At 55.5% G+C, this 56,625-nt stretch carries 57 protein-coding genes and 1 pseudogene (1 of these 58 only partly in view); 27 read left to right on the plus strand and 31 right to left on the minus strand.

Annotation, left to right across the window (positions count from 1 at the left end):
* Nucleotides 1-65: 65 nt before the first annotated feature.
* A complete protein-coding gene (gene mobB / locus AB1287_RS19340) occupies nt 66-572 on the minus strand; it encodes a molybdopterin-guanine dinucleotide biosynthesis protein MobB (RefSeq protein WP_312630058.1) in 507 nt (168 codons plus the stop codon).
* Entirely contained in the window at nt 569-1,153 is a 585-nt protein-coding gene (mobA, locus tag AB1287_RS19345; RefSeq protein WP_435618808.1) for a molybdenum cofactor guanylyltransferase MobA, read from the minus strand. The genes mobB and mobA overlap by 4 nt, the downstream gene beginning before the upstream one ends.
* A gap of 69 nt (nt 1,154-1,222) precedes the next feature.
* Here mobA and AB1287_RS19350 point away from each other — a divergent pair, with 69 nt between their 5' ends.
* From AB1287_RS19350 to dsbA, 3 genes are all read left to right on the plus strand, one after another.
* Entirely contained in the window at nt 1,223-1,492 is a 270-nt protein-coding gene (locus tag AB1287_RS19350; protein WP_312630054.1) for a YihD family protein, read from the plus strand.
* Nucleotides 1,493-1,568: 76 nt separating this feature from the next.
* Complete coding sequence (locus AB1287_RS19355) at nt 1,569-2,555, plus strand: serine/threonine protein kinase (protein WP_435618809.1); 987 nt, start codon at nt 1,569-1,571, stop codon at nt 2,553-2,555.
* A gap of 26 nt (nt 2,556-2,581) precedes the next feature.
* Nucleotides 2,582-3,205 (plus strand): thiol:disulfide interchange protein DsbA, encoded by a 624-nt coding sequence (gene dsbA / locus AB1287_RS19360; RefSeq protein WP_312630050.1) that lies wholly within the window; start codon nt 2,582-2,584, stop codon nt 3,203-3,205.
* A gap of 75 nt (nt 3,206-3,280) precedes the next feature.
* Here the strand turns inward: dsbA and AB1287_RS19365 are convergent, their stop codons facing one another.
* Complete coding sequence (locus tag AB1287_RS19365) at nt 3,281-4,180, minus strand: acyltransferase (protein WP_435618810.1); 900 nt, start codon at nt 4,178-4,180, stop codon at nt 3,281-3,283.
* Nucleotides 4,181-4,575: 395 nt separating this feature from the next.
* On the opposite strand from AB1287_RS19365, the gene polA reads away from it, so the two are divergent.
* On the plus strand, nt 4,576-7,368 hold the full coding sequence (polA, locus tag AB1287_RS19370; RefSeq protein WP_435618811.1) for a DNA polymerase I: 2,793 nt from the start codon (nt 4,576-4,578) through the stop codon (nt 7,366-7,368).
* Between the two features lie 342 nt (nt 7,369-7,710).
* On the opposite strand, the gene yihA is transcribed toward polA, so the two are convergent.
* Nucleotides 7,711-8,343 (minus strand): ribosome biogenesis GTP-binding protein YihA/YsxC, encoded by a 633-nt coding sequence (yihA, locus tag AB1287_RS19375; protein WP_312630046.1) that lies wholly within the window; start codon nt 8,341-8,343, stop codon nt 7,711-7,713.
* Nucleotides 8,344-8,637: 294 nt separating this feature from the next.
* Between yihA and AB1287_RS19380 the strand changes: the two are divergent.
* The 3 genes and pseudogenes from AB1287_RS19380 (at nt 8,638) to hemN (ending at nt 11,003) form a co-directional block, all read left to right on the plus strand.
* A pseudogene (locus tag AB1287_RS19380) lies at nt 8,638-8,809 on the plus strand (hypothetical protein).
* 119 nt (nt 8,810-8,928) lie between these two features.
* Entirely contained in the window at nt 8,929-9,441 is a 513-nt protein-coding gene (gene yihI, locus AB1287_RS19385) for a Der GTPase-activating protein YihI (RefSeq protein WP_312630044.1), read from the plus strand.
* 188 nt (nt 9,442-9,629) lie between these two features.
* The gene (gene hemN / locus AB1287_RS19390; RefSeq protein ID WP_435618812.1) at nt 9,630-11,003 is read left to right on the plus strand and encodes an oxygen-independent coproporphyrinogen III oxidase; all 1,374 of its coding nucleotides are present in this window, start codon (nt 9,630-9,632) and stop codon (nt 11,001-11,003) included.
* Between the two features lie 134 nt (nt 11,004-11,137).
* Here hemN and AB1287_RS19395 read toward each other — a convergent pair whose 3' ends face one another.
* From AB1287_RS19395 to glnA, 4 genes are all read right to left on the minus strand, one after another.
* Nucleotides 11,138-11,248, minus strand: a complete 111-nt coding sequence (locus AB1287_RS19395) for a YshB family small membrane protein (protein ID WP_041162160.1) — start codon at nt 11,246-11,248, stop codon at nt 11,138-11,140.
* Between the two features lie 109 nt (nt 11,249-11,357).
* Entirely contained in the window at nt 11,358-12,770 is a 1,413-nt protein-coding gene (glnG, locus tag AB1287_RS19400; RefSeq protein WP_312630039.1) for a nitrogen regulation protein NR(I), read from the minus strand.
* A gap of 11 nt (nt 12,771-12,781) precedes the next feature.
* Nucleotides 12,782-13,831, minus strand: a complete 1,050-nt coding sequence (gene glnL / locus AB1287_RS19405; protein WP_312630037.1) for a nitrogen regulation protein NR(II) — start codon at nt 13,829-13,831, stop codon at nt 12,782-12,784.
* A 185-nt stretch (nt 13,832-14,016) separates the two neighbouring features.
* Nucleotides 14,017-15,426, minus strand: a complete 1,410-nt coding sequence (gene glnA, locus AB1287_RS19410) for a glutamate--ammonia ligase (protein WP_312630035.1) — start codon at nt 15,424-15,426, stop codon at nt 14,017-14,019.
* Nucleotides 15,427-15,805: 379 nt separating this feature from the next.
* On the opposite strand from glnA, the gene typA reads away from it, so the two are divergent.
* From typA to AB1287_RS19445, 7 genes are all read left to right on the plus strand, one after another.
* A complete protein-coding gene (gene typA / locus AB1287_RS19415) occupies nt 15,806-17,629 on the plus strand; it encodes a ribosome-dependent GTPase TypA (protein WP_435618813.1) in 1,824 nt (607 codons plus the stop codon).
* Between the two features lie 172 nt (nt 17,630-17,801).
* Nucleotides 17,802-18,401, plus strand: coding sequence for a glucose-1-phosphatase (yihX, locus tag AB1287_RS19420; RefSeq protein ID WP_312629217.1), 600 nt, complete (start codon nt 17,802-17,804; stop codon nt 18,399-18,401).
* Complete coding sequence (locus tag AB1287_RS19425) at nt 18,395-19,267, plus strand: virulence factor BrkB family protein (RefSeq protein WP_312629219.1); 873 nt, start codon at nt 18,395-18,397, stop codon at nt 19,265-19,267. Before yihX ends, AB1287_RS19425 begins: the two co-directional genes overlap by 7 nt.
* The gene (dtd, locus tag AB1287_RS19430) at nt 19,264-19,701 is read left to right on the plus strand and encodes a D-aminoacyl-tRNA deacylase (RefSeq protein ID WP_435618814.1); all 438 of its coding nucleotides are present in this window, start codon (nt 19,264-19,266) and stop codon (nt 19,699-19,701) included. The genes AB1287_RS19425 and dtd overlap by 4 nt, the downstream gene beginning before the upstream one ends.
* Nucleotides 19,702-19,748: 47 nt before the next feature.
* Nucleotides 19,749-20,690 carry a fatty acid biosynthesis protein FabY gene (fabY, locus tag AB1287_RS19435; protein WP_312629286.1) on the plus strand — a complete coding sequence of 314 codons (942 nt, stop codon included), beginning with the start codon at nt 19,749-19,751 and terminating at the stop codon, nt 20,688-20,690.
* Nucleotides 20,691-20,867: 177 nt separating this feature from the next.
* Nucleotides 20,868-21,110, plus strand: coding sequence for a CopG family transcriptional regulator (locus tag AB1287_RS19440; protein WP_435618815.1), 243 nt, complete (start codon nt 20,868-20,870; stop codon nt 21,108-21,110).
* A gap of 2 nt (nt 21,111-21,112) precedes the next feature.
* The gene (locus AB1287_RS19445; RefSeq protein ID WP_435618816.1) at nt 21,113-21,481 is read left to right on the plus strand and encodes a type II toxin-antitoxin system VapC family toxin; all 369 of its coding nucleotides are present in this window, start codon (nt 21,113-21,115) and stop codon (nt 21,479-21,481) included.
* A 31-nt stretch (nt 21,482-21,512) separates the two neighbouring features.
* Here AB1287_RS19445 and fdhE read toward each other — a convergent pair whose 3' ends face one another.
* From fdhE to fdnG, 4 genes are read right to left on the minus strand one after another with little or no spacing between them, the layout of a single operon-like run.
* On the minus strand, nt 21,513-22,442 hold the full coding sequence (gene fdhE, locus AB1287_RS19450; protein WP_435618817.1) for a formate dehydrogenase accessory protein FdhE: 930 nt from the start codon (nt 22,440-22,442) through the stop codon (nt 21,513-21,515).
* On the minus strand, nt 22,439-23,074 hold the full coding sequence (gene fdoI / locus AB1287_RS19455; protein ID WP_312629226.1) for a formate dehydrogenase cytochrome b556 subunit: 636 nt from the start codon (nt 23,072-23,074) through the stop codon (nt 22,439-22,441). Before fdoI ends, fdhE begins: the two co-directional genes overlap by 4 nt.
* Nucleotides 23,071-23,973, minus strand: coding sequence for a formate dehydrogenase subunit beta (gene fdxH / locus AB1287_RS19460; protein ID WP_435618818.1), 903 nt, complete (start codon nt 23,971-23,973; stop codon nt 23,071-23,073). Before fdxH ends, fdoI begins: the two co-directional genes overlap by 4 nt.
* 12 nt (nt 23,974-23,985) lie before the next feature.
* Nucleotides 23,986-27,036, minus strand: a complete 3,051-nt coding sequence (fdnG, locus tag AB1287_RS19465; RefSeq protein WP_312629228.1) for a formate dehydrogenase-N subunit alpha — start codon at nt 27,034-27,036, stop codon at nt 23,986-23,988.
* Nucleotides 27,037-27,283: 247 nt separating this feature from the next.
* On the opposite strand from fdnG, the gene fdhD reads away from it, so the two are divergent.
* Both fdhD and AB1287_RS19475 read left to right on the plus strand, forming a co-directional pair.
* On the plus strand, nt 27,284-28,069 hold the full coding sequence (gene fdhD / locus AB1287_RS19470; protein WP_312629288.1) for a formate dehydrogenase accessory sulfurtransferase FdhD: 786 nt from the start codon (nt 27,284-27,286) through the stop codon (nt 28,067-28,069).
* Between the two features lie 128 nt (nt 28,070-28,197).
* On the plus strand, nt 28,198-28,410 hold the full coding sequence (locus AB1287_RS19475; RefSeq protein ID WP_312629229.1) for a DUF1471 domain-containing protein: 213 nt from the start codon (nt 28,198-28,200) through the stop codon (nt 28,408-28,410).
* Nucleotides 28,411-28,462: 52 nt separating this feature from the next.
* Here AB1287_RS19475 and AB1287_RS19480 read toward each other — a convergent pair whose 3' ends face one another.
* The gene (locus AB1287_RS19480; protein WP_435618819.1) at nt 28,463-28,786 is read right to left on the minus strand and encodes an AzlD domain-containing protein; all 324 of its coding nucleotides are present in this window, start codon (nt 28,784-28,786) and stop codon (nt 28,463-28,465) included.
* Nucleotides 28,786-29,448, minus strand: coding sequence for an AzlC family ABC transporter permease (locus tag AB1287_RS19485; protein WP_312629231.1), 663 nt, complete (start codon nt 29,446-29,448; stop codon nt 28,786-28,788). The genes AB1287_RS19480 and AB1287_RS19485 overlap by 1 nt, the downstream gene beginning before the upstream one ends.
* Nucleotides 29,449-29,561: 113 nt before the next feature.
* Here AB1287_RS19485 and AB1287_RS19490 point away from each other — a divergent pair, with 113 nt between their 5' ends.
* Nucleotides 29,562-30,110: a helix-turn-helix domain-containing protein gene (locus tag AB1287_RS19490; RefSeq protein ID WP_312629232.1), complete on the plus strand. Its 549-nt coding sequence runs from the start codon at nt 29,562-29,564 to the stop codon at nt 30,108-30,110.
* A 41-nt stretch (nt 30,111-30,151) separates the two neighbouring features.
* On the opposite strand, the gene rhaM is transcribed toward AB1287_RS19490, so the two are convergent.
* The 6 genes from rhaM to rhaB all read right to left on the minus strand — a co-directional run bounded on the left by rhaM (nt 30,152) and on the right by rhaB (nt 35,473).
* On the minus strand, nt 30,152-30,466 hold the full coding sequence (rhaM, locus tag AB1287_RS19495) for an L-rhamnose mutarotase (protein WP_435618820.1): 315 nt from the start codon (nt 30,464-30,466) through the stop codon (nt 30,152-30,154).
* Nucleotides 30,463-31,611: a lactaldehyde reductase gene (fucO, locus tag AB1287_RS19500; protein WP_435618821.1), complete on the minus strand. Its 1,149-nt coding sequence runs from the start codon at nt 31,609-31,611 to the stop codon at nt 30,463-30,465. Before fucO ends, rhaM begins: the two co-directional genes overlap by 4 nt.
* A 26-nt stretch (nt 31,612-31,637) precedes the next feature.
* The gene (locus AB1287_RS19505; RefSeq protein WP_435618822.1) at nt 31,638-31,787 is read right to left on the minus strand and encodes a hypothetical protein; all 150 of its coding nucleotides are present in this window, start codon (nt 31,785-31,787) and stop codon (nt 31,638-31,640) included.
* A gap of 34 nt (nt 31,788-31,821) precedes the next feature.
* Nucleotides 31,822-32,652, minus strand: a complete 831-nt coding sequence (gene rhaD, locus AB1287_RS19510) for a rhamnulose-1-phosphate aldolase (protein WP_435618823.1) — start codon at nt 32,650-32,652, stop codon at nt 31,822-31,824.
* 98 nt (nt 32,653-32,750) lie between these two features.
* Nucleotides 32,751-34,010, minus strand: a complete 1,260-nt coding sequence (gene rhaA, locus AB1287_RS19515; protein ID WP_435618824.1) for an L-rhamnose isomerase — start codon at nt 34,008-34,010, stop codon at nt 32,751-32,753.
* Complete coding sequence (rhaB, locus tag AB1287_RS19520; RefSeq protein ID WP_435618825.1) at nt 34,007-35,473, minus strand: rhamnulokinase; 1,467 nt, start codon at nt 35,471-35,473, stop codon at nt 34,007-34,009. The genes rhaA and rhaB overlap by 4 nt, the downstream gene beginning before the upstream one ends.
* 301 nt (nt 35,474-35,774) lie before the next feature.
* Between rhaB and rhaS the strand changes: the two genes are divergently transcribed.
* Together rhaS and rhaR are read left to right on the plus strand one after the other, a co-directional pair.
* Entirely contained in the window at nt 35,775-36,611 is an 837-nt protein-coding gene (gene rhaS, locus AB1287_RS19525; RefSeq protein ID WP_435618826.1) for an HTH-type transcriptional activator RhaS, read from the plus strand.
* Nucleotides 36,612-36,683: 72 nt separating this feature from the next.
* The gene (rhaR, locus tag AB1287_RS19530; protein ID WP_312629242.1) at nt 36,684-37,532 is read left to right on the plus strand and encodes an HTH-type transcriptional activator RhaR; all 849 of its coding nucleotides are present in this window, start codon (nt 36,684-36,686) and stop codon (nt 37,530-37,532) included.
* Here the strand turns inward: rhaR and rhaT are convergent, their stop codons facing one another.
* Entirely contained in the window at nt 37,533-38,567 is a 1,035-nt protein-coding gene (gene rhaT, locus AB1287_RS19535; protein ID WP_312629243.1) for an L-rhamnose/proton symporter RhaT, read from the minus strand.
* A 289-nt stretch (nt 38,568-38,856) separates the two neighbouring features.
* Between rhaT and sodA the strand changes: the two genes are divergently transcribed.
* Nucleotides 38,857-39,477: a superoxide dismutase [Mn] gene (sodA, locus tag AB1287_RS19540; protein ID WP_004203668.1), complete on the plus strand. Its 621-nt coding sequence runs from the start codon at nt 38,857-38,859 to the stop codon at nt 39,475-39,477.
* A 261-nt stretch (nt 39,478-39,738) separates the two neighbouring features.
* Nucleotides 39,739-40,722: a 2-keto-3-deoxygluconate transporter gene (kdgT, locus tag AB1287_RS19545; RefSeq protein WP_312629245.1), complete on the plus strand. Its 984-nt coding sequence runs from the start codon at nt 39,739-39,741 to the stop codon at nt 40,720-40,722.
* Between the two features lie 51 nt (nt 40,723-40,773).
* On the opposite strand, the gene AB1287_RS19550 is transcribed toward kdgT, so the two are convergent.
* A complete protein-coding gene (locus AB1287_RS19550; RefSeq protein WP_312629246.1) occupies nt 40,774-41,667 on the minus strand; it encodes a dihydrodipicolinate synthase family protein in 894 nt (297 codons plus the stop codon).
* A 146-nt stretch (nt 41,668-41,813) separates the two neighbouring features.
* Between AB1287_RS19550 and yiiM the strand changes: the two genes are divergently transcribed.
* Nucleotides 41,814-42,488 carry a 6-hydroxyaminopurine reductase gene (gene yiiM / locus AB1287_RS19555; RefSeq protein WP_435618827.1) on the plus strand — a complete coding sequence of 225 codons (675 nt, stop codon included), beginning with the start codon at nt 41,814-41,816 and terminating at the stop codon, nt 42,486-42,488.
* 134 nt (nt 42,489-42,622) lie between these two features.
* On the opposite strand, the gene cpxA is transcribed toward yiiM, so the two are convergent.
* Nucleotides 42,623-43,996 (minus strand): envelope stress sensor histidine kinase CpxA, encoded by a 1,374-nt coding sequence (gene cpxA, locus AB1287_RS19560; protein WP_312629249.1) that lies wholly within the window; start codon nt 43,994-43,996, stop codon nt 42,623-42,625.
* Nucleotides 43,993-44,691, minus strand: a complete 699-nt coding sequence (gene cpxR, locus AB1287_RS19565; RefSeq protein ID WP_312629252.1) for an envelope stress response regulator transcription factor CpxR — start codon at nt 44,689-44,691, stop codon at nt 43,993-43,995. Before cpxR ends, cpxA begins: the two co-directional genes overlap by 4 nt.
* Before the next feature lie 150 nt (nt 44,692-44,841).
* Here cpxR and cpxP point away from each other — a divergent pair, with 150 nt between their 5' ends.
* From cpxP to AB1287_RS19585, 4 genes are all read left to right on the plus strand, one after another.
* Entirely contained in the window at nt 44,842-45,345 is a 504-nt protein-coding gene (cpxP, locus tag AB1287_RS19570; protein WP_435618828.1) for a cell-envelope stress modulator CpxP, read from the plus strand.
* A gap of 136 nt (nt 45,346-45,481) precedes the next feature.
* Entirely contained in the window at nt 45,482-46,396 is a 915-nt protein-coding gene (fieF, locus tag AB1287_RS19575; RefSeq protein WP_312629256.1) for a CDF family cation-efflux transporter FieF, read from the plus strand.
* 173 nt (nt 46,397-46,569) lie between these two features.
* Entirely contained in the window at nt 46,570-47,532 is a 963-nt protein-coding gene (pfkA, locus tag AB1287_RS19580; protein WP_312629258.1) for a 6-phosphofructokinase, read from the plus strand.
* 158 nt (nt 47,533-47,690) lie between these two features.
* The gene (locus AB1287_RS19585; RefSeq protein ID WP_435618829.1) at nt 47,691-48,194 is read left to right on the plus strand and encodes a DUF1993 family protein; all 504 of its coding nucleotides are present in this window, start codon (nt 47,691-47,693) and stop codon (nt 48,192-48,194) included.
* Between the two features lie 53 nt (nt 48,195-48,247).
* Here AB1287_RS19585 and rraA read toward each other — a convergent pair whose 3' ends face one another.
* The 7 genes from rraA to priA all read right to left on the minus strand — a co-directional run bounded on the left by rraA (nt 48,248) and on the right by priA (nt 56,256).
* Nucleotides 48,248-48,733 (minus strand): ribonuclease E activity regulator RraA, encoded by a 486-nt coding sequence (gene rraA / locus AB1287_RS19590; protein ID WP_312629260.1) that lies wholly within the window; start codon nt 48,731-48,733, stop codon nt 48,248-48,250.
* 92 nt (nt 48,734-48,825) lie between these two features.
* Nucleotides 48,826-49,752 carry a 1,4-dihydroxy-2-naphthoate polyprenyltransferase gene (gene menA, locus AB1287_RS19595; RefSeq protein ID WP_435618830.1) on the minus strand — a complete coding sequence of 309 codons (927 nt, stop codon included), beginning with the start codon at nt 49,750-49,752 and terminating at the stop codon, nt 48,826-48,828.
* Between the two features lie 66 nt (nt 49,753-49,818).
* Nucleotides 49,819-51,153: an HslU--HslV peptidase ATPase subunit gene (gene hslU, locus AB1287_RS19600; protein WP_312629262.1), complete on the minus strand. Its 1,335-nt coding sequence runs from the start codon at nt 51,151-51,153 to the stop codon at nt 49,819-49,821.
* Between the two features lie 9 nt (nt 51,154-51,162).
* Entirely contained in the window at nt 51,163-51,693 is a 531-nt protein-coding gene (hslV, locus tag AB1287_RS19605) for an ATP-dependent protease subunit HslV (protein WP_097164448.1), read from the minus strand.
* Nucleotides 51,694-51,783: 90 nt separating this feature from the next.
* Nucleotides 51,784-52,788: a cell division protein FtsN gene (gene ftsN / locus AB1287_RS19610; RefSeq protein ID WP_435618831.1), complete on the minus strand. Its 1,005-nt coding sequence runs from the start codon at nt 52,786-52,788 to the stop codon at nt 51,784-51,786.
* Between the two features lie 93 nt (nt 52,789-52,881).
* Nucleotides 52,882-53,910, minus strand: coding sequence for a DNA-binding transcriptional regulator CytR (gene cytR, locus AB1287_RS19615; protein ID WP_312629265.1), 1,029 nt, complete (start codon nt 53,908-53,910; stop codon nt 52,882-52,884).
* Between the two features lie 150 nt (nt 53,911-54,060).
* On the minus strand, nt 54,061-56,256 hold the full coding sequence (priA, locus tag AB1287_RS19620) for a primosomal protein N' (RefSeq protein ID WP_435618832.1): 2,196 nt from the start codon (nt 56,254-56,256) through the stop codon (nt 54,061-54,063).
* A gap of 207 nt (nt 56,257-56,463) precedes the next feature.
* Here priA and rpmE point away from each other — a divergent pair, with 207 nt between their 5' ends.
* Nucleotides 56,464-56,625, plus strand: partial view of a 50S ribosomal protein L31 gene (gene rpmE / locus AB1287_RS19625; RefSeq protein WP_312629267.1) — the 5' portion only. It continues 51 nt past the right edge of the window; 162 of the gene's 213 nt are visible here — the first part of the coding sequence; it begins with the start codon at nt 56,464-56,466; its stop codon lies beyond the right edge, outside the window.

The raw sequence follows: 56,625 nt of genomic DNA on the forward strand, positions 1-56,625 counted from the left end.
TTTTGTTGTCTGCTGTTTGCCCGTGAGGGCTCTCCTGAGTGGGACAGAGGCATTCCTCTTTACCTTTATTTCGCGGTCATCCAAAATTCAACAAAGTCAGCTATCTCTTTGATATTGTTAATATCAAGTAGGCGATGCTCGATATCAACAGGCACATCACTGGCGACCGCAATCACATGTTCGTCGATGCACAGCTCTTCAATGCTATGCGTAGTGCCTTCTCTGAACAGCAAGATCTTCGCGACAGACTCGTGCTTAAATCCTTCAACCAGAATAAGATCCAGTTTCGACAAATCCATCCTGCTCACGAGATAATCCAGATCGAGTTCTTCGGCCTGAGGTGTTTCCGTCATCAATGCCCAGCGCTCCGTGCTGGCCACCAGAGTTTGCGCTGCGCCTGCCTTACGTAATTCGTAGCTGTCTTTGCCTGGCGTATCGACGTCCATCCGATGGTGCGTGTGCTTGATTAGCCCTGGTCGTATGCCACGTGAGCACAGTTCGGGAATAAGTCGCTTAAGCAGCGTGGTTTTCCCGGTACCACTCCATGCAGCAATCGCCAGAACAGGAATCATGACTTCACCTGCATATTCTGCAAATCCACTAAAGTATTCACGTTGATAAATGCCGATTTCATGTCGCTAAAATCAACGCGATGGCCGCCACATTGCTGCAGAAATACCATCACCCGGCGTTCGCCGGACTCAAGGTAGGCTTCCAGTGTGGGGATTACGCTGCGATTAACGAGCGAAATTGCAGGATGATCTCTCTCGCCGTCAAAGGCCCAAACTACCTGAGCGTCGGTTTTATACTGAAGAAAGCGTTCTGCAAGATTTGTTGGGATAAACGGTGTGTCACAGGGACAAAACAGGAACCACTCATCCGTAGAGTGCTTCATCACAGAGAGCATCCCGGCAAGCGGGCCTGGAAAATCGGGCAACGCGTCCTGAATTACTTCATAGCCGCTGGCACGCCAGCTATCCAGCGAACGGTTGGCGCTGATCGCAAGTCTGCTGGTTTGTGCCGCGAGCGTTCTGGCGACGTGCCGCCAAAGCGGGATGCCGTTAAGTTCCTGTAATCCTTTGTCCAGGCCACCCATCCGACTTGCCTTGCCGCCCGCCAGAATGATGCCAGTGATTTCTGGCTGCTGATTCACGAATATCGCCTCTTTTATTGTGGGTTTGACCCTGCTAACGTGTGATGGTTAAGCGTAAGGAGCAAATGAATGAAATGTAAACGTCTGAATGAAGTGATTGAACTCCTCCAGCCAGCCTGGCAAAAAGAGCCAGAGCTGAATCTGATGCAATTCTTACAGAAACTGGCGAAGGAGTCAGGTTTTGACGGTGAGCTGACGGATCTTTCCGACGATATCCTGATTTACCATCTTAAAATGCGCGATTCAGCAAAAGATGCGGTGATCCCTGGGATTCAGAAAGATTATGAAGACGATTTCAAAACCGCGCTGCTCCGTGCTCGTGGCGTAATTAAAGAGTAAAAGCTTGTAAGCGGTGCCACCGAAAAGGCTGCGAAATGATATCCTGAATTATTCGCAGTTATTTCCGGATAATCGGATGAACGATAAGGCTTTTACTTTCCAGACCCTTCACCCGGATACCATCGTGGATGCCCTTTTTGATCAGGGCATTCGGGTGGATTCGGGTCTGACGCCGCTCAATAGCTATGAGAATCGCGTCTGGCAGTTTCAGGATGAAGACCGGCGTCGTTTCGTCGTCAAATTCTATCGTCCGCAGCGTTGGTCGGTGGAGCAAATTCGTGAAGAGCATCAGTTTGCGCTTGAGCTACAGGGCGACGATGTTCCCGTTGCTGCCCCCCTCGCTTTTGACGGTGAAACGCTGCTGACCCAGCAGGGATTTTCCTTTGCCGTCTTTCCGAGCGTCGGAGGCCGCCAGTTTGAACCCGATAATCTGGACCAGATGGAATGGGTTGGTCGCTATCTGGGTCGTCTGCATCAGACGGGCCGCAAGAAGCGCTTTGCCGCACGCCCGGATATGGGCATCCAGGAGTATTTGCTGGAACCCCGGCTGATTTTTGAAAACACCTCCCTGATCCCTGGTTCACTGAAGGCTGAATTTCTCGCCGCTGCCGATAAGCTTATCGATGCCGTCATGCAGCAGTGGCACACCCGGTTTGCCTCCCTGCGTCTTCATGGCGACTGTCATGCCGGTAATATTCTCTGGCGCGACGGGCCGCTGTTTGTCGATCTGGATGATGCCCGCAATGGTCCTGCCGTACAGGATCTGTGGATGTTGCTGCACGGCGATCGCGCCGAGCGCCTGATGCAGTTGGATATTATTCTCGAAGCATATGAAGAGTTCAGCGCCTTTGACGCCGCTGAGCTCTCTCTCATCGAACCACTGCGCGCCATGCGCATGGTTTATTACCTGGCATGGATAATCCGTCGCTGGGAAGATCCTGCTTTCCCGGTTAATTTTCCCTGGCTTGCCGAGGAAGATAACTGGCGCAGGCAAAGCCATACGTTCCTGGAACAGGTCAGAATCCTTCAGGAACCTCCATTACAATTAACGCCGATGTATTAACAGACATTTTCAGGAGAGAGTTAAAAATGAAAAAGATTTTTCTGGCGCTGGCAGGAATGATTCTGGCATTCAGCGCTTCCGCGGCGCAGATCACTGACGGTAAGCAGTATTCCACGCTTGAGAAGCCTGTTGCGGGTGAGCCACAGGTACTCGAGTTCTTCTCGTTCTACTGCCCGCACTGCTATGAGTTTGAGCGCGTGCTGCACGTGTCCGATACGGTGAAGCAGAAGCTGCCTGAAGGCACCAAAATGACGAAGTACCATGTTGAGTTCCTCGGTCCGTTGGGTAAAGACCTGACTCAGGCATGGGCGGTCGCGATGGCGCTGGGCGTAGAAGATAAGATCACCGCGCCTATGTTTGAAGCCGTACAGAAAACCCAGACCGTGCAGACTGTCGCTGACATCCGCCAGGTCTTTGTCGATGCAGGCGTGAAAGGTGAAGACTATGATGCGGCGTGGAACAGCTTCGTGGTGAAATCTCTCGTTGCCCAGCAGGAAAAAGCGGCGGCGGATCTGCAGCTGCAGGGTGTTCCAGCGATGTACGTTAATGGTAAATATCAGCTGAACCCGCAGGGCATGGACACCAGCAATATGGACGTGTTCGTGCAGCAGTATGCCGATACCGTGAAGCAACTGGTTGAGAAGAAATAAAAACAAAACGCCGGTTAATGACCGGCGTTTTTTCTTTGGGGCCCTCTGACAAGCAGCGCTCCTCGCAGAAATCTACTATCTGCTGAAGTCCGCTTTTATCGCCTCTATTTGCCTGTCTTTCTCTGCCCATAGCGTATTCAGCCACAGCTGGAAAGCACGCTTAAAGTTCTTATCGTTCACGTAATCACCGTGCAGTTCTTCCGCAATGGGTACCAGATCCACACGTACGACAATTCGGGTTAACTTGCCGCTTAGCATATCGAAGAACGGTGTGCGATCGTTTTCCGGATAGCAGAGCGTTACGTTCATCAGCTTATCAAACTGGCTGCCCAGCACGTTCAGCGCCATCGCAATACCGGCAGCCTTCGGCGGCAGCAAATGTTGATAAGGTGAACGCGTTTGCAGGCGCTTTTCCTCGGTAAAGCGGGAGCCTTCGACAAAATTCACGATGGTTGTCGGGTGCTTGCGGAATTTCTCGCAGGAGAGACGTGTTGTTTCCACATCCTTGCCGCGGCGCTCCGGATGGCGAATCAAATAGCTGCGCGAATAGCGCCGCATAAACGGCATATCCAGCGCCCAACAGGCCAGTCCGATGAACGGTACCCACGCCAGTTGCTGCTTGAGGAAATATTTATTCATCGGGATGTGTTTGCGAAACAGTACGCACAGCACCACGATATCCGCCCAGCTGTGGTGATTACAGATAAGCAGATACCAGTTTTTCTTATTCAGCCCTTCCAGACCCTCAACATCCCATTTCAACCACGGATTGAGGTGCAACAACAGCGCCAGGCCAGAACACCAGCAGTACATCATCAGATTGCAAAATGCGGAGACGGATCGCCACACCATCGGGATCGGGAGCAACAGTTTGATTATTCCGGCCAGAATGATAGGCACGGAACAAGCAATGGTGACGACAATGGTAAGTGCGATACTCAAAATAAGCGTTATCGCAGCGAGTAATCTCGACATAATGAATTTATTCAACTGGTTAATTGTATAAAGCGCGGGTTACGCAGGCGCAAGGCGCTGATTTTATCAGAAATCGGACTTAATGACGGGGCCTGAAAGAACAGAAAATAACGTTTAGTTATATCCACATGGCACAAATTGTCACCAGCAATACACTGAATGCTGCGGATCTTAATTAATGCAATGAAAAATAAGGTTATTATTGTTACATCGCGCTAAGGGCGATCGCAATTTATTCGGTGGAATAAATCTATTCACAAACTTATCCACAGATTGGATGTGCGAGCGATCCCGGGGATCAACAAATCTTTTGTGGCAAAGCGGGTGAAAAACTCAAGTTTTAGCTCTGTCTGTGGCATCCTTTACCCCTAATCTGATAAACAGGCACGGAAATTATGGTTCAGATCCAAGAAAACCCCCTCATCCTGGTTGATGGCTCCTCTTATCTTTACCGCGCATATCACGCGTTTCCCCCGCTGACCAACAGCGCCGGCGAACCAACGGGCGCCATGTATGGCGTGCTGAATATGCTGCGCAGCCTGATCATGCAATATCAACCAACCCATGCGGCGGTGGTCTTCGATGCCAAAGGTAAGACTTTCCGTGACGAACTGTTCGAACATTACAAATCCCACCGCCCGCCGATGCCGGATGATCTTCGCGCGCAGATCGAGCCGCTGCATGCGATGGTGAAAGCAATGGGGCTGCCGCTGCTCGCGGTTTCAGGCGTAGAGGCCGATGACGTTATCGGCACCCTGGCGCGTGAAGCGGAAAAAGCAGGCCGTCCGGTGCTTATCAGCACGGGCGATAAAGATATGGCCCAGCTGGTCACGCCGAATATCACGCTTATCAACACCATGACCAACACGGTGCTGGGGCCAGAAGAAGTTGTCACCAAATACGGCGTGCCGCCGGAATTGATTATCGATTTCCTGGCGCTGATGGGCGACTCCTCAGATAACATCCCGGGCGTGCCGGGAGTGGGTGAAAAAACAGCGCAGGCGCTGCTGCAGGGGCTGGGCGGCCTGGAGACGCTGTACGCCGAGCCGGAAAAAATTGCTGGCCTGACGTTCCGTGGTGCAAAAACCATGGCTGCGAAGCTCGAGCAGAATAAGGAGATGGCATACCTCTCCTATAAGCTTGCCACCATTAAAACGGACGTTGAGCTGGAGCTGACCTGTGAGCAGCTGGAAGTTGCCGCCCCGACGGCTGACGAACTGTTAAGCCTGTTTAAGCAATATGAATTTAAGCGCTGGATTACTGACGTTGAAGAAGGAAAATGGCTGCAGGCCAAGGGCGGCAAGCCTTCAGCGAAACCTGCGGCAGCCGCGATGGCTGCCGTCGGAGAAGAAGCTGACGAGCCAGCCACGGCATTATCTTCTGAAAACTATGTGACCATTCTTGATGAAGCAACGCTTAAACAGTGGATCGAGAAACTGAAGAAAGCGCCCGTTATCGCCTTCGATACCGAAACGGATAGCCTCGACAACGTCTCCGCGAACATGGTTGGCCTCTCTTTTGCCACAGAACCGGGCGTCGCGGCGTACGTGCCTGTCGCGCATGACTACCTTGATGCGCCGGAACAAATTTCCCGCGAGCGCGTGCTGGAACTACTGAAACCGCTGCTGGAAGATGAGAAGTGCCTGAAAGTGGGGCAAAACCTGAAATACGATCGTGGGATTCTCGCCAACTACGACATTGAGCTGCGCGGTATTGCCTTCGATACCATGCTGGAGTCCTACACGCTCGACAGCGTGGCCGGGCGTCATGATATGGACAGCCTCTCCGACCGCTGGCTGAAGCACAAAACAATCACCTTTGAGGAAATTGCCGGCAAAGGTAAAAATCAGCTCACCTTTAACCAGATTGCGCTGGAAGAAGCGGGTCGCTATGCGGCGGAAGATGCTGACGTCACATTGCAGCTGCATCTGAAAATGTGGCCGAAGCTACAGAAGCAAAAAGGCCCACTCAACGTTTTCCAGAATATCGAAATGCCGCTGGTGCCGGTTCTCTCACGCGTGGAGCGCAACGGCGTGAACATCGATCCTGACGTTCTGCATAACCATTCGGCAGAGCTGGCGACGCGCCTTATTGAGCTCGAACAGAAAGCCCATGATATTGCCGGAGAAGCGTTCAACCTCTCTTCGCCAAAACAGCTGCAGACAATCCTGTTTGAAAAACAGGGCATTAAGCCGCTGAAGAAGACGCCGGGCGGCGCACCGTCCACGTCTGAAGAGGTCCTCGAAGAGCTGGCGCTCGATTACCCATTGCCGAAAGTTATTCTTGAGTATCGCGGTCTGGCGAAACTGAAATCGACCTACACCGATAAGCTGCCGCTGATGATCAACGAGAAAACGGGCCGCGTGCACACCTCTTATCACCAGGCCGTTGCGGCGACGGGGCGTTTGTCCTCCACCGATCCGAACCTGCAAAATATTCCGGTGCGTAACGAAGAAGGTCGTCGTATTCGCCAGGCGTTTATCGCGCCGAAAGATTATCTGATTGTCTCCGCTGACTATTCACAAATTGAACTGCGCATCATGGCGCATCTTTCCCGCGATAAGGGCCTGCTGAGCGCCTTCGCCGAAGGGAAAGACATTCACCGTGCCACCGCTGCGGAAGTCTTTGGCCTGCCGCTTGAGAGCGTCACTAACGAACAGCGCCGCAGCGCGAAGGCAATTAACTTTGGCCTGATCTACGGCATGAGCGCGTTTGGCCTGTCGCGCCAGCTCAATATTCCGCGCAAAGAGTCGCAGAAGTACATGGATCTCTACTTCGAGCGCTATCCGGGCGTCCGTGAATACATGGAACGCACCCGCGAGCAGGCAAAAGAGCAAGGTTACGTTGAAACGCTCGAAGGTCGTCGCCTTTACCTGCCGGGAATCAAATCCAGCAACGCGGCGATGCGTGCAGGCGCGGAACGCGCAGCCATTAACGCCCCGATGCAGGGGACGGCAGCAGATATCATCAAGCGCGCAATGATTGCCGTAGATGCGTGGCTTCAGAAAGAACAGCCACGAGTGCGAATGATCATGCAGGTGCACGATGAACTGGTCTTTGAGGTGCATAAAGACGATCTGGAGGCCGTGTCGAAGAAGGTTCATGAGTTAATGGAAAACAGCACGAAGCTGGATGTGCCTTTGCTGGTGGAAGTCGGCAGCGGGGCTAACTGGGACGAGGCGCACTAAGTGCCTGCTCTGATGAAAAAAACGCCGTTCGGGTACGAGTCACCATGCGAATTGGGACGGCATTTTTTGTAAGTAAGCAACATAACTTATAGCGTTTTGTGATGGTCATCGGAAATCGCTATGTAAATTGTGAAAAAAAACTACAAAAAGTGCTGTGCGCCCTCAGAAAAAAAGAGTAGAGTTATTCGCGTAGGGTACAGAGGTAAGATGTTCTATCTTTCAGACCTTTTACTTCACGTAATCGGATTTGGCTGAATATTTTAGCCGCCCCAGTCAGTTATGACTGGGGCGTTTTTTATTGCGCGAAAGAAAAAGCGCGAAGCGGTCCGCGCCTGAAAAGGATTACTCTGCTGCGCTTTCTTCTTCCTGAGGCGCCAGTTCGCTGTACCAGGTATCGAGCTTTTGGCGCAGTTTATCCACACCGAGTTTCTTCAGTGACGAGAAAGCCTCGACCTGAATGTCGCCGTTAAAGGCCAGCACCGCTTCACGCACCATATTCAGTTGCGCTTTACGCGCCCCGCTTGCCAGCTTGTCGGCTTTCGTCAGCAATACCAGTACTTCAATGTTGCTGTGAACGGCCCACTCGATCATCTGCTGGTCGAGATCTTTCAGCGGATGGCGAATGTCCATCAGCACCACCAGGCCCTTCAGGCACAGGCGTTTTTCCAGGTATTCGCCCAGAGCTCGTTGCCATTTACGCTTCATCTCTTCCGGCACTTCGGCGTAGCCATAGCCTGGTAAATCGACAACGCGTTTTCCCTCAACCACTTCAAACAGGTTGATGAGCTGCGTACGACCCGGCGTTTTAGAAATACGCGCCAGGCTTTTCTGGTTGGTCAGGGTATTCAGGGCGCTCGATTTACCCGCGTTGGAGCGGCCGGCAAAAGCCACTTCGATCCCGGTATCGGACGGTAAATGGCGAATATCAGGCGCGCTGAGCACAAAATGCGTCTGTTGATAGTTCAGGTTAATCAAAGGAGCGTCTCCATAAAATCGGGCTATGCCGGGGAGTATACCTGAACAATGGCAAAAGGCGGCGTTTGTCACACAGGTTGCGTGTCAGCTATATCCCTGCACTTTGTAGGATATTTGCCATTGTTGCTATACGAAATTTAGGAGAAGTTGCAGGCGGGATTTTTAACTAATTCATTAAATTCAATGTGTTAAATCTTGGTAATGTTCTGAATTTGTCTCACATGGCCGGAAGGTGGCTTGTGTGTTCGGCATAACTTGTTAAAGTAGCCCCCATCAGGCGAGGATGCCGAAGGGATAAGAACTCAGGACGAGGGTCAGGAGCGCCAGGAGGCGAAGACGAAGGAATTGCCAGGGAGGCAAACGTCCGGAGACGTTGAACAAGGAAAAGGAATCAAACAAGGAGTGTTTTTCGCCAAGGGAAAAACAGGGTGTGTTGGTGGCGAACAGGGATTGTGTGACCCGTTAAGGGTTGTGAGTCAAGAAAAAGGCGGCAGATTACTCTGTCGCCTTTTTTCTTTGTCTGCTTTCTGCTAGATTCCGCCTCAATTCTATACTGAAGTAAACAACGTAAAGACACTCATCATCATGAAAAAACCAACATCCGCACCGCGCAGCAAAGCGCCTGGCAAAGCCCGTCGTAAGACGCGTGAAGAGCTTGATCAGGAAGCGCGTGCCCGTAAACGCGACAAAAAGCACCGCGGTCACGCAGCAGGCAGCCGCGCGAGCGGCGGTGAGGCTGGCGCTGGTGGCAATAAAAAGGGCCAACAGAAAGATCCGCGTATTGGCAGTAAAACCCCAATCCCACTGGGTGCCGTAGAGCGTCCGGTGACCAGGCAGCAAAAACCGAAGAGCGAGAAACCTATGCTTTCACCGCAGGCCGAGCTGGATTTACTGGAAAATGATGAGCGCCTGGATGCGCTGCTGGAACGTCTGGAAGAGGGGGAGACCCTGACCGCCGACGAGCAAACCTGGGTTGATGCCAAACTCGATCGCATTGATGAACTGATGCAGCAGCTGGGCCTCTCTTACGACGACGATGAAGACGAAGAAGAGGAAGCCAAAGAAGATATGATGCGTCTGCTGAAGGGTGGAAACTAACGTTTGCACCCACTCGGACTGCCCGTCCTGCTGATAACCCTTTTGGTTATGTGTTATCTCGGGGGGTTATTCGTTAAACTACGACGGTTGTCGCGGCGTCAGCACTGGCTGCGCAACCGGCTAAGAACCCGAAATGCGGTTCAGCCGGCACGCCGTCGTCGTTCGCGATATCCTCGCAAGGAGTAAGCATGTCTGAGCAGTTAATCGACTGGGATTTGGCCCTGATCCAGAAATATAACTATTCCGGGCCGCGTTATACCTCGTATCCCACCGCGCTGGAGTTTTCCGAAGCGTTTGGTGAATCCGACTTCCAGAATGCGGTCGCCCGCTATCCAGAGCGCCCGCTGTCGCTGTACGTCCACATTCCGTTTTGCCACAAGCTTTGCTATTTCTGTGGCTGCAATAAGATTGTCACTCGCCAGCAGCACAAAGCCGATCGGTATCTCGATGCGCTTGAACAGGAAATTGTTCATCGTGCGCCGCTGTTTGCGGGCCGTAAAGTCAGCCAATTGCACTGGGGCGGCGGCACGCCAACCTACCTGAACAACGCGCAAATTAGCCGCCTGATGCAGCTTTTGCGCGGTCATTTTGCCTTTAACGCCGATGCGGAAATCTCGATTGAGGTCGATCCGCGTGAAATCGAGCTGGATGTGCTCAATCACCTGCGTGGGGAAGGTTTTAATCGCCTGAGTATGGGCGTGCAGGACTTCAATAAAGAAGTACAGCGACTGGTGAACCGCGAGCAGGACGAAGAGTTTATCTTCGCGTTGCTCAATCATGCCCGCGAGATTGGCTTCACTTCGACGAATATCGACCTGATTTACGGCTTGCCAAAGCAGACGCCAGAGAGCTTCGCCTTTACCCTCAAACGCGTGGCGGAACTGAACCCCGACAGGCTCAGCGTATTTAACTATGCTCATCTGCCAACGCTCTTCGCCGCGCAGCGCAAAATCAAAGACGCCGATTTGCCTTCGGCTCAGCAGAAACTCGATATTTTGCAGGAAACCATCACCTTGCTGACGGAGACCGGATATCAGTTTATCGGGATGGACCATTTTGCCCGTCCGGACGATGAACTGGCGATTGCCCAACGTGAAGGCGTTTTGCATCGTAACTTCCAGGGTTATACCACCCAGGGCGACAGTGATTTACTGGGCCTCGGCGTGTCCGCCATCAGCATGATTGGCGACTGTTACGCGCAGAACCAGAAAGAGCTTAAGCAGTATTATCAGCAGGTTGATGAGAGTGGAAATGCGCTGTGGCGCGGCATTTCGCTGACCAACGATGACTGTATTCGTCGTGATGTGATCAAAGCGCTGATCTGCAACTTCCGCCTGGATTTTGCGGCGGTGGAGAAAGCGTGGAATTTAGATTTTGCGGACTATTTCGCCGAGGATTTAAAGCTGCTTGCGCCGCTGGCAAAAGATGGGCTGGTGGACGTCACGGACAGCGGCATTCAGGTGACGGGAAAAGGGCGTTTGCTTATTCGCAATATTTGTATGTGCTTTGATACCTGGCTGCGTCAGAAAGCGCGGATGCAGCAGTTCTCGCGCGTCATTTAGCCGTATTGCCCGGTGGCGCTTCGCTTACCGGGCCTACGAAATAGCAAAACGCAGGTTGGATAAGCGAAGCACCGCTGGGCCTACGAAATCTCAACACGTAGGTCGGGTAAGCGAAGCGCCACCCGACAAACCTGTTAGCTCAACAATCCAACCAGCGCCGCACACAGCACGGCAGCAACGGCTGTTTGCGGCGTGTGGCTTTCGGCAGCTCCGCTAGAGAGCAAATTCACTAGTGATTCCAGCATGATGGTTCCCCCGATTTCCGGGCACGATCATACAAAACGCATCGCAACAGTAAAGCGCAAAATAACGGCAATTTGCGCTCAATTAATAATCTTTACACAGCGGTAAAAATCACTCCATCCCCAATTCTTTCAGCTTACGCGTCAGGGTGTTTCGCCCCCAGCCGAGCAGGCGAGCCGCTTCCTGTTTGTGCCCCTGCGTATGCCGCAGTGCGGTGGTTAATAGCGTGCGCTCCATTTCGGGTTGTGCTTCCGAAAGCAGGTTTTGATGACCGGAACGCAGCGCTCTGTCTGCCCACTGCGCTAACAGCGTTGCCCAGCTGTCCGGCAGGGAATGCCCGGTGCTGCTTTCTGGCGCGGTTGCTTCAAACAGCTCTGCCGGTAAATCCTGAATCAGGACTTCCTGACCCGCGGCCATTACCGTTAGCCAGCGGCAGGTGTTTTCCAACTGACGCACGTTGCCTGGCCACGCGAGGCGCGTTAACGCGGCTTCTGTTTCCGCGTGCAGCTGTTTAGCTTCTACGCCCAGCTCACGCGCCGCATCCTGCAGGAAATGGCGCGCCAGACGTGGGATATCTTCGCGACGCTCGCGCAGCGGGGGCAGGTGCACACGAATCACGTTCAGGCGGTGGAATAAATCCTCACGGAATTTGCCCTCCTGTACGCGCAGTTCAAGGTTCTGGTGCGTGGCGGCGATAATGCGCACGTCCACTTTGACCGGGGCATAACCGCCAACGCGATAAAACTGCCCGTCGGCCAGCACACGCAGCAGGCGGGTTTGCACATCGAGCGGCATATCGCCGATTTCATCTAAAAACAGCGTGCCGCCGTCGGCCTGCTCAAAGCGCCCCTGGCGAATGGTGTTCGCCCCGGTAAACGCGCCTTTTTCATGGCCAAACAGTTCGGACTCGATCAGGTCTTTTGGAATAGCCGCCATGTTCAGCGCGATAAACGGCGCTTTCGCCCGCGGGCTGTGGCGATGCAGCGCATGGGCGACCAGCTCTTTCCCGGTGCCGGACTCGCCGTTAATCAACACGCTAATCGATGAGCGCGACAGGCGGCCAATAATGCGGAACACGTCCTGCATGGCGGGCGCTTCGCCAATGATATCCGTCGTCGGGCCAAAGACCTGGACGTTACGCGGCTGCTGCTGTTCCTGATAGTGGCTTATGGCGCGCTCGACCAGCGCAACGGCTTCGTCGATATCAAATGGCTTGGGCAGATAATCGAATGCGCCTTGCTGGTAGGCGCTGACGGCGGCATCCAGATCGGAATGAGCGGTCATTATGATGACCGGCAGCATCGGATGACGCTGTTTAATCTGCTTCAGCAGCGCCAGCCCGTCCATGCCGGGCATGCGAATATCAGACAGTAAAACGTCCGGGGTTTTGCTGGACAGCGCATCCAGCACTTCGCTACCGTTTTCGAACGTGGTGCAGGTCAATCCTGCCCCGGTGAGCGCGCGTTCAAGCACCCAGCGGATGGAACTATCATCATCAACGATCCAGACTATCCCTCGTTGCATAAAATGCACCTCTATTTCCGAATGGGCAGGTAAACCGAGAATTCGGTGTGGCCCGGCCAACTGGTGAACTCAATTTTACCGGAGTGTTGATCGATCAGGCTGCGGGCGATGGATAATCCCAGCCCGGTGCCGCCTTCGCGTCCGCTGACCATCGGATAAAACAGCGTATCCTGCAGGTGGGAAGGAATGCCCGGCCCGTTGTCTTCCACATCAATACGCGCTGCCAGGCGGTAGCGTACGCCGTGCAGCGTCAGCTGGAATGCCGTGCGCGTGCGCAGCGTGATTTCACCACCTTCCGGGCCAAGAGCCTGGAGCGCATTGCGCACGACATTCAGCAAAACTTGCTCTATTTGGTCGGGATCGTGCGGTAATTCAGGCAAACTCGGATCGTAGTCTCGCGTCAGACGTACGTTATCTGGCAGCTCCATCGATACCAGCTTCACCACGCGTTCGGCAACTTTGTGAATACTTTCCGTCACGTGCATTCCCGGCTGCTGCGGGCCCAGTAAGCGGTCCACCAGATTGCGCAGCCTGTCGGCCTGCTCGATGATGACTTTGGTATATTCCAGCAGCGACGGATCGGGCAGCGCCTTGCTTAACAGCTGTGCGGCACCGCGCAGACCACCGAGCGGATTTTTAATTTCATGCGCCAGACCGCGAACCAGGTCGCGCGCCGCTACCTGCTGAGCGTGCTGTAGCTGCTCCTGGCTCAGGCGACGCTGATTATCCATCGGCGCCATCTCCAGCAGGATTAAGCCATCAGGCAGCCGCTGCGCGGTGAGCGACAGGATGTGTGAGCGTCCGTCAATTACCAGCGTGACTTCGTTATCCGTGAAGCCCTGACCCGCCTGCAGGCTCTCCTGCATCAGGTCAATGTTCAGGGAAAAATAACTCAACAGTTCCGGCAACGGCGTGCCGAATAATTTACGTGAGCTCTGGGCAAGCAGCTGCTGCGCCGCCGGGTTGGCGTAATGCACCGCCAGCTCGTCGTCTACCAGTAAGATACTGTTGATTAAAGAATTGAGGATCTGCCCAGCATCGGGCAGCACGCCTGTTGCCATCCGGCAGTCTCCTGAAAGGTGTGCACCAATTTAGTGCAGTATAGCGTTTTTTAATCGCTAAGCGTCTGGAATCAGTGAGTTGGTGGAGAAAAAAGCCCATCCGAAGATGGGCTGAAAGTTTCCACGGCAACAAAAAATAGCCTGGGTCTTCGCAAAAGGGTGAAAGACCACAGGAGTACGGCGAATTAAACGCTGTAGTACAGTTCGAACTCAACGGGGTGCGGCGTCATGCGCACACGGTCATTTTCTTCAGTGCGCAGCGCGATGTAAGCATCGATAGCTTCGTCAGTGAACACGCCGCCCGCAGTCAGGAACTCGCGGTCTTCGTTCAGGCAGTTCAGTGCTTCTTCCAGAGAGCCGGCAACCTGTGGGATCTCTTTCGCTTCTTCTGGCGGCAGGTCATACAGGTTTTTGTCCATTGCTTCGCCCGGGTGGATCTTGTTCTTAATACCATCAAGACCCGCCATCAGCAGCGCGGCAAAGCACAGGTACGGGTTAGCTGCTGGATCCGGGAAGCGCACTTCGATACGACGCGCTTTTGGAGAGGCAACAACCGGAATACGGATGGAAGCAGAGCGGTTACGCGCAGAATAAGCCAGCATTACTGGTGCTTCATAACCCGGGACCAGACGCTTGTAAGAGTTGGTGGTCGGGTTTGCCAGGGCGTTGATCGCTTTAGCGTGTTTGATAACGCCGCCGATGTAGTACAGCGCCTGCTCGGACAGACCTGCGTATTTGTCGCCGGAGAACAGGTTAGTGCCGTTCTTGGACAGAGACATGTGGCAGTGCATACCGGAACCGTTGTCACCAAACATTGGTTTTGGCATGAAGGTTGCGGTTTTACCGAAACGGTGCGCAACGTTGTGAACCACATATTTGTAGATCTGAATTTCGTCGGCTTTTTTGGTCATGGTATTGAAGCGGGTTGCCACTTCGTTCTGACCAGCAGTTGCCACTTCGTGGTGGTGAGCTTCAACCACCAGGCCCATCTCTTCCATCACCAGACACATGGTGGAACGCAGATCCTGTGAGGAATCCACTGGTGGAACCGGGAAGTAACCGCCTTTGACGGCTGGACGGTGACCTTTGTTACCGCCTTCGTATTTGGTGGAGGTATTCCATGCGCCTTCGATATCGTCGATAGCCACGTGAGAACCGGAGATAGAGCTGCCGAAACGTACGTCATCGAACAGGAAGAATTCTGGTTCTGGCCCGAACAGCACGGTGTCTGCGATACCGGTAGAACGCAGGTACTCTTCAGCGCGTTTTGCGATGGAGCGTGGGTCACGGTCGTAACCCTGCAGCGTGCCTGGCTCGAGGATGTCACAACGAATGATCAGCGTAGATTCTTCGAAGAACGGATCGATGACCGCGGTGGATGCATCTGGCATCAGCACCATGTCGGATTCGTTAATGCCTTTCCAGCCGCCGATAGAGGAGCCGTCAAACATTTTGCCTTCTTCGAAGAATTCGGCATTTACCTGGTGAGCAGGGATAGTGACGTGCTGTTCTTTACCTTTGGTATCGGTGAAGCGCAGATCGACAAACTTCACTTCATGCTCGTTCAGCATCGTCAAAACGTGTTCAGCGGACATACTTAAACTCTCCCGGATTTGTCATTGTCGTCGTGGTACGAACGATTCTTGGCACTGCTTAATGTGGCGTTGTTGCCTTGAAAAAGATAAAGCGAAATCTGTGCCAACTTTTAAATCGCCCCCAAAAGGCGTTATGATGCGCACCATAGTGCAAAAGGGCTGCACCATGATGGCTATCTTGCACCAAAAAAGTGCTCTCGTGTGACCTGCGGGCACTGTTTTGGTGCAATTTGCGTTATGGCGCCCTTTTTCTCTCCGTGAAAGCGATCACACTGCATCTCTGCAATACTTGTTTGCGGGGGATGTTTGTGATCCTGTTTTGTAGTGCGATTAATCCGTGTACAATAACGCGCTATTTCTAAATGCCTGAGGCAAAGTTGTGATCGAAAATCTGCGTAACATCGCCATCATCGCGCACGTTGACCATGGTAAAACTACCCTGGTTGATAAGCTGCTGCAGCAATCCGGTACTTTCGACGCTCGCGCCGAAACCCAAGAGCGTGTGATGGACTCCAACGATTTGGAGAAAGAGCGTGGGATTACCATCCTCGCTAAAAACACCGCTATCAAATGGAATGACTACCGTATCAACATCGTTGATACCCCAGGCCACGCCGACTTCGGTGGTGAAGTTGAACGTGTAATGTCCATGGTAGACTCCGTGCTGCTGGTCGTTGACGCAATGGATGGCCCAATGCCTCAGACCCGCTTCGTGACCAAAAAGGCGTTTGCCCATGGTCTGAAGCCGATTGTTGTTATCAACAAAGTTGACCGTCCTGGCGCGCGTCCAGACTGGGTTGTGGATCAGGTCTTCGACCTGTTCGTTAACCTCGACGCGACCGACGAGCAGCTGGACTTCCCTATCGTTTACGCTTCTGCGCTGAACGGTATCGCGGGTCTGGATCACGAAGATATGGCGGAAGACATGACCCCGCTGTATCAGGCGATCGTTGACCGCGTTCCTGCGCCAAACGTCGATCTGGAAGGGACTCTGCAGATGCAGATCTCCCAGCTGGACTACAACAACTACGTTGGCGTTATCGGCATCGGCCGCATCAAGCGCGGTAAAGTGAAGCCGAACCAGCAGGTCACTATCATCGATAGCGAAGGCAAAACCCGTAACGGTAAAGTCGGTAAAGTACTGACCCACCTGGGTCTGGAGCGTATCGAGAGCGACGTGGCTGAAGCCGGCGACATCATCGCGATCACCGGTCTGGGCGAGCTGAACATCTCCGACACCATCTGCGACCCGCAGGCGGTAGAAGCGCTGCCAGCGCTGTCCGTTGATGAGCCAACCGTGAGCATGTTCTTCAACGTCAACACCTCTCCGTTCTGTGGTAAAGAAGGTAAATTCGTTACCTCCCGTCAGATTCTTGACCGCCTGAACAAAGAGCTGGTGCACAACGTTGCGCTGCGCGTGGAAGAAACCCCGGATGCAGACGCATTCCGCGTTTCTGGCCGTGGTGAACTGCACCTGTCCGTTCTGATTGAAAACATGCGTCGTGAAGGTTTCGAGATGGCGGTTTCCCGTCCGAAAGTTATCTTCCGCGAAATCGACGGCCGTAAACAAGAGCCGTTCGAAAACGTAACGCTGGACGTCGAAGAGCAGCATCAGGGTTCTGTTATGCAGGCTCTGGGTGAGCGCAAAGGCGACCTGAAAAACATGAATCCAGACGGAAAAGGCCGCGTACGTCTCGACTACGTGATCCCAAGCCGTGGTCTGATCGGTTTCCGTTCAGAGTTCATGACCATGACCTCCGGTACCGGTCTGCTGTACTCTACCTTCAGCCACTACGACGATGTGCGTCCAGGTGATGTTGGTCAGCGTAACAACGGCGTACTGATCTCCAACGGTCAGGGTAAAGCGGTTGCGTTCGCGCTGTTCAGCCTGCAGGACCGCGGTAAGCTGTTCCTGGGTCACGGTGCAGAAGTGTACGAAGGTCAGATCATCGGTATTCACAGCCGTTCTAACGACCTGACCGTTAACTGCCTGACCGGTAAGAAACTGACCAACATGCGTGCGTCTGGTACTGACGAAGCAACGGTTCTGGTTCCGCCAGTGAAGATGACCCTGGAGCAGGCTCTGGAGTTCATCGATGACGACGAACTGGTAGAAGTTACCCCAACTTCTATCCGCATCCGTAAGCGTCACCTGACCGAGAACGACCGTAAACGCGCAATGCGTGGCCCGAAAGAAGACTAATTTTTAGTCTGTTCGTGCTGAAATAAAAAAGCCGCTGATATTCAGCGGCTTTTTTGTTGGTTGCCGTCCGGAAAAGCAACGTACCCTTTTCTGCGCCAGGCATCTCCTCCTTGTAGTCAAACCTCCTCTTTCCCGCTACAGTTATTTTTCCATGACGCAAAAGGAGAGGATCATGCTCTATATCTTTGATTTAGGTAATGTGATTGTCGACATTGACTTCAACCGCGTGTTTGGCGCGTGGAGTGATTTCAGCCGTGTGCCGCTGGCAACCCTGAAGCAGAAATTCGTCATGGGAGAAGCATTTCATCAGCACGAGCGAGGGGAAATCTCTGATGAAGCTTTCGCCGAAGCGCTGTGTCATGAAATGGATTTACCGCTGAGCTACGAGCAGTTTTCTCATGGCTGGCAGGCGATTTTCGTGGGATTGCGTCCGGAAGTGACTGCGATTATGCGTAAACTTCGCCAGCAGGGTCATCGTGTGGTGGTGCTGTCGAATACCAATCGTCTGCATACTACCTTCTGGCCGGATGAATATCCGGAAGTGCGCGAATCCGCTGACCATATTTACCTGTCGCAGGAAATGGGTATGCGTAAACCGGAAACGCGAATTTATCAGCAGGTGCTGGAAGCCGAAGGTTTTTCCGCAAACGATACGGTCTTTTTCGATGATAACGTCGATAATATAGAGGGCGCCAGACAGCTGGGCATTAACAGCATTCTGGTGACCGGAAAAGACACCATTCCCGAGTATTTTGCGAAACAGCTATGCTAAAAACCGTTCATCAAAAAGCCACCCGACACGCCGGGCCGTTCTTCGCCTGGCTGAAGCTTCTCTGGCGGCGCATTGATGAAGACAATATGACGACGCTGGCCGGCAATCTGGCTTATGTATCGTTACTTTCCCTGGTGCCGCTTATCGCCGTTATTTTTGCGCTGTTCGCGGCATTTCCGATGTTTTCTGACGTCAGCCTGACGCTGCGTCATTTTGTCTTCGCCAATTTCCTGCCCGCCACGGGCGATGTTATTCAGCGCTACATCGAACAGTTCGTTGCTAACTCCAGTAAAATGACCGCCGTCGGTGCCTGTGGCCTGATCGTCACGGCTCTGCTGTTGATGTACGCCATCGATAGCGCACTGAACACTATCTGGCGCAGCAAACGGGTGCGGCCAAAGGTTTACTCGTTCGCCGTCTACTGGATGATCCTGACGCTCGGACCGTTGCTGGCGGGAGCAAGCCTGGTCATCAGCTCTTATCTGCTCTCATTACGCTGGGCGAGCGAGCTCAACGGCGTCATTGATAACGTCCTGCGTATCTTCCCGCTGCTGCTTTCCTGGATCTCCTTCTGGCTGCTCTACAGCATTGTACCGACCACGCGCGTGCTGAACCGCGATGCGGTACTTGGCGCGCTGGTGGCCGCTGCGCTATTTGAACTGGGGAAAAAGGGATTTGCGCTCTACATCACCACTTTCCCGTCCTATCAGCTGATTTACGGTGTGATTTCGGTTATCCCCATTTTGTTCGTCTGGGTTTACTGGACGTGGTGTATCGTCTTGCTTGGGGCCGAAATTACTGTCACTCTCGGGGAATACCGCAAACTCAAACTCGCTGCATCCCAGGAAGAAGAAGAACAACCATGATTGCATTAATTCAGCGCGTAACCCGTGCCAGCGTCACCGTGGAGGGAGAGGTGACGGGAGAAATTGGTCAGGGACTTTTGGTGTTATTGGGTGTCGAAAAAGAGGATGACGAGCAAAAAGCAAATCGCCTGTGCGAGCGCGTGCTGGGCTATCGAATCTTCAGCGACGCCGACGGTAAAATGAATCTTAACGTGCAGCAGGCGGGCGGTAGCGTACTGGTCGTGTCGCAGTTTACGCTGGCGGCAGATACCGAACGTGGTATGCGTCCTGGCTTCTCGCGCGGGGCCGCACCTGATAAAGCCGAAGCGCTGTATGAGTACTTTGTTGAGCGTTGTCGTCAGCAGGAGATGCATACCCAGACGGGGCGCTTCGCGGCTGATATGCAGGTTTCACTGGTTAATGACGGTCCCGTGACCTTCTGGTTGCAGGTATGAACAGCCTTCATGCAGGCTGGTCGCGGGCGGCAAAAGAGAGTTCTGCTATGTATCACCTTCGAGTACCGCAAACGGAAGAAGAGTTAGCGCGTTATTATCAGTTTCGCTGGGAGATGTTGCGCAAGCCGCTCCATCAGCCGCAGGGCTCCGAGCGCGACGCCTGGGATGCGATGGCGCATCACCAGATGGTGATGGACGAGTCTGGCAACCTGGTGGCGGTTGGACGCTTGTACATCAACGGGGACAACGAAGCGTCGATTCGCTTTATGGCCGTGGATCCTGCCGTGCAGGATAAAGGGCTCGGCACGCTGATGGCGATGACGCTGGAATCGGTCGCGCGTCAGGAGGGCGTCAAACGCGTTACCTGTAGCGCCCGCGAAGACGCGGTGGAGTTCTTTGCCAAGCTCGGATTCGTAAACCAGGGTGAGATTACCACCCCGCAAACTACGCCAGTGCGCCACTTCCTGATGATTAAACCCGTGGCGACGCTCGACGACATTCTGCACCGCGGCGACTGGTGCGGTCAGCTTCAGCAGGCCTGGTACGAACATATCCCACTTAGCGAAAAGATGGGCGTGCGCATTCAGCAGTACACCGGGCAAAAATTTATCACGACCATGCCGGAGATCGGCAATCAGAACCCGCACAATACGCTGTTCGCCGGCAGTCTGTTCTCGCTGGCGACGCTCACCGGTTGGGGACTTATCTGGCTGATGCTGCGCGAACGTCATCTCGGCGGCACCATCATTCTGGCCGATGCCCACATTCGTTACAGCAGCCCTATCAGCGGCAAACCCAGCGCCATTGCTGACCTGGGTTCACTCAGCGGTGACCTCGATCGCCTTGCTCGTGGCCGTAAGGCGCGAGTACAGCTTCAGGTTGAGCTGTTTGGCGATGAGCATCCGGGGGCCGTTTTTGAAGGCATCTATATCGTTCTGCCCGCCAAACCCTTCGGGCCGCTGGAAGAGGGCGGCAACGAGGAGGAGTAGTTCAGCTCTGGCCTGGTGATCCAGGCCACGACTTTTATTGAAAAGTGTTAGTGGTTTTCATTTCGCAGGAAGATCCGACGCAAAACAAAACAGAAGTCTCAAATCAGACTTTCACCCCGTGCCTTAACATCGTAAATTGCCTGAAAATTAACCGCTCATGATATACTGGAGTGATATATGAGCATGGCGATTGAAATGACTATGGGCAGAATCCTGATCGATCTTTCCGATGATGCGTTGCAACGACTTGAGAGTCTTAAGCAACTAAGAAACCTGCCGCGTGCAGAATTAATCCGTGAAGCTGTTGAACAGTATCTGGACAGGCAAAGTACATCCGTCATCCGGGAAGCTCTGGGGCTGTGGGGGGATGGAGCAGAGGATGGGATAGAGTACGAACGTAAGTTACGCGAGGAGTGGTGAAGATGGAACGCGTGGCGGTGTTTGATACCAATATTCTTATCGATCTTTTAAATAAAAGGCTTGAGGCGGCTGAAGCCATTGAAAATGGAGCAAGCCATCGGGCAATCAGTTTGATTTCCTGGATGGAAGTGATGGTTGGGGCGCGGAAATATCATCAAGAGGCGAGAACGGCGGCGCTACTGGGCGCGTTCGAGGTCATTGACGTCAGTCGGGAAATTGCGGAGCGAAGCGTTCTGCTTCGTGCAGAGCACGGTATGAAATTACCGGACGCCATCATCCTCGCCAGCGCGGTGGTGAGAAATTGCCCGCTGATAACCCGTAATACTAAAGACTTTGCCGGGATCTCTGCAGTAAAAATACCGTACCAATAAACCGGGCACATTCGCACCCGGTTATCCGCTATTACTCACCTTCGCCCGGGAACAGGAACGGGTTGATGGAGCTGCGGGCAAAGCCCTCTTGCTCCATACGTGCGTCCAGCACCAGAGAGGCAAGATCGTCCGCCACGGGCTCAACGTTCGGGTCTTTTTCCTGGTACAGAATCTTCAGGTAAGTACCGCAGTCGCCGCAGCTTTCCGCTTTGATCGATGCCTGCTCGTTATCCAGCGACCAGTAGTGCAAATCGCGGCTCTGTTCGCAGTTGCTGCATTTTACGCGCACCACGTGCCATTCAGACTCACACAGGTTGCAGTGCAGATAGCGCAGCCCTTGGGTGGTGCCAATCTGCACAACGCTTGAAACCGGCATCGATCCGCATACCGGACAGAACTGGCGGTGCTCGCCGTACTCCGCTCGTGCTTTGCCGGGGATCAGGCTGGCCATTTGTGCCCAGTAGAGCGACAGCGCAGCCCAGATGAACGGGGCTTTATCGCTGCTGACGGAAGCGAAATCGGAAGCGAACAGGGCGCTCGCCATCGCTTCCAGCTCCGTATCGGAGGCTTTTTCCAGATTCTCGATAACCGCCAGCGCCGGGCCGCTCATTTCAGGCTTCAGCTCGGCTATCATCGACTGCAGCAATTTTTGCCAGTGCTTGTCGCGGGGCAGGACGTGAATATCCAGCGGTGGTTTGCCCTGAGCTGCGGCTTCTTTAATGCGCGCGGTCAGATCCATTTGCAGCGGATGGTCATACAGCACCACTTCCTGCGCATGGGCGATAAGTGCAGCAAAACGCAGGTAATCACCCAGCGGATTGTCCTGAGCCAGCTGCTGCAGGCGTTCCGCTCTGCGGTGATAGAGGTTTTTCAGTCGCGGGAATAATAACGGCGGAATTGCTTCCGCCGTGCGTTTCTCGCTACTCCCCAGTTCATCTTGCGGGATTATGCGAATACTCATTCGGTCTCTTTTTCCTGTTTCTGGCGGACTTCCCGGTACCAGCGCGGGTGATGTTTTTTCGCCCATGCGCTGGTGACCCAGCCTTCCACCATCGCGGTAATGGTACCTTTCACCCAAAGGGCGGCGTAAATATGCACCATAATAACCACAATTAACGCTACCGCGGCAAATGAATGCAGCATCAGCGCGAAGCGGATCACCGGAATGGAGAACGCTGGCGCAAAGTACGGACGCCAGATAATCACGCCGCTCACCAGCAGTAGCACCAGGAAGATAATCGCCGCCCAGAACACGCATTTCTGGCCGAAGTTATAGCGTCCGGTGTCCCCCACTTCCTCGTTGACGACGATCTTACGAATATTCTTCGCCCAAAAGATATCATCCCGATTGATTAGATTATGGTGCCAGTAGCGGAAGAACATGATGATGAACGAAGCGAACATCACCACCCCGACGAAGGGATGCACAATGCGCGCCAGCTGCGGCGTACCGAGAATGTGCATCAGCCAGTTGAAGGACGGGAAGAAAAAGCCCAGCCCGCTCACTGCCGCCAGAATAAAGCAGAAGGCGGTGACCCAGTGGTTGATGCGTTCCGGCGCGGTGTAGCGCACGATGGTGTCACGACGTTTCATTTGCGCACCTCGTCTTTCTCTTCATGCAGATTGTCCTCTTCCTCATCGGCGCGGTTTGGCCCAACCCCGACGTAGTGGAAGATGCTGGCGGCAAAGGTTGCTGCGAAGCCAACGGCGGCAAGCGGTTTCCAGATGCTTTTCCAGAACTTAACGGTCTGGCTGATTTCCGGGTTCTCCGGCAGGCCGTGATAGAGATTCGGCTTGTCGGCGTGGTGCAGCACATACATCACGTGCGTACCGCCAACGCCCGCCGGATCGTACAGGCCCGCGTTGTCATAACCGCGCGTTTTCAGCTCTGCCACGCGTTCGCCTGCCAGCACTTTCATATCCTCTTTGGAGCCAAAGTGGATAGCGCCAGTCGGGCAGGTCTTCACGCAGGCCGGTTCCTGGCCCACGGTAACGCGGTCTACGCACAGCGTACATTTGTAGACACGGTTGTCTTCCGGATTCAGGCGCGGTACGTCGAACGGGCAGCCTGCGATGCAATAACCGCAGCCGATGCATTGCTCAGACTGGAAGTCGACGATGCCGTTGGCATACTGAATGATAGCCCCCTCAGACGGACACGCCTTCAGGCAGCCTGGGTCGGCGCAGTGCATGCAGCCATCCTTGCGGATCAGCCATTCCAGTTTGTCGTTCTGCTCCACTTCCGAGAAGCGCATCACCGTCCAGGACTTGGCGGTCAAATCGGCGGGGTTGTCGTACACCCCGACGTTGCTGCCGATTTCATCGCGGATATCGTTCCACTCCGAACAGGCCACCTGACAGGCTTTACAGCCGATACAGGTGGTCACGTCGATAAGCTTCGCCACTTCCTGCTGGTGGTCGCGTGCCTCTGGCGGTGGCGTTAAGCCGTTAGTCGCGGAACGACGGATGATATCTTGGGATTGATAAGCCATAAGTCGTCTCCGTTACACCTTTTCCACGTTCACGAGGAAGGATTTGAACTCCGGCGTCTGGGTGTTGGCGTCGCCGACGTACGGCGTCAGGGTATTGGCGATAAAGCCTTTCTTCGCCACGCCCTCGTAACCCCAGTGGATTGGGATGCCGATGGTATCCACGTCCTTACCGTCCACCTTCAGCGTGCGGATACGCTTGGTCACCACCGCCTTGGCCTTGATATAGCCACGGTTGGAAGAGACTTTAACGGTATCGCCGTGGCCGATGCCAAGCTTGTTCGCCAGCTTCTCGCCAATTTCCACGAACTGCTCCGGCTGCGCGATAGCGTTAAGCAGCGCGTGCTTGGTCCAGTAGTGGAAGTGCTCGGTCAGACGGTAAGTGGTACCCACGTACGGGAACTTATCGGCTTTACCCATTGCCGCCAGGTCGTCTTTAAACACGCGTGCTGCCGGGTTCGACACGACATTTGGATGCAGTGGGTTGGTGCCAAGCGGTGTCTCAAACGGCTCGTAGTGTTCCGGGAACGGTCCTTCCGCCATCTTATCGAGAGCAAACAGGCGACCCATGCCTTCCGGCTGCATGATGAACGGCCCGACGTCAGACCCCGGTGCTGCGGTGCTGTAGTCCGGAATATCCATCCCGCTCCATTTCGCGCCGTCCCATTTCAGCAACTGGCGTTTCGGATCCCACGGTTTACCCTGAGGGTCAGCGGAGGCGCGGTTATAGAGAATGCGGCGGTTGAGCGGCCACGCCCATGCCCAGCCGAGCGTATTGCCCAGGCCTGAGGGATCGGCGTTATCACGACGCGCCATCTGGTTGCCGTCCGGCGTCCAGCTGCCCGCGAAGATCCAACAGCCGCTGGAGGTGGTGCCGTCGTCGCGGAGCTGTGCAAACGAAGTGAGCTGCTGCCCTTTCTTGACGATGACCGCGCCCGTTGCCGGGTCGGTAATATCGGCCAGCGCTTTACCGTTGCTCTCCATTGCAACTTCTTCTGAAGCAGGCTCTTCCGGCGTGGAGTAGTTCCACGTCATGTTGAGTACGGGCTCCGGTACCGGACCGCCGTCTTTGGCGTACATTTCACGCATGCGCATGAAAATGCCTGCCAGGATTTCGCCGTCGGTTTTAGCGCTACCCGGGGCGTCCGCGCCTTTCCAGTGCCACTGCAACCAGCGCCCGGAGTTGACGATGGAGCCGTTCTCTTCGGCAAAGCAGGTGGACGGCAGGCGGAAGACTTCGGTCTGAATCTTCGACGGATCAACGTCGTTAGACTCGCCGTGGTTCTGCCAGAACGTAGACGTTTCGGTGTTCAGCGGATCGATGGTCACCAGGAACTTCAGCTTCGAAAGTGAAGCCACAATTTTGTTCTTGTTCGGGAACGACGCCACCGGGTTGAAGCCCTGACAGATATAGCCGTTCACCTTGCCCTGCGACATCATCTCGAAGTACTGCAGAACGTCGTAGCCTTTGTCCCACTTCGGCAGCCAGTCAAAGCCCCAGCTGTTTTCAGCCGTTGCCTTATCCCCATAGAACGCCTTCATCATTGAGACGAAGAACTTCGGATAGTTACCCCAGTAGTTCACCTGGCCTTCCAGCAGCGGTTTAGGCGTGTTGGCCGTCAGGTAGGTTTGCAGGTCGGTCTGTTTTTCGCTCGGCAGCGTCATGTAGCCCGGCAGGCTCTGTGACAGCAGGCCGAGATCGGTCAGGCCCTGAATGTTGGAGTGACCGCGCAGCGCGTTCACGCCGCCGCCGGCCATGCCCATATTGCCGAGCAGCAGCTGGATCATCGCCATCGTGCGGATGTTCTGCGCACCCACGGAGTGTTGCGTCCAGCCCAGCGCATACAGGAATGATGCGGTTTTGTCGTGTGCGCTCGTTTCGGCGATGTACTCACAAACTTTCAGGAAGTCGGCCTTCGGCGTACCGCAGATGTTCTCAACCATTTCTGGCGTATAGCGGGAAACGTGCTCTTTCAGCAGGTTCCACACGCAGCGCGGGTGGGTGAGAGTGGTATCGCGTTTGGCATGACCGTTTTCGTCCAGCTCATAGTTCCAGCTGGTTTTGTCATACTTGCGTGCATCTGCGTCATAGCCGGAGAACAGGCCGTCGTCGAACGCGTAATCTTCGCGCACGATCAGGCTGGCGTTGGTGTACGCCTCGGTGTACTCACGGTTAATTTTTTCGTTGTTGAGCAGATACAGGATCACCCCGGAGAGGAAGGTAATGTCCGTCCCGGAACGAATTGGCGTATAGAAATCTGCCACCGATGCCGTACGCGTAAAGCGCGGATCGATAACAATAAGTTTGGCACCGTTGTGGATTTTGGCTTCCATCGCCCAGCGGAACCCGACCGGATGCGCTTCAGCGGCGTTACCGCCCATCACCACAATCAGGTTGGCGTTCTTAATATCCACCCAGTGGTTGGTCATCGCACCGCGACCAAATGTTGGAGCAAGACTTGCTACCGTTGGTCCGTGTCAGACGCGCGCCTGGTTGTCCACCGCGAGCATGCCGAGCGCGCGGGAGAATTTCTGGCTTAAATAGCCGGATTCGTTACTGGAAGCAGAGGCGCACAGCATCCCGGTGGAGAGCCAGCGGTTAACGGTGGTGCCTTCGGCGTTTTGTGCAATGAAGTTGGCGTCACGGTCGGCCTTCATCAGCTTCGCGATGCGGTCAAACGCGTCATCCCAGCTGATTTGCTGCCATTTATCGGAACCCGGCGCGCGGTATTCTGGGTATTTCAGGCGGCTTGCGGAGTGGATGAAATCCACCAGGCCTGCCCCTTTCGGGCAGAGCGCGCCACGGTTAACCGGGTGATCCGGATCCCCTTCGATATGGAAGATAGATGCTTTGGCGTTTTTGGCTCCATCGCCGAGGCTGTACATCAACAGCCCACAACCGACAGAACAATATGTGCAGGTGTTACGGGTTTCACGGGTGCGCAGCAGTTTGTACTGCCGCGTCTCCGCCAGCGCGACACTCGGGGCAAAGCCCAGTGCTGCTGCCGTGGTGCCTGCCATACCGCCAGCGCAGATCTTAAAGAACTGCCTTCTGCTGACCTGCATGGGTCACTCCTTGTTTCGACATTGCTTCCCCGTCGCCCTTCAATACCTGAACCGCTAAGGGGATGGATTGTTATTAACCTTTGCGGTCATTGCCGCAAAGGTTCAGAATTAGGGGTAAATCTCCCTCTTTCCTGGAGGGATATCTATTCAGAGTACCACATGTTAGGTACGTTTGTTCCAATACGGTTAACGCGAAGTGAACAGAAACTCATCAGCACAGGATGAAAATGTGAGTCAACTCACTGGAATGCGCCAGGTCAGCCTCTGGAATCGCCAGGATCTGCAGCACACCCGGCAGGATGAACTCGCCGAGGAAGTGCCCGTGGCGCTGGTTTATAACGGCATTTCCCATGTGGTGATGATGGCGACGCCGAAAGATCTTGAGCTGTTTGCTGTCGGTTTTTCCTTATCCGAAGGGATTATTGAAAACCGCGCAGAGATTTACGGGATGGATGTGTTACCGGCCTGTAACGGGCTGGAAGTGCGCATCGAGCTTTCCAGCCGTCGCTTTATGGCGCTTAAAGAGCGGCGCCGTGCGCTGGCTGGACGTACCGGCTGCGGCGTCTGCGGGGTGGAACAGCTCGACGACGTTGGTCGTCCGGTGGCACCGTTGCCTTTCACCCAGACCTTCAGCCTGAAATATCTCGATTTAGCCCTGGAACACCTCAACGACGTTCAGCCGGTTGGTCGCATGACGGGCTGCACCCACGCAGCAGCATGGGTGATGCCGGATGGAAAGCTGGTGGGTGGACTTGAAGATGTGGGTCGCCATGTGGCGCTCGATAAGCTGCTGGGCAAACGGGCTGGAGAAGGGGATAGCTGGCATCAGGGGGCAGTGCTTGTGTCGAGCCGCGCAAGTTATGAAATGGTGCAGAAAGCGGCGATGTGCGGCGTGGAAATCCTCTTTGCGGTTTCCGCGGCCACCACGCTTGCGGTCGAAGTTGCCGAGCGCTGCAACCTGACGCTGGTCGGGTTCTGCAAGCCGGGCAGGGCGACGATTTATACGCACCCCCAGCGGTTATTGAGTGTATGACAATTAGTCAAAAAAATTGAATGATGTAAGCAAAACCTTCCGCTATTCGTTATCTGAATGTGACGTTACTATTTATCACATCAAGGCACGGTGCCTTACTAAAACAGATTAACGAAAGGGTTTATATTATGAAAAGCATCAAAACTTTTGTCGCAGTTATCGCTCTGGCTACTTCTTTCGGTTCTTTCGCAGCGCAGACTGTGACCGCAACCTCTTCTACCCTCGACGGTGCAGAAGCGAAGATCGCCGCTCAGGCTCAGGAAGCGGGTGCCTCTTCCTACAAAATCACTCAGGCTTTCACCGGTAACAAAGTGCACATGACCGCTGAACTGAATAAATAATCGAGTTCGACTGCAGAAAGAGCGCCTTCGGGCGCTTTTTTTTATGCCCAAATCAGTGAAGCCCTGCCAGCCTCAGTAAAGCGGTGACTGCCGCAGCAGAGAGGATCACAAAGATTAACGGCACCTTACGCCAGGCGAGAAACACCGCAACGGTCACACCGAGCACGCGAGCGCTGCCGGCAAAATGGCTGCCTTCAAAGAACGTCGCAGCCAGCGCAACGGCAAACAGCAGCGTGGTGGCCGCATCGTTGAGCATCGCCTGAGAACGCTCGGAGAGCGCCAGCTTATTACCCAGCTTCGTACCGCCAAAGCGCATCAGATAAGTCCCGACCGACAGCACGGCGATCCCGGCAATAATCCATAACGTCTCGCCCATTATTTTTTCCTCGCAAGAAGACCAAACAGCGACAGCAGCACCGGCACGCCCGCAGGCGTAAACGGCACGGAGGCCAGCGAAATGACCGCGCCGCTCACCGCGCGAATCAGCGTGGTGCGCTTTTTAAACGCCGGGATCACTAAAGCTAAAAGGATGGCGGGGAAGACGGCATCCAGCCCGATGGTTTCCGGCGAAGGCAGCAGCTTGCCGACGCCGCTGCCGAGCAGGACGCCCAGCGGCCAGAGGATTGCAACGCCGCTGCCGCACAGCCAGTACGCGGCTTTACGCTGTTCCGGCGTGGGCTGAGACATGCCGAAGACTACACTTTCATCGTTCATGATATGGCAGCCAAGCAGCCCGGCGGCGCGTTTGCCAACCAGGTCACGCACCGCGACGCCAAACGGGATATGACGGGCGTTAACCAGCAAACCGGCGGCGGCGGCGGCCAGCGGATTGCCGCCGCTGGCAATGATGCCGATAAACATAAATTCAGACGCCCCGGCAAGCACCAGCGTCGAGAGCGCCAGCGGCACCCAGAGGGGAAAGCCCCACGACATCGCCAGCGAGCCATAGGATACCCCCACGACGCCCACGGCCACGCAGACCAGGAAAATGGCCTTGATGGTGTCGCCTTTGAGGCAGGAGAGATAGTGTCTGAACATACAAATTAGCCATATCGAACGAGTTTCCATTATAATGAACGCACCGGAGTCGTTTTTCAAGATGAACGATTCGTTCGATTTGACTTTATTTTGCAAGCAATACGGAGCCGTATATGACGCAGCCAATCAGCGTGATCGCCAAAAGCCTGGTGCGGGAGCGCCAGCGAACCGGGCTGTCGCTGGCGGAGATTGCCCGTCGCGCGGGCATTGCCAAATCCACGCTGTCGCAGCTCGAAGCCGGAAACGGTAATCCAAGTCTGGAGACGCTGTGGTCGCTTTGCGTGGCGCTGGATATTCCGTTCGCCCGTCTGCTGGAGCCGCAGCTGCCGACGACACAGGTGATCCGCCGTGGTGAAGGTACAAAAGTGGTGGCTGAGCAGGCCAACTATCAGGCGATTTTACTGGCAACCTGCCCGCCGGGCGCACGCCGTGATATCTACCTGCTGATGACGCAGCCGGGCGCTGACCGCATCTCTCAGCCGCATCCGCCGGGGTCGGTAGAACATATTATTGTGACTCAGGGCCGCGCCCTGGTGGGCCTGACGGAAGCGCCCGAAGAATTAGCCGAAGGCGACTATATTTGCTATCCCGCCGATCGTGAACACGTTTTCAAAGCGCTGGAGCCTGATACGCACGCGCTGCTGGTGGCGGAACAGAACTAAAAGCGGCCTCTCCTGAGAGAGGCCAGTAACAAAACCCGCGCTTACTTCAGCCAGAACACCTCTTTCAGCTCCGCGCTCACCGGGCTGTTGTCCGCGTTTGACGGCATCACTTCTCCCATATATTTCCACCAGCGCTGGCAGACATCGGTGCTGGCGACAGCATTCCAGCGCTCCTCAGACTCAATTTCCACCGTTGCGAAAAGCAGGTTGCGGGCCTTATCGAGGTAGATGGCGTAGTGATGCGCCCCATGCGCTTTCAGCACCGCTTCCAGCTCCGGCCAGATGGGATTGTGGCGGTGCTCATACTCTTCATGCGCGTGTGAGTGCACCTGCATCACAAAAGCTTTGCGGATCATAAAGCCTCCAGGTAAAGCTCACGCACCTCGTCACGGCTGGCGCTGCGTGGGTTGCATGGCGCGCACGGATCGGCGAGGGCTTTGTCCAGCCAGCCTTCGATATCGGCTTTGGTGACGCCAAGCTGGTTGAAGCCAGCAGGAATGCCGACGCGGGCGCTAAGGTCGCGAATGGCCTGAATGGCGGCCATGCTGGCAGCTTCATCACTCATACCGCGCGTGTCGACGCCCATGGCATGCGCTACGCGAGCGAAGCGGGCAACGGCGTTCGGGCGGTTAAAGTTTTCGATGATCGGCAGAAGAATCGCATTGCAGACGCCGTGTGGCAGGTTGTGCGTGGCGCCTGGCTGATGCGCCAGTGCATGAACAAGCCCGAGCCCGGCGCTGTTGAAGGCCATACCCGCCAGATACTGACCGAAGGCCATCTGCTCGCGAGCTTCAAGGCTGTGGCCGTTATCGACCGCTTTTGGCAGCCACTGCGTAATCAGGCGAATGGCTTCCAGCGCGTTGGCGTCGGTGAGCGGGTGTGCGCCGACAGAAACATAGGCTTCAATGGCGTGGGTCAGTGCATCCATTCCGGTGGCAGCGGTTACGGAGGCCGGAATATCCAGCATCACGCTGGCATCGTCTACGGCGATATCCGGGATAATGTTAGCGTCAATGATCACCTCTTTGACCTGGCGTTCGCTGTCGATAATTACCGCGTTGCTGGTCATCTCCGCGGCCGTTCCGGCGGTGGTGTTGATGGCCACCAGCGGCACGCCCGCGTTTTTGACTTTGCCGACGCCTGAGTAATTTGTGGACGGGCCCGGATTGGCGGTGAGGATTTTCACGGCCTTGGCGGTGTCGATTGGGCTGCCGCCGCCGAAGGCGATAATGTAGTCGCAGTCTGCCTCCTGATAAGCCTGAAAACCTTTCTGCACCAGCGCTTCCGTCGGATTCGGGAACACTTCATCAAAGAGGTGATATGACATCTTATGCTCATCCAGCGCGGCAAACAGCGAGTCGAGCAGGCCCATTTTCACCAGCTGCCCGTCGGTAACAATCAGCGCTTTGCCCCACTGTTTGCTTGCCACGAGATTGACCATATCGCCAATTGCGCCCGCGCCGTGCAGGCTGATTTTCGGCAGTGCCAACATAAAGCTCATTTTATTCTCCTTAATTACGATGATTTTTATGCCCGGCGGCGCTGCGCTTGCACGGGCCTGCATGAACGTAGGCCGGGTAAACGCAGCGCCACCCCTTCTCCGTTGTAAAATCCGTTGCGGCTGTAGCGCAGGAAATAGCCAACGACAACGAGCGTGGCGAGGGTAAGCCAGCTCATTTACCGTCAGTCCTGACAGCGGGGCGCGATGTTGTTATGGGTACAAATCTAAAGCGGACTGCATCGGGGTGACGCCAAAACGCTTGCCGAGCGCAATCAGCTCTTCCCGGGTGATGGTCTGTTTCATGCCGCCCATCGAATAGACTTTGACGAGCACTTCTGCTGATTTTTCGGCGGTATCGATAAGGCCAAAGGCTTCATCCAGCGTCGGGCCGCTGCCGAAGACGCCGTGGAACGGCCACAGCACCAGCGAATGTTTCTGCATATCTTTGGCGGTTGCCTCGCCGATTTCATCGGTGCCCGGCACCATCCACGGCAGAATGCCGACGCCGTCCGGGAACACTACCAGGCACTCGGTGCTGCCTTCCCACAGTTTGCGGGTGATGAAGTCGGTACTGTTCTCCAGCACGTAGGTCAGGGCGATCAGGTTGGTGGCGTGGCAGTGCATGATCACGCGGTCTTTGCCATGGGTCGCTTTGATGCGCTCGCAGTGGGACAGGAAGTGCGCCGGCAGTTCAGAGGTTGGCACCGCTTCGTGCGTCAGCCCCCAAATAATGTGGTAGCCCGCGCCGTCGCTGTCTACTTTGACGATGCCTAAATTCGCCGCCGGGTCGAGCTGCACATTGCGGAAGAATTTGCCGGAGCCGGTGACGATAAACGGCGTGTTGGCAAGCGCTGGCATCGGCTGGCTCAGGGCGATATAGCGCGGTTTGGCATGGAAATCCGCTTCGAACGGTGCGATGTCGGCCTCGCCCAGGCGCAGCGTCAGGTTGCCGCCGTTGCGCTCGTCCCAGCCCTTCAGCCAGGCGTCGGTGGTGGCTTTGATCATGCCCTGGACGAACCAGGCGTCGATAATGGTCTGCATAATTTTGTGGATCCTTTGAAAATGCCGGGTGGCGCTGCGCTTACCCGGCCTACATTTATCCGTAGGCCCGGCAAGCAGCGCGCCGCCGGGCAGTGTATTTATTTGCGCTTCGCTAAAACGTCTTTCTCATAAGCTCGCACGCTCTCGAGCCACTGGCTGCCCGCCGGGGTATCGTTGCGCTGGCAGTACATCTCCCAGACGGCCTGCCACGGCAGGCATTTCTGCTCTTCAAGCAGCGCCAGGCGCGCGGTGTAGTCGCCGTCCAGCTCCAGCTGGCGCAGCTCTGCCGTTGGCTCCAGCAGCGCGCGCAGCAGGGCTTTCTTCATGTTGCGGGTGCCGATAACCCAGGCCGCGATGCGATTGATGGAGGCATCGAAGAAGTCGAGGCCGATATGTACGCGGTCGAACAGGTCGTGGCGGATGATTTCGCTGGCGATGGCCTGAGTTTCATCGTCCAGCAGCACCACGTGGTCGCTGTCCCAGCGCACCGGACGGCTCACGTGCAGCAGCAGGCGCGGCACGAACAGCATGGCGGCGGAGATTTTGTCTGAGATGACTTCGGTCGGGTGGAAGTGACCTGCATCAAGACACAGCGCAGTCTGGCGGCTGGTGGCGTAGCCCATATAGAACTCATTGGAGCCGACGGTGTAGCTCTCCGCGCCGATGCCGAACAGCTTGCTTTCCACGGCGTCGATGTGGTGTGCCGGGCTCAGTTTTTCGCTGATGATCTCATCCAGCGCGTTCATTAAGCGCTGGCGTGGCGCGAAGCGATCAACGGTCAGGTCCTTCATGCCATCCGGGATCCAGATGTTCATCACCGAAGGCGTGCCGAGCTGCTCGCCGAAGTACGCTGATACGCGGCGGCTGGCCTTGCAGTGGTCAATCCAGAACTGTCGGATTTCATCGTTGGCGCTTGCCAGGGTAAAGCCGTCGGCGCTGTTCGGGTGCGAGAAGCAGGAGGGGTTGAAGTCCAGCCCCAGCTTATTGGCTTTCGCCCACTGCACCCAGTTTTTGAAGTGCTCAGGCTTGATTTCGTTGCGGCCAACCGGCGTCTCAGACTCCAGATAGATGGCGTGCAGGTTCAGGCGTTTTGGGCCCGGGATCAGGCTCAGCGCCTGCTCCAGATCGGCGCGCAGCTCCGTGGCGTTCCGGGCTTTGCCCGGATAGTTGCCCGTTGCCTGAATGCCACCCGTCAGCGCGCCGCCTGGATTTTCAAATCCGGCGACGTCGTCGCCCTGCCAGCAGTGCATCGAGACGGGCAGACGGTCAAGCTGACGCAGCGCCTCCTCGACGTCGACACCCACAGCGGCATAACGCTGTTTTGCCAGTTCCCAGGCTTGTTCAAGTTGAGTGGTCATGCGCAAAGCTCCTTGGTCTGTTGTGGCTGAAATTGCGCGACGTAGCGGGCAATTTCACTGTTCGGATCCGGGGTGAAGGTGGTGAGGGCATGGTTGCCGCGCACCACCTCGCGAAAATCGTCAACGTCTTTGAGTTCGTCTAGCGTCATCAGCTGCACGCCGATGTTGCCGAGCGTGGAGGCCTCAATCGGCCCGGCGATGACCGAAATGCCGCAGGCATCGGCGCAAAGCTGGTTCAGCAGCTCGTTCTGACAGCCGCCGCCGACGATGTGCAGTTGTGAAAAAGCGTGGTCGTGAAGATCGGCGAGTTCGTGCAGCACGCGGGCATACAGCAGCGCCAGACTATCGAAAATACAGCGCGCCAGTTCCGCCGCGCTTTGGGGGACAGGCTGCTGGCTTTCGCGGCACGCGGCCTGAATTTCGGCGCTCATGTTGGCCGGGTTGATAAAGCGGTCGTCGTTCGGGTTAATGACAAATTTGCAGGCCGGGATATCGCGGGTCTGAGTGATTAAGGACGCAATATCGCTGATGCTTTGTTCTTTGAGCACGCGCTGAAGCAGCCACAGCCCCATGATGTTTTTCAGCACCCGGTAGCGGCCTTCCGCGCCGCCTTCATTGGTGATGTTGTTGGTGAGCGCCACGTCGCTGGTGGCCGGGGTTTTGCTTTCATAACCCATCAGCGACCACGTGCCGGAGGAGAGGTAAGCCGCATGTTTACCCTTCAACGGCGAAGCAATGACCGCGCTGGCGGTATCGTGGCTGGCAACGGCGACCACCGGGATTTCGTTGCCCAGCGGGCAAATCCAGTGACCAATCACGTTGCCGGGATGCGTCGGCGTGCCGAACCAGCGGCGAGGCGCACCCGCCCAGTTGAGCAGGCTCTCATCCCAGTTATCCGTGTTGATGTTCACCATCTGAGTGGTGGTCGCGTTGGTGTACTCCCAGTTCAGCTTGCCGGTCAGGCGAAAGCTGAAATAGTCGGGGATCAGCAGGGCGTGGGCGACGCTGTCGACGATCTCTGGTTGTTGATCTGCAAGGGCGTGGAACTGATACAGCGTGTTGAAGGGTAAAAACTGAATGCCGCTGCGGCGGTAGATGTCAGCACGCCCCAGCTGTGTTTCGGCAAGCTGCATCACGCCCTGAGTACGGCTGTCGCGATAGGAGACGGGCAGGCCGACGCGCTGGCCGTCTTTATCCAGCAGCACGTAGTCCACGCCCCAAGTGTCGATGCCGATACTGTCGATAAGAATGCCGTCGTCGCAGACTTTCTTCAGGCCGAGGCGGATATCGGCTTCCAGGCTGTCGATATCCCAGCAGTCGGTGCCGTTCACTTTCTGCAGCGTATTCACAAAGCGGTGGATTTCCCGCAGCGCCAGGGTCCGTTTTTGGCGGTCGTAACTGGCGAGCATGACGCGTCCGCTGGAAGCGCCTAAATCCACGGCCACACAATGGCGAAAACTCATTGGAGAGGTCCTTCTGATGGTCAATGGCATCAGTCTGGCGTACCCCTGCACTGGCTACCTTCTCACTACTGACAGCGGTAAAAGTCGGCTGGCAAGAAAGCAAAGGTGAACGTGAGAACCTTCACACTTTCCAGTAATCATGCCGTTTCATGCGGGTGTGACGCTGAACGCATTTCCTGATTTTTCCTGTCGTTTCTTGAAAAATGAACGAGGTTTGCGCGCTTTGCTGTCAAAAATTCAAGGTGAGATTGGCGGGGGCTGCTTATTATCCTGATAACTTTTCTCATCTGGCGGAACTGTTATGACCGTATTGCACAGCGTGGATTTCTTTCCTTCAGGACATGCGCCTGTTGCCATTGAGCCACGGCTTCCACAGGCCGAGTTCCCTGAGCATCACCATGATTTTCATGAGATTGTTATCGTTGAGCACGGCACGGGCATTCACGTGTTCAACGGTCAACCCTATACCATTGCCGGCGGCACGGTTTGCTTTGTCCGCGATCACGACCGCCATTTGTATGAGCACACTGACAATCTGTGCCTGACCAACGTCCTGTACCGTTCGCCTGATGCTTTCCAGTTTCTCTCCGGCCTGCAAAAGCTGCTGCCGCAGGAGCAGGATGGCATCTACCCCTCACACTGGCGGGTGAATCAGTCTGTGTTGCACCAGGTGCGCGGAATTGTGCAGCAGATGGAGGTACTCGATGATGGCACTGACATGCACGCCATCGCCCACCGCGAAATTCTGTTTATGCAGCTGCTGGTGCAGCTGCGCAAGGGGAGCCTGGCGGCGGAGGCGACCAACAACGATGCGCGCCTGAATCTGATGATGGCGTGGCTGGAAGAGCACTTTGCGGAAGATGTCTGCTGGGAAACGCTTGCCGGACGCTTTTCTCTGTCGCTGCGTACCCTGCATCGCCAGCTGAAACAGCACACCGGGTTAACGCCTCAGCGCTACCTCAATCGTATTCGCCTGACCAAAGCGCGTCACTTACTACGCCACAGCGATGAGAGCGTTACGGATATCGCTTTTCGCTGTGGTTTTGGCGACAGTAACCACTTTTCGACGCTGTTTCGCCGCGAATTTCAGTGGTCACCGCGTGATATTCGCCAGGGGCGCGACACCCTGCTTCAGTAACGCGAGTCCAGTCACCGTTTTTGCCCGTAAAACAGCGAATAATAGGCAGTTATTCGCTGTTTGAGGTCCTCCGTGCCAGCCCAGCTCATTCTCCGCAAAGCCGATTTCTTTGCCTCCCCGCAGCAGGCGGTGGCGGTGGCCGATCGCTATCCGCAAAACGTCTTTGCTGAGCATACCCATGAGTTCTGCGAGCTGGTGCTGGTGTGGCGCGGAAACGGGCTGCATATCCTTAACGACAGGCCCTACCGCATTACGCGCGGGGATCTGTTCTACATCCGCGCAGAAGATAAGCACTCCTACGCTTCCGTTAACGATCTGGTTTTACAGAATATTATTTACTGCCCGGAGCGGCTGAAGCTTAACCTTGACTGGGCGGCGCACATTCCCGGCCTGAATGGCACCGTCTGGACGCCGCACTGGCGCATCGGCAGCAACGGCATGGCTCAGGCGCGGCAGGTGATCACCGCGCTGGAACAGGAGAGTCACAAAACGGGCGGCCAGATTGACGATATGGCCGAGCTGCTGTTTGCCCAACTGGTGGTGACGCTGCGCCGCCATCGCTATGCCACCGATAACCTTGCCGCCACCGAGAGCGAAGCGCTGCTCGATAAGCTGCTGACTGCCCTTGCGGGTAGCCTGAACCGGCCTTTTGCGCTGGATAAGTTCTGTGAGCAGCAGGCCTGCAGTGAGCGAACGCTGCGTCAGCAGTTTCGCAGCCAGACGGGGATGACCATTAATCACTATTTGCGCCAGCTGCGCATCTGCCACGCGCAATATCTGCTTCAGCATTCAGAATTGATGATCGGGGAAATTGCGATGCACTGCGGCTTTGAGGACAGTAACTACTTTTCGGTGGTGTTTAATCGCGAAGTGGGGATGACGCCAGGGCAATGGCGTCATCGTCAAAAAACCGCGGCGTAATCAGTTCGCCATGCCCAGGCCAACGATGTTGGCGGCGATGATAATTACCACGCAGCCGAGGCTCAGCACCCCGACCGGACGGCGTCCTGCCGCATTCCACTCTTTGAGAATCAGCCCAACCAGGCCGCCGCACAGCACGTAGAAACTCATGTGCAGCATCCAGCTCATGTAGTCGTACTGCGCCGGAATGCTGGCGTGGCCCCAGGCGTAGAAGAAGAACTGCAGATACCACATCAGCCCTGCCAGTGCGGAAAACAGGATATTGCCGACGATCATCGGTTTTGCCAGCGAGAAGTCTGCTTTTACCGACAAGTTTGATTTTGTTGCCAGGCGAATGAAGCAGAAGCCAAGGTTAATTACCGCACCGCCGCCCATAATCACGACATAGCTTGGCAGAGCGACATACAGCGGATCGACACCCAACGCGGCGGCGGCTTCATGCATCGGCTTTGCGGCGTTCATCGCAAATGACATCCCGGCGGAGAAAATCCCGCACATGACCGCCAGCACCAACCCTTTTTTCAGGTTGAACTCTTCGGCTTTGATGCCCATTTTACGCTCTTTAAGCTGCCCCGCGCGGGTCACAATGCCCACGCCAACGACGGCAACCAGCACGCCGAGCAGCGTCATACGCCCGCCTTCGGTGCCAACCAGAATGTGAAAATCTCCGTTCAGAATCGGTGTCATCAGCGTGCCAACGATAAGCGTAATGCCGATGGCAATGCCAATACCCATCGACATGCCAAGGTAGCGCATGGTCAGACCGTAGTTAATGTTACCGATGCCCCACATCGCGCCGAACAGGAACACGGGCAGCAGCGTGGAGGCGCTGAATGAACCGTAGTAGGCCCAGAAATCTGGCAGTAGCATGGCGCTGATCGTCCACGGCAGGATGAGCCAGGAGACGATACCGCCAATCGACCACATCGTTTCCCAGGACCAATTTTTAACCTTTTTGAACGGGGCGTAGAAACAGGCTGCACTGGCTGCACCTATCAAATGCCAAAAAATACCCATCGTAATCGCGTGACTCATTTTTTTATCCTCAACGTGTTACGTCGATGAATCTTTCATCTGACCTGATGAGTGTAAAAATCAGTCAACGGATTAACCTTCAGACCGTTGCCGCGTAAACCCTGGACCTGGCAAAAAGCGCGTGTTCCGCCTGAGCGGGCTCACAAAATCAGCCACATAACCAATTGTTATAACCTTATTAAAACTACGGCATTGATAAACATTTTCAATATCATTTAAATAACTATAATGAACCAACTGCTTACGCGGCGTTAACACCTCTGCCGCCCGATAATAACTGGAGATGAATATGAGTTATACACTGCCATCCCTGCCGTACGCGTACGATGCCCTTGAGCCGCACTTTGACAAGCAGACGATGGAAATCCATCACACCAAACACCACCAGACCTATGTGAACAACGCTAACGCAGCGCTGGAAAGCCTGCCGGAGTTCGCAAATCTCTCCGCGGAAGAGCTGATCACCAAACTGGATCAGCTGCCAGCAGACAAGAAAACTGTGCTGCGCAACAACGCAGGCGGCCACGCTAACCACAGCCTGTTCTGGAAAGGCCTGAAAACCGGTACCACCCTGCAGGGCGACCTGAAAGCGGCTATCGAGCGTGATTTCGGCTCCGTGGACAACTTCAAAGCGGAATTCGAAAAAGCCGCTGCCACCCGTTTCGGCTCCGGCTGGGCGTGGCTGGTGCTGAAAGGCGACAAGCTGGCGGTAGTTTCAACCGCTAACCAGGATTCCCCGCTGATGGGCGAAGCGATTTCTGGCGCATCCGGCTTCCCGATTCTGGGTCTGGACGTGTGGGAGCACGCTTACTACCTGAAATTCCAGAACCGTCGTCCGGACTACATCAAAGCGTTCTGGGACGTAGTGAACTGGGACGAAGCGGCTGCGCGTTTTGCAGCGAAAAAATAAGGCGATTTAGCGCCTCCTGCCCTGGGCAGAAGACAAAACCCTGCTGATTCAGCAGGGTTTTTTTATGCCTGCCGCGGGAGTTGTGATAAAGATCAAAAATAAAAACATTGATCCCATAAATATAAAACATCGTTTTAATTTGTTTGTTCGATCACTGTTCTCACCCCTCGTTGGGACTATTGTTGGCCTGCCGCGGCACTCCTTGAGCGTCATCCGGCGTCTGAAAATCAGAAAAACAATACGTTCTTACGGGTGGTGGTCATGCAAATCAAACGTGCAATTGAAAAAATCCCCGGTGGTATGATGCTGGTGCCGCTGTTCCTCGGCGCCCTGTGTCACACTTTCTCCCCGGATGCGGGTAAATACTTCGGTTCTTTTACCAACGGAATGATCACCGGAACGGTACCGATTCTGGCCGTGTGGTTTTTCTGTATGGGAGCTTCCATCAAGCTAAGCGCCACCGGTACCGTGCTGCGTAAATCCGGCACGCTGGTGGTGACTAAAATCGCGGTGGCGTGGGTGGTGGCGGCCATTGCCTCCCGAATTATTCCTGAGCACGGCGTTGAGGCGGGTTTCTTTGCCGGGCTTTCGACGCTGGCGCTGGTGGCGTGCATGGACATGACCAACGGCGGTCTCTACGCCTCGATCATGCAGCAGTACGGTACCAAAGAAGAGGCGGGGGCATTCGTGCTGATGTCGCTGGAGTCCGGCCCGCTGATGACCATGATTATCCTCGGCACGGCGGGGATTGCTTCATTTGAACCGCACGTGTTTGTTGGCGCAGTGCTGCCGTTCCTCGTGGGCTTCCTGTTGGGCAACCTCGACCCTGAGCTGCGCGACTTTTTCGGCAAAGCGGTACAGACGCTGATCCCGTTCTTCGCCTTTGCGTTGGGCAACACCATTGATTTGAGCGTGATTGCCCAGACCGGTCTGCTCGGTGTTCTGCTTGGCCTGGCGGTGATTGTGGTCACCGGCATTCCGCTGATTATTGCCGATAAGCTGATTGGCGGCGGCGATGGCACGGCGGGAATTGCGGCATCCAGCTCGGCGGGTGCTGCGGTAGCCACGCCCGTTCTGATTGCAGAAATGGTGCCTGCGTTTAAACCGATGGCGCCAGCAGCGACTTCGCTGGTGGCAACGTCAGTTATCGTGACGTCCATCCTGGTGCCGATCATCACCTCTGTTTGGTCACGCAGAGTGAAGAGCGAGTCGGTGGCGATTGATGTGCGTAATACGGTGAAATAGACCTGTCTGGTATTATGAAAGGGAGCCTCACGTTGTGAGGCTCTTTTGCTTTCAGCGGATGTCGAACTGACGATCGGCCTGCTGAAGCTGTGCCTCATTCAGCGCGCCGCCCGCGTTGCGGGAAACGGGCGTACTGTAACCGAACTTGCGGGAGACAACCGTTTTAATCGTGGTCACAAAATCATCACCGATGGCATAAATTGCCATGCAGCGGCCAATTTCACGCTGGGCCCCGGTGAGTGCAGGTAAATCCCCTTTTTGCCAGGCTTCACGCGCCGTGACGAACAGCTCCGGCATGACGTTGTTCAGACCTGAAATAACGCCAGCGCCGCCCGCCATCAGGTTCGGAATGAAATATTCGTCATAGCCCGAAAGTACCGCAAAATCAGGGCGCACGGCCTGAGTGGCGAGGATCATGTCTCGCGTGTGCGACTGGCAATCGACCGTGTCTTTGATACCGGCGAAATCAGGAAATTCAGCGGCCAGCGTGGCGGCAATCTCCGGGGTGATATCGCAGCCGGTGCGCGCCGGGAAGTTATAGGCAAACCATTTCCCCTTCAGCGTCTGGCCAATCCTGCGGAAGTAGCTCAGGACCTGATTCGCCGTCTGAGCGTAATAATAGGGCGGCAATACCATCACCGCTTCGTAGCCCGCGTCGTGAGCTGCCTGCGCCATCGTCACGACGTCACTCAGGCAGGTGGAGGAGACGTTGGCGACCATCGTCAGGGGCGACATCTCCCGCGCTTTACGAATGAGAGCAAGGCGCTCCTCCAGTGAAAATGAAGCAAACTCGCCGATGCTGCCCATCAGCAGGATGACGTCGATGCGCGCGTCAGTCAGGCGGGCGAGGTGCCGCGACATGCCGACGTAATCAATATTTCCTTCACTGTCCATTGGCGTGATAGAGGGGCACCATACGCCGCTAAACGCAGAATGACGGGTCATAGCATGAACTCCTTATAGTGAAATGGTGTTTCATTTTAACTAATGGATAACATGAATCCGTCGCTCGCGGCTTTACGCATGTCGCATTTTGCGTAGTTTACGTGCAAAAATAGCGGCAATGTGTTGTCAGCAGCAGGAGAGGGAAGATGCAATATCCGGTGGACGTTTTTACGGGCAGCGTGCGGGAGTACGAGGGCAGCCGACCAAGCGCGATTGCAAAATTGCAGGTAGACGGCGAGCTGGAACTCACCGAACGGGGCCTGGTGGGTGACGAGCAGGCGGAAAAGAAAATTCACGGTGGCCCGGACCGCGCGCTGTGCCATTATCCACGCGAGCATTACGCTGCCTGGGCGCGTGAATTTCCGGAACAGGCCGATCTGTTCTGCGCGCCCGCCTTTGGTGAGAACCTCTCAACGGAAGGTCTGACGGAGAAAAACGTTTTTATTGGCGACATCTTCCGCTGGGGCGATGCGCTGATTCAGGTGACGCAGCCGCGCTCGCCGTGCTTTAAGCTTAACTATCACTTCGGCATCAGCGACTTTTCCTCTCTAATGCAAAGCAGCGGCAAAATGGGCTGGCTGTATCGGGTCATTGTGGCGGGAAAAGTATCGACGGAGCAGCCGCTGGTTCTCGTTTCCCGCCTGAGCAATGTGTCCGTGTATGGCGCGGCGGCGATTGCGTGGTACACGCCGTATGACGACGAACAGTATCATCGTCTGCTGTCGGCGGCGGGGCTATCCGTCAGTTGGACGAGAACCATGCAGAAGCGGCGTCTGAACGGACAGATTGAGGATAATTCGCGGAGGTTGTGGGGGAAGTAGGGATTCAGATTGACTGATACCCTCTCCCCGGCCCTCTCCCATAAGGAGAGGGAGAAAACCAGCACCCTGATTGGTATTGGCTCGATCGGTTCCCTCTCCCTTTGGGAGAGGGTTAGGGAGAGGGGAGACGCTGATCAATCCCGCTTATACAGCGGCAGCCACATAGTCAGACGCAAACCGCCGAGCGGGCTGTCGTCGGCCTTCACCCAGCCGCGATGCTGCTGGATGGCGGTTTCGACAATAGCCAGGCCAAGCCCGGTGCCGCCGGATTCGCGGTCGCGGGCTTCGTCTGTGCGGTAGAACGGACGGAAAATCTGCTCTCTGTCCTCCGGGCTGACGCCCGGGCCGTCATCGTCCACGTTAATGGTGATGCCGTCTTTATCCACCGAGAAGCTGACCGAGATTTTGGTGTGCGAGTAACGCAGGGCGTTGCGCACGATATTCTCAAAGGCGCTTTCCAGCGCATTCGGGTTACCGTACAGCGGCCATGGGCCAGGCGGATATTCGACGGTAAATGATTTCCCCATCTGTTCCGCTTCAAACGCGGCGTTGTCCAGCACTTCCCCCCACAGGTGGTTGGCCTTGAGGGTTTCACTGACCAGCGCGTTTTTCGACTGATTGCGCGACATTACCAGCAGGTCGTTGATCATGCTGTCCAGACGATGCGCTTCCGTTTCAATACGCTCCAGTTCTTTGCTTTCTCCGGCCCGGCGACGCAGCAAGGCGGTGCCCAGCTGAAGGCGCGTGAGCGGCGTGCGCAGCTCGTGAGAAATATCGGACAGCAGGCGCTGGTTAGCCGTCATCATCCTTTCCAGCGCGGTCACCATCTGGTTGAAACTGGAGCCCGCCGCGAGGAACTCCTGCGGCCCGGCTTCCAGTTCAGGATGCTGGCGCAGGTTTCCCTGGGCGACCTCATCGGCGGCGTTTTTCAGCTTACGTGCAGGCTTGGCGAGGCTCCACGCCAGCCATAGTAGCAGCGGTGAACTCACCAGCATGGTGACAATCAGCAGCAGCAGCGGGCGGTCAAACAGCAGGTTGATGAAATCGGATTGCGAGGTGTTTGCCGGGCGAATCAAATAAAGCTGGTAGTTATCTTCCCCGTCTCTGACCGAGAAGGGTCCTACCATTTCCAGACGTCCGTAGCGTTTTTTCTGCGGATGATCGGCGTTATCGGACTGGCCGATAAAGTTACGAATGATCTGCATTTCATTGCGTTCTGCGCCGATCACGCGGCCTTCGCTGGTGACCAGCAGAAGGCGTTGCCCAGGCGGTGCCCATTTGTCGATGGCGCGAAACAGGCGGCGCCACCACATCAAATCGTTCGGGGGATCGTTCGCAAGCTCGGCTTCAACGTGCTGCTCTATCATTAGCCCCTGGCGCTGCTCGCTGTCCAGCAGTTCGGTCATCTGGCGCGAGTCAAGCTTGGGCAACATCAGTACCAGCATCAGCACCAGTGCCAGGGTTAACCAGAAAATGGCAAAGATGCGAGCGGTCAAACTTCCTATCATGAAGCGGATACCATCAGATAGCCGCGGCCACGTAAGGTTTTAAACCATGGATGGCCATCTTTCCGCTCCGGCAATTTACGGCGCAGGTTGGAAATGTGCATGTCGATGGCGCGGTCAAACGGCGTCAGGCGTTTACCCAGCACTTCCTGGCTCAGGTGTTCACGAGACACCACCTGGCCGAGATGCTGTGCCAGCAGATACAGCAGCGTGAACTCGGTGCCGGTCAGCTCAAGGGTCGCACCGTCAAAGCTTGCTTCCTGACGGCCTGGATTCAGGCTCAGAGAATCCACTTCTAAGTTTGGTGAGTTGTTTTCGCTGGTCTGCTGCTGTTCGCTCCAGTGGGAGCGACGCAAGATCGCGCGAATACGGGCGACCAGCTCGCGATCGTTAAACGGTTTAGGCAGGTAGTCGTCTGCGCCCAGCTCAAGGCCGAGAACGCGATCCAGCTCGCTGCCGCGTGCGGTCAACATAATGACCGGTGTCTGGTGCGTCTGTCGTAACTCTTTAAGGGTGTCGATACCGTTCTTTTTCGGCATCATCACGTCGAGTAAAAGCAGGTCGATGCTGTCATCCAGAAGCGCCAGTGCCTGTTCCCCATCATGGGCAACCTGCACATTGAAGCCTTCCATGTCGAGCAGCTCCTTTAACAGGGAGGTGAGCTCCCGGTCATCATCAACTAACAGGATTTTATTCATTGATTTAATACCTCCGAGGCAGAAATTACGTCATCAAGGCTCGCTAATCCATGACTTTACGTTGTTTTACACCCCCTGACGCATGTTTGCAGCCTGAATCGTAGACTGGCTCTCGTTGAATCGCGAAACAAAAGTACCTGGGAGCAATTGATGCGCAATGTTATCGCTGCCGTCATGGCCTCAACGCTGGCGCTAAGTGCGAATAGCCAGGCTGCTGAAGTCGTTACCAGCGTTAACTGGACCCCAAATGAAGGGGCGACGCAGGGCAGTCACCAGAGCCATATGTTTGACGGCATAAGTTTAACCGAATATCAGCGTCAACAGATGCGGGATCTTATGCAACAGGCCCGGCGCCAGCAGCCCCCTGTTAATGTTAGCGAAATGGAGACAATGCATAAGCTTGTCACCGCAGAAAAATTTGATGAAACCGCCGTGCACGCTCAGGCAGAAAAAATGGCGCAGGAGCAGGTTGCTCGCCAGGTCGAAATGGCCCGGGTCCGCAACCAGATGTACCGCCTGCTTACGCCAGAGCAACAAGCGGTTTTAAATGAAAGACACCAGCAACGTATGGATCAGTTGCGTGAGGTTGCACGGATGCAGCAAGGTTCAGCTCTAACGCTGTTCAGTAGTAGCAATACCCGTAGCAACCAGTAACAAACCCTGTTTTCCTTGCCATAGACACCATCCCTGTCTTCCCCCACATGATGTGGGGGTTTTTTTTGCCCTTTTTCCAGCCACTGACTTCGAGCGCATTCCGCTATACTACCCGCAGATACGTGCAGGAGTGTTTATGAATCAATCTTATGGCCGGTTAGTCAGCCGTGCGGCGCTGGCCGCGACGGTGATGGCGTCGGTGTTACTTTTGATTAAGATTTTTGCGTGGTGGTACACCGGATCCGTCAGTATTCTGGCCGCGCTGGTGGACTCGCTGGTGGATATTGCCGCCTCGCTAACCAATCTGCTGGTCGTGCGCTATTCGCTGCAGCCCGCCGACGAAGAACATACGTTCGGCCACGGCAAAGCTGAATCGCTGGCCGCGCTTGCCCAGAGCATGTTTATTTCCGGTTCGGCCCTGTTCCTGTTTTTGACCGGCATTCAGAATTTGATCAAGCCAGAGCCTATGCATGAGCCTGGCGTCGGCATGATTGTGACGGTGATTGCGCTTATCAGCACGATGGTGCTGGTGACCTTCCAGCGCTGGGTCGTGCGTAAGACGCAAAGCCAGGCGGTGCGTGCAGATATGCTTCATTATCAGTCTGATGTTATGATGAACGGTGCCATTCTGGTGGCGCTGGCGCTCGCCTGGTACGGCTGGCATCGCGCAGACGCGTTGTTTGCATTGGGTATTGGCATCTATATTTTATATAGTGCGTTACGCATGGGGTATGAAGCCGTTCAGTCTCTGCTGGACCGGGCTTTACCCGATGAAGAACGGCAAGAAATCATTAACATCGTCAGCGCCTGGCCGGGCGTGAGCGGTGCGCATGACCTTCGAACGCGGCAGTCAGGGCCGACCCGCTTTATTCAGATTCATTTAGAAATGGAAGACAATCTGCCGTTGGTTCAGGCGCATCTGGTGGCTGAACAGGTTGAGCAGGCTATTTTGCTTCGTTTTCCGGGTTCTGATGTCATTATTCATCAGGATCCGCGCTCGGTTGTCCCTTCGGGACGACAGGGCTTTTTGGACTTTCGTCATTCGTTGTAAAAATGGGGGTCGGATCGGCATTTTTGTCTAAATTACCGCCGTTTGGTCTGACCTGAATCAATTCAGCACGAAGCGCCTGATATACTATCTCTCATAGAGTCGATCTCTCCCGTGATACGGGGGCGCTTCGGGCAACAGAATAATTTTTAGCATTCCTAAGTTCAGAGGTAGTCATGATTAAGAAAATCGGTGTGTTGACAAGCGGCGGTGATGCGCCGGGCATGAACGCAGCTATCCGTGGTGTGGTTCGTGCCGCGCTGACGGAAGGTCTGGAAGTAATGGGTATTTATGATGGCTACCTTGGTCTGTACGAAGACCGGATGGTTCAGCTCGACCGTTACAGCGTGTCCGATATGATTAACCGCGGTGGTACCTTCCTGGGTTCTGCGCGTTTCCCGGAATTCCGCGAAGAGCACATCCGTGCCGTGGCTATCGAGAACATGAAAAAGCGCGGACTGGACGCGCTGGTGGTTATCGGCGGTGACGGTTCCTACATGGGGGCTAAGCGCCTGACCGAAATGGGCTTCCCGTGCGTGGGCCTGCCGGGCACTATCGATAACGATATCAAAGGCACCGATTACACCATCGGTTACTTCACCGCGCTGGGCACCGTCGTGGAAGCGATTGACCGCCTGCGTGACACCTCTTCTTCTCACCAGCGTATCTCCATCGTTGAAGTGATGGGCCGTTACTGCGGCGATCTGACCCTGGCGGCAGCCATTGCGGGCGGCTGTGAGTTTGTCGTGGTGCCGGAAGTTGAATTCAATCGCGAAGATCTGGTGGCAGAAATCAAAGCGGGCATCGCGAAAGGCAAGAAACACGCGATCGTGGCTATCACTGAGCACATGTGTGACGTGGACGAGCTGGCGAAATTCATCGAAACCGAAACCAAGCGCGAAACCCGTGCAACCGTTCTGGGCCACATCCAGCGCGGCGGCTCTCCGGTGCCTTATGACCGCATCCTTGCTTCACGCATGGGCGCATACGCGATTGAAGTTCTGCTGGAAGGCTTCGGCGGCCGCTGTGTCGGGATCCAGAACGAAAAACTGGTTCACCACGACATCATCGACGCCATTGAAAATATGAAGCGTCCATTCAGAACTGACCTGCTGGATTGCGCGAAAAAGCTGTACTAAGCGCGACCGCAAGTTCGTTTTATCAGAATCCGTAACCCTCTGGGGCTACGGATTTTTTTATGCCCTCAGGTTCAACGTATTGGCGCACAATTCGCGCTACTCTTCGTTATGCCCTGAGTTTATTCTCGATGGGTTTACCACCATTAAGGAAGCTGAAAATGTCACTGTATAGCGAAATGAAAGCGCAGTTTATTCACGGGCTGGTGAGTCTGGATGCCGTTCTGGCAAAGAGCTCGGCCTGGGCAAAAGAGCAGGGGATTCAGGAGGCTACGCTACTGGAGGCGAAGCTGGCGGACGATATGTTCCCGCTGAAGCGTCAGGTACAGGTTGCCTGCGATATGGCTAAGCGCGCGATTGCCCGCCTGGCGGACGTTGACGCGCCAGTGATGGAAGATAACGAAGCCACGTTTGCCGAGCTTCAGGCACGCATCGCAGCCACTATCGCTTATATGAAAAGCATCAGCGATGAACAGCTCGCAGGTGACGATCAGCGTCCGGTGATGGTTCAGGCCCGCGAGCATCAGCTGCACTTCACCGCTCAAAGCTTCGTATGGCAGTTCGCCGTTCCGAACTTCTTTTTCCATTCCACCACGGCCTACGGCATTTTGCGTCAGGCGGGCGTGCCGCTGGGCAAACGCGACTTTTTAGGCAAGATCCAGTAAGTTTGCCGCAAACAAAAAGGCCTTCTCAGTGAGAAGGCCTTTTTCAGAAGCGCTTATTCAATGTCGAGCGGGTCTTCCGACAGGATAATGCCGGTGTTGTCGGCATAGAGATGGTCGCCGGAGAAGAACGTAACACCGCCGAAGTTCACGCGCACGTCGCTTTCACCAATGCCTTCTCCTGCGGCACCGACCGGAATAGCCGCCATCGCCTGAATACCGATGTCCAGCTCTTCCAGGTCATCGACCTGACGGACGGCACCGTAAACCACCATGCCTTCCCATTCATTTTGCACGGCCAGGCGCGCGAGGTCGGCGTCAATCAGTGCCCGGCGCACGGAGCCACCGCCATCCACTAACAGGATGCGGCCACGACCGTTCTGTTCGAGCATATCGTACAGGAGCCCGTTATCCTCGAAACACTTCACCGTGATGATTTGTCCACCAAACGACGACCGTCCGCCAAAGTTGGAGAACAGCGGTTCAACGACATTGACATCTTCCTGGTAGATGTCGCAAAGCTCGGATGTATCGTATTTCATAGGCTTAACGTTCAGAAGCTGTGAGTGTTTTCAGTATATCGTGCGAATCGCATTGTTGGCAAAATCATCAATTGTTAATTGATATTTGTCAGTTAAGCGAACGCATGGCTTAGAATAATCCCAACCACAAACAACAGGTTAGTCAGCAGAGCCGCTTTAACCGTGCGTTCCAGCATTGGGCGCATATCGACCGGGTCGCGATGGGTCAGGACAAAACGCACCTGCCTGATAAGCAACGGCAAAGCGAGAATAAACAGCCAACCCCACGGGCTATGCAGCGCCAGCAGGTTAAATAACGCCAGGCAAAGCGGCGCGCCCAGCAGCAGAACGGTATGATAGCGGCGAGCGTTAACCGGCCCCAGACGCACGGCGAGGGTGTTTTTACCGTTCTCGCGATCGCTGTTGATATCACGCAGATTATTAATATTCAGCACGGCCGTGGCGAGTAATCCGCAGGCCGTGGCAGGCAGGAACGTCAACAGTTCAAGCGTGTGCGCCTGAAGATACCAGCTGCCCATTACGCTGAGCCAGCCGAAGAAAATCAGCACGGAAACATCGCCAAGCCCAATGTAGCCATACGGGCGCGTGCCAACGGTATAGGTGATGGCGGCAATAATCGACACCCCGCCAAGCACCAGGAAGCCGATAAAATCTTGCATCGTCTGGTACGAAGCAACCAGCAGCGCAATGCCTGAGATGCAAATCAGCGCCACGGTGATAATCAACGCCCGCTTCATCTGCTCTTGGGTGATAACGCCCTTTTGCATCCCGCGCAGCGGCCCAATGCGATCGGGCTTGTCGCTGCCTTTCACCGCATCGCCATAGTCATTCGCCAGGTTCGACAGAATTTGCAGCAGCCCGGCGGTGACGAGCGCCAGCAGAGCAACCAGCGGATTGAAATGACCCTGCCACCAGGCAAGCGCCGTTCCGACGACGATGGCGGCAAACGCCAGCGGTAATGTTTTCGGGCGCAGGCTTTCCAGCCATGCCTGGGTACGACTCAGTGATTGTTCAGTCATTATTCCGGCCAATAAAAATGGGGGCCAGAGCCCCCATCAACAGTGATGAAAATGCAGTTACCGGGATTATAGGATAAAACGGCTCAGATCTTCATCTGCCACTAACGCATCCAGATGTTTGCTCACATATTCTGCATCAATGGTAAAGGATTCACCCTGACGTTCGCTGGCGTCGTAAGAGATGTCTTCCATCAGGCGTTCCAGCACGGTGTGCAGGCGACGGGCACCGATGTTTTCGGTGGATTCGTTCACCTGCCAGGCTGCTTCAGCAATGCGTTTAATGCCGTCGTCGGTGAAGTCGATGTTCACGCCTTCGGTGCCCATCAGCGCTTTGTACTGCACGGTAACGGAGGCGTTCGGTTCGGTCAGAATACGCTCGAAATCGTGGGTGGTCAGCGCCTTCAGCTCAACGCGAATAGGCAAACGACCCTGCAGCTCAGGGATCAGGTCAGACGGGCTAGCCACCTGGAAAGCACCGGAGGCGATAAACAGAATGTGGTCGGTTTTCACCATCCCGTGCTTGGTGGATACGGTGCAGCCTTCCACCAGCGGCAGCAGGTCACGCTGAACGCCTTCGCGGGACACATCCGGGCCGGAGGAGTTACCGCCGCGCTTACAGATTTTGTCGATTTCATCGATGAACACGATCCCGTGCTGTTCAACGGCGTCGATTGCGGCCTGCTTCAGCTCTTCCGGGTTCACCAGCTTCGCCGCTTCTTCTTCAATTAGCAGCTTCATGGCGTCTTTGATTTTCACCTTACGCGGCTTTTGTTTCTGGCCGCCGAGGTTCTGGAACATCGACTGCAGCTGGCTGGTCATCTCTTCCATGCCCGGCGGCGTCATAATTTCGACGTTCATCGGCGCAGCAGCGAGATCGATTTCAATTTCTTTGTCATCAAGCTCACCTTCACGCAGTTTTTTGCGAAACGCCTGACGTGCGGCTGAAGGTTCCTGAGGTTGTTCCGACTGGCCCCAGTTGTTTTTGGCCGGCGGGATCAGCACATCGAGAATACGCTCTTCCGCCATCTCTTCCGCACGATAGCGGTTTTTGTCGATGGACTGCATGCGCACCATTTTGACGGCGGCATCGGTCAGATCGCGGATGATAGAGTCCACTTCTTTACCAACATAGCCCACTTCGGTGAACTTAGTCGCTTCGACTTTGATGAACGGTGCGTTAGCCAGCTTCGCCAGACGACGGGCGATTTCGGTTTTACCGACGCCGGTCGGACCGATCATCAGAATGTTCTTCGGGGTCACTTCATGACGCAGCTCTTCGTCAAGCTGCATACGACGCCAGCGGTTACGCAGGGCGATAGCCACAGAACGCTTGGCGTCGTCCTGGCCGATAATGTGTTTGTCGAGTTCGCTGACAATCTCGCGTGGGGTCATTTCAGACATTTGAGATCCTTACGCTTTAGAAGGTAATTCTTCGATAGTGTGGAAATGGTTGGTGTAGATGCAAATATCGCCTGCAATACCTAACGCTTTTTCCGCAATGTCACGAGCGCTGAGCTCGGTGTTTTCCAGCAGCGCACGGGCTGCGGCCTGGGCATACGGGCCGCCGGAGCCAATGGCAATCAAATCGTTTTCTGGCTGAACGACGTCGCCGTTCCCGGTAATGATGAGAGATGCGGTTTCGTCGGCAACGGCAAGCAGCGCTTCAAGCTTGCGCAGCATGCGGTCGGTACGCCAGTCTTTGGCGAGCTCAACCGCCGCTTTCACCAGATGTCCCTGATGCATTTCCAGCTTGCGTTCGAACAGTTCAAACAGCGTGAAGGCATCCGCAGTGCCGCCCGCAAAACCGGCGATCACTTTGTCGTTGTACAAACGACGGACTTTTTTCACGTTGCCTTTCATGACGGTGTTGCCAAGCGTGGCCTGACCATCACCGGCGATAACGACATGACCGTTACGACGAACACTGACTATTGTTGTCACGAGAGGCCCCCCTGGGTGTGAAGCAGAATACAGGCCCCGCACGGTGTACGGGGCAGAATGCATTTATAGATGGGGGGGATTTTGGGGGTTTCAACCCCCGGCGGCGAGACGAATGCAGTTTGCGTGTCCGGCGACCTTCAGGCGAGAGATGGTGCCGTCGGCACTTTCCTTACCTTTCAGTGGGCCAATGACTACGCGGTTCCAGCCGTTGTTGGTGGTGATGCGGGAGTCGAATCCTTCAAATGCCAGCTGGGCGCGAACGGTTTCGGCCTGATCGGCCCCTTTGAACGAGCCACACTGAATCATCCAGCGGCGCTCATCTTTTTTCTCTGCCGTTTGCTTCGCAGGCTCTGGTTCACGCGTCACCGGGGCGGCCTGCTGGGTTTTAGGCTGGCTTGCCGTGGTGTGCGTTGGCGTTTGCAGCAAATCCTGATACGGCTGCTGCGTGGTTTGCTTCGGCTGCGCCTGGCGTGGCTGCTGTGCAGGCTGGCTCTGAACCGTGCGTGGAGCCTGATACGGCTGCTCCGTCACGCGAGACTGGGTGCGCGGCGCCTGCACTGGCTGAGTCTGCGTCCATTGTTGCTGCTGAACCTGCTGTTGCGCCTGCTGCTGAAGACGCTGGCGCTGCAGCGTTTGCTGACGCTGGGCTGGCGTCTGCTCGTTCCACGGCACTTCTGTCAGCTGAGTGGGCTGCTGGCGCATGTCCGCCTGCATTTGTGCCAGCAGCTGACGCTGCTCGTCGGTCAGCTGATCGGCATTTTTCACCTCGCCGCCCGCAGAGGGTTCGGTTGGCGCGCGCACGCCCGGCTGGCGGCTTTCCAGCTCTTTGATGTAGCGCCAGCGCTCTTCCGGCTTCGGCGGCAGGCCATTGCCCGTCGCCTGGCGGCCCTGAAGGGCTTCCGCCTCTTCTTTTTTATGATGGGTGATGAAGTACAGGCCACCGATAAAGGCAACCAGCACAGCCGCAGCAATAGCGACCATGGCTGGTGAGACAGCAGGAAGGCTACTTTGCTTTTTCCGTGAATTCCTTGAAGGATTCTTTTTGCGCCGCGAAGCTGCAGGTTTGCTGCGGCTGACATAATCTCGTTGTGCCACTGTCGTTTCGCTGTATTTATTCGTTCGTCAGCCCGCCATGTTACTTAAGCGACGGAGCTTTGACCAGAACCGCAACTCCGAAAGCCGTTTAGTTTAAGGCTTATTTTTTGTGGTACTACCCCGGACAATGAGTTCGCAGTCCAGCAAGCGGGAACCGCTACTGACATTTTGCCCGCTAAGCTGATCGAGCAGTAACAGCATGGCCTCGCGCCCAATCGCGAAACGTGGCTGAGAAACTGTGGTGAGCGGCGGATCGCAGAACTCAGCCAGCGAGATATTATCGAAGCCGATAATCGACAGATCGTCCGGTACTTTCAGCCCGCGGCGTTTTGCCAGCGAAAGCGCGCCCAGGGCCATGATATCGCTATGACAGAAAACGGCCGTTGGCGGCTGCGGCAGCGCCAGTAGCTGCTCAAGCGCGTTCGCACCGGCTTCATAGGTGAAATTCCCCCGGGCGATATAGTGCGGGTCAACGGTTATTCCACTGCGACGCAGAGCCTGAACGTAACCCTGCAGGCGGTAGTGGCACAGCGGCATCTCTTCCGGTCCGGCGATACAGCCGATGCGCTGGTGTCCGAGCTCATGCAGGAAATTGACGGCGTTAAAGGCGGCCGTCAGGTTATCAATATGCACCGTTGGCAGTTCCAGCTCTGGCGCAAATTCGTTAGCCATCACCATTGGCGGCAGATTACGCTGCTCCTCAATGCTGGCGTCAAACGGCAGTCGCGAGCCCAGCAGCAGCATGCCGTCAATTTGCTTGGTGATGATGAGGTCGATGAAGGTTTTTTCCTGCTGATTCTGATGGGCGCAGTCGCCAATCAGCACCAGATATCCCTGCGCGGCGGCCGTGACTTCAATGCCGCGGATGATTTCGCTAAAGAAGGGATCGCAGATGTCCGGCACAATCACCAGAATGGTGCGCGACTCGTTTCGTTTTGAGCTACGCCCGAGCGCCTGGGGAAAATAGCCCACTTCCAGTGCGGCCTTTTCCACTTTGTTGCGCGTGGACTGCGAAACTTTATCGGGATTCATCAACGCCCGGGAAACCGTTGCCGTTGAGACATTTGCTTTTTCTGCAACATCCTTCATGGTTGCTGCAGCAACCTCTTTATTGGACTTCACCTGGGTTCTCCTCGCGGCCGGGGGCAGAGACGTCCGCTGTCTCTGACAACTCTCTCTTTTGTATCAGAGAGTCACGCCAGGGAGTTACACAAATTTCATTAAAATTGTGACGGATGCGAAATTTTTCGATCTGCTTCTCAGCGCAAGGGGTTAGCCCTCGATGGGGTCCACGTCGAGCACCCATTTTACTTTCCGGGAGGCAGGAAGGGTGTTAATCAGCGCCATCGCGCCGCTGACGATATGCTGCAAACGCAGGCGTGACGGGTGTTGCAGCACAATCTGCCAGCGCCATCGGCCGCCGCGTTTGGGCGCCAGAGCGGGCACCGGGCCGAGCAGCCAGAGTTTGTCATCTGCCAGCGGGCTTGCCTGAAGCAGGTTTCGCAATTGCTGAAGAAACAGCGGTGCCTGCTGGTTATCGTGATCTTCAGCACGAATCAGCACGTGGCTGGTCCACGGTGGCAGCTGAAGCGACTGGCGTTCCGCTAAAGCCTGCTGGGCGAAAGCGTCATATCCCTGATGGAGCAAGGTTTGCAGCAGCGGGTGCTCAGGATGATGCGTCTGCAAAATCACTTCGCCCTGTTTGCCTGCGCGTCCGGCACGGCCTGACACCTGGGTATAAAGCTGTGCGAAGCGTTCAGCGGAGCGGAAATCTGCAGAAAACAGCGCACCGTCTACATCGAGCAATGCAACCAGCGTCACGTCCGGGAAGTGATGGCCCTTCGCCAGCATCTGCGTGCCAATCAGGATACGCGCACCGCCGCGATGCACTTCGGCGAGGTACTGTTCCAGCGCGCCTTTTCTGCTGGTAGTGTCGCGATCGATACGGGAAATCGGCACGTTCGCAAAAAGCGGTGCCAGCGCTTCTTCGAGCTGTTCTGTGCCTAAGCCAACCGGCACGAGATGCGTGGAGCCGCACGACGGACACTGGCGCGGGATCGGGCGCTGGCTGTCACAGTGGTGGCAGCGCAGATGGCGATGGCCCTGATGCAGGGTGTAATAGCTGTCGCAGCGCGGGCATTCGGCAATCCAGCCGCATTCGTGACACAGCAGTGCCGGAGCGTAGCCGCGTCGGTTGAGGAATAAAATAACCTGGTTATCCGCCTGCAAATGCTGGCGCATGCGGCTGATAAGCGCCGGGGAAAGTCCGGCCTGCAGCTGCTGGCTTTTCAAATCCAGCACGTGCTGATTCGCCGGTCGGGCATTACCTGCGCGTTTGGTCAGCTTCAGCTGATGGTATTTCCCCTGGCGAACGTTATGCAGCGTTTCCAGCGCCGGCGTGGCGGAACCCAGAATAATCGGAATTTGCTCACTGTGTGCCCGCCAGACGGCTAAATCACGGGCGTGATAGCGCCAGCCTTCCTGCTGTTTGTAGGAGCTGTCGTGCTCTTCGTCGATGACGATCACGCCAAGGTTTTTAAACGGGGTAAATAAGGAAGAGCGCGTGCCGATCACGATGGCCGCTTCGCCATTTTTGGCTTTCAGCCAGGCGGACAGCCGCTCGCTGTCGTTCAGGGCGGAGTGCAGCACCTCAACCGGGGCGTTAAAGCGTTCGCGAAAGCGGGCGATAGTTTGCGGCGTCAGGCCGATTTCCGGCACCATCACCAGCGCCTGCTTGCCCTGGGCCAGTACGTTTTCCAGCACGCTCAGATAGACTTCCGTTTTACCGGAACCCGTCACGCCCGCCAGCAGCCAGGCGGAGAATTTATCCGAGGCGCTGTGAATCGCACCCACGGCGGTGGCCTGTTCTGTGTTCAGACGCAGACGCTCGCCGGTCACCGCGTAGCCGTGGCGCCAGTCCGTCAACGCTGGCGCTTCACTTGCCAGATCGCAGTAGCCTTTTTTACGCAGGCCCTGAAGCGCGGCGTCATTAAATTCCAGGTCAGCGACCTGGTGGCGCCAGATTTTCCCCTGACGCAGCGCCGCTAAAGCCTGTTGCTGCTTTGCCGATCGTTTAAGGGTGCTAATATCGACGGCCTGGCCCTGTTCTGTCGCGTACCAGTACCAGAGCGGGGCCGAGCTGGCCGGTTTTCCCTGACGTAGCAGAATGGGCAGAGCGTGGAACAGTACGTCGCCAATGGGATGATGATAATAGTCTGCGGCCCATTGCAGCATGCGCCAGACGGCAGAGGAGTACACCGGTTCATCGTCCAGCACTTCCACGACGCTTTTCAGCTCGTTGAGCGGTAATTCGCTATCGTTGCTCACCGACACGACAATCCCCACGCGCTCCTGCTTGCCAAAGGGCACGCGCACGCGACATCCGGCCTGAGCGCTTACGCCGTCAGGCAGCAGGTAGTCAAAGGTGCGGGGAAGCGGAACGGGCAGGGCAACGTGTGCGACGGGCATCGACTCTTCCTGGCTTGAAAAAGGGGGAGTTAGTATACACATTGTTATTCAGGGAGCGCGGATCAGATTGCAACCCCTGGTTAAATTCTGTATGATTCGCCGCCTTTGATGCGCATTAATGCGGTATCAAACGAACTATACTATTAACTTCGCGTGGTGTCTGGCGTTAGGGCTGGAAGAGCGACGCGGCCTTCACTGAGGTTTCCCATGAAAAAAGGTATTCACCCAAATTACGCAGAAGTTACTGCAACTTGTTCTTGCGGTAACATCATGAAGATCAACTCTACCGTTGGTCACGATCTGAACCTGGACGTGTGCGGCAAATGCCACCCGTTCTACACTGGCAAGCAGCGTGACGTTGCTACCGGT

It is taken from the genome of Scandinavium sp. UTDF21-P1B, from assembly GCF_040750395.1.
Classification (GTDB): domain Bacteria; phylum Pseudomonadota; class Gammaproteobacteria; order Enterobacterales; family Enterobacteriaceae; genus Scandinavium.

Coding starts and splice junctions, on each gene's coding strand:
- mobB (WP_312630058.1), bottom strand. CDS start 572: ATGATTCCTGTTCTGGCGATTGCTGCATGGAGTGGTACCGGGAAAACC.
- AB1287_RS19350 (WP_312630054.1), top strand. CDS start 1,223: ATGAAATGTAAACGTCTGAATGAAGTGATTGAACTCCTCCAGCCAGCC.
- AB1287_RS19355 (WP_435618809.1), top strand. CDS start 1,569: ATGAACGATAAGGCTTTTACTTTCCAGACCCTTCACCCGGATACCATC.
- dsbA (WP_312630050.1), top strand. CDS start 2,582: ATGAAAAAGATTTTTCTGGCGCTGGCAGGAATGATTCTGGCATTCAGC.
- AB1287_RS19365 (WP_435618810.1), bottom strand. CDS start 4,180: ATGTCGAGATTACTCGCTGCGATAACGCTTATTTTGAGTATCGCACTT.
- polA (WP_435618811.1), top strand. CDS start 4,576: ATGGTTCAGATCCAAGAAAACCCCCTCATCCTGGTTGATGGCTCCTCT.
- yihI (WP_312630044.1), top strand. CDS start 8,929: ATGAAAAAACCAACATCCGCACCGCGCAGCAAAGCGCCTGGCAAAGCC.
- hemN (WP_435618812.1), top strand. CDS start 9,630: ATGTCTGAGCAGTTAATCGACTGGGATTTGGCCCTGATCCAGAAATAT.
- AB1287_RS19395 (WP_041162160.1), bottom strand. CDS start 11,248: ATGCTGGAATCACTAGTGAATTTGCTCTCTAGCGGAGCTGCCGAAAGC.
- glnG (WP_312630039.1), bottom strand. CDS start 12,770: ATGCAACGAGGGATAGTCTGGATCGTTGATGATGATAGTTCCATCCGC.
- glnL (WP_312630037.1), bottom strand. CDS start 13,831: ATGGCAACAGGCGTGCTGCCCGATGCTGGGCAGATCCTCAATTCTTTA.
- glnA (WP_312630035.1), bottom strand. CDS start 15,426: ATGTCCGCTGAACACGTTTTGACGATGCTGAACGAGCATGAAGTGAAG.
- yihX (WP_312629217.1), top strand. CDS start 17,802: ATGCTCTATATCTTTGATTTAGGTAATGTGATTGTCGACATTGACTTC.
- AB1287_RS19425 (WP_312629219.1), top strand. CDS start 18,395: ATGCTAAAAACCGTTCATCAAAAAGCCACCCGACACGCCGGGCCGTTC.
- dtd (WP_435618814.1), top strand. CDS start 19,264: ATGATTGCATTAATTCAGCGCGTAACCCGTGCCAGCGTCACCGTGGAG.
- fabY (WP_312629286.1), top strand. CDS start 19,749: ATGTATCACCTTCGAGTACCGCAAACGGAAGAAGAGTTAGCGCGTTAT.
- AB1287_RS19440 (WP_435618815.1), top strand. CDS start 20,868: ATGAGCATGGCGATTGAAATGACTATGGGCAGAATCCTGATCGATCTT.
- AB1287_RS19445 (WP_435618816.1), top strand. CDS start 21,113: ATGGAACGCGTGGCGGTGTTTGATACCAATATTCTTATCGATCTTTTA.
- fdhE (WP_435618817.1), bottom strand. CDS start 22,442: ATGAGTATTCGCATAATCCCGCAAGATGAACTGGGGAGTAGCGAGAAA.
- fdoI (WP_312629226.1), bottom strand. CDS start 23,074: ATGAAACGTCGTGACACCATCGTGCGCTACACCGCGCCGGAACGCATC.
- fdxH (WP_435618818.1), bottom strand. CDS start 23,973: ATGGCTTATCAATCCCAAGATATCATCCGTCGTTCCGCGACTAACGGC.
- fdhD (WP_312629288.1), top strand. CDS start 27,284: ATGCGCCAGGTCAGCCTCTGGAATCGCCAGGATCTGCAGCACACCCGG.
- AB1287_RS19475 (WP_312629229.1), top strand. CDS start 28,198: ATGAAAAGCATCAAAACTTTTGTCGCAGTTATCGCTCTGGCTACTTCT.
- AB1287_RS19480 (WP_435618819.1), bottom strand. CDS start 28,786: ATGGGCGAGACGTTATGGATTATTGCCGGGATCGCCGTGCTGTCGGTC.
- AB1287_RS19485 (WP_312629231.1), bottom strand. CDS start 29,448: ATGTTCAGACACTATCTCTCCTGCCTCAAAGGCGACACCATCAAGGCC.
- AB1287_RS19490 (WP_312629232.1), top strand. CDS start 29,562: ATGACGCAGCCAATCAGCGTGATCGCCAAAAGCCTGGTGCGGGAGCGC.
- rhaM (WP_435618820.1), bottom strand. CDS start 30,466: ATGATCCGCAAAGCTTTTGTGATGCAGGTGCACTCACACGCGCATGAA.
- fucO (WP_435618821.1), bottom strand. CDS start 31,611: ATGAGCTTTATGTTGGCACTGCCGAAAATCAGCCTGCACGGCGCGGGC.
- AB1287_RS19505 (WP_435618822.1), bottom strand. CDS start 31,787: ATGAGCTGGCTTACCCTCGCCACGCTCGTTGTCGTTGGCTATTTCCTG.
- rhaD (WP_435618823.1), bottom strand. CDS start 32,652: ATGCAGACCATTATCGACGCCTGGTTCGTCCAGGGCATGATCAAAGCC.
- rhaA (WP_435618824.1), bottom strand. CDS start 34,010: ATGACCACTCAACTTGAACAAGCCTGGGAACTGGCAAAACAGCGTTAT.
- rhaB (WP_435618825.1), bottom strand. CDS start 35,473: ATGAGTTTTCGCCATTGTGTGGCCGTGGATTTAGGCGCTTCCAGCGGA.
- rhaS (WP_435618826.1), top strand. CDS start 35,775: ATGACCGTATTGCACAGCGTGGATTTCTTTCCTTCAGGACATGCGCCT.
- rhaT (WP_312629243.1), bottom strand. CDS start 38,567: ATGAGTCACGCGATTACGATGGGTATTTTTTGGCATTTGATAGGTGCA.
- sodA (WP_004203668.1), top strand. CDS start 38,857: ATGAGTTATACACTGCCATCCCTGCCGTACGCGTACGATGCCCTTGAG.
- kdgT (WP_312629245.1), top strand. CDS start 39,739: ATGCAAATCAAACGTGCAATTGAAAAAATCCCCGGTGGTATGATGCTG.
- AB1287_RS19550 (WP_312629246.1), bottom strand. CDS start 41,667: ATGACCCGTCATTCTGCGTTTAGCGGCGTATGGTGCCCCTCTATCACG.
- yiiM (WP_435618827.1), top strand. CDS start 41,814: ATGCAATATCCGGTGGACGTTTTTACGGGCAGCGTGCGGGAGTACGAG.
- cpxA (WP_312629249.1), bottom strand. CDS start 43,996: ATGATAGGAAGTTTGACCGCTCGCATCTTTGCCATTTTCTGGTTAACC.
- cpxR (WP_312629252.1), bottom strand. CDS start 44,691: ATGAATAAAATCCTGTTAGTTGATGATGACCGGGAGCTCACCTCCCTG.
- cpxP (WP_435618828.1), top strand. CDS start 44,842: ATGCGCAATGTTATCGCTGCCGTCATGGCCTCAACGCTGGCGCTAAGT.
- fieF (WP_312629256.1), top strand. CDS start 45,482: ATGAATCAATCTTATGGCCGGTTAGTCAGCCGTGCGGCGCTGGCCGCG.
- pfkA (WP_312629258.1), top strand. CDS start 46,570: ATGATTAAGAAAATCGGTGTGTTGACAAGCGGCGGTGATGCGCCGGGC.
- AB1287_RS19585 (WP_435618829.1), top strand. CDS start 47,691: ATGTCACTGTATAGCGAAATGAAAGCGCAGTTTATTCACGGGCTGGTG.
- rraA (WP_312629260.1), bottom strand. CDS start 48,733: ATGAAATACGATACATCCGAGCTTTGCGACATCTACCAGGAAGATGTC.
- menA (WP_435618830.1), bottom strand. CDS start 49,752: ATGACTGAACAATCACTGAGTCGTACCCAGGCATGGCTGGAAAGCCTG.
- hslU (WP_312629262.1), bottom strand. CDS start 51,153: ATGTCTGAAATGACCCCACGCGAGATTGTCAGCGAACTCGACAAACAC.
- priA (WP_435618832.1), bottom strand. CDS start 56,256: ATGCCCGTCGCACACGTTGCCCTGCCCGTTCCGCTTCCCCGCACCTTT.